This is a genomic window from Epilithonimonas xixisoli (genome assembly GCF_004365655.1).
GTDB lineage: Bacteria > Bacteroidota > Bacteroidia > Flavobacteriales > Weeksellaceae > Epilithonimonas > Epilithonimonas xixisoli.
Window position 1 is genome coordinate 807,401 of sequence record NZ_SOEO01000003.1, and the last position, 53,431, is coordinate 860,831.

General features: G+C 34.7%; 66 protein-coding genes (1 of these 66 only partly in view). 29 read left to right on the forward strand and 37 right to left on the reverse strand.

Annotated features, from left to right (window positions below; all coding sequences use genetic code 11):
• Together B0I22_RS15640 and B0I22_RS15645 are read right to left on the reverse strand one after the other, a co-directional pair.
• Positions 1–200: the start of an alpha-ketoglutarate-dependent dioxygenase AlkB family protein gene (locus B0I22_RS15640; protein ID WP_133946446.1), read on the reverse strand. 415 nt of this gene lie to the left of the window's left edge; 200 of the gene's 615 nt are visible here — the first part of the coding sequence; the start codon lies at positions 198–200; the stop codon falls past the left edge of the window.
• Positions 200–655 carry a nuclear transport factor 2 family protein gene (locus tag B0I22_RS15645; RefSeq protein ID WP_133946448.1) on the reverse strand — a complete coding sequence of 152 codons (456 nt, stop codon included), beginning with the start codon at positions 653–655 and terminating at the stop codon, positions 200–202. The genes B0I22_RS15640 and B0I22_RS15645 overlap by 1 nt, the downstream gene beginning before the upstream one ends.
• Positions 656–805: 150 nt before the next feature.
• Between B0I22_RS15645 and hisS the strand changes: the two genes are divergently transcribed.
• Positions 806–2,161, forward strand: a complete 1,356-nt coding sequence (gene hisS, locus B0I22_RS15650; protein WP_133946449.1) for a histidine--tRNA ligase — start codon at positions 806–808, stop codon at positions 2,159–2,161.
• A 3-nt stretch (positions 2,162–2,164) separates the two neighbouring features.
• On the opposite strand, the gene B0I22_RS15655 is transcribed toward hisS, so the two are convergent.
• On the reverse strand, positions 2,165–3,907 hold the full coding sequence (locus B0I22_RS15655) for a helix-turn-helix domain-containing protein (RefSeq protein WP_133946451.1): 1,743 nt from the start codon (positions 3,905–3,907) through the stop codon (positions 2,165–2,167).
• A gap of 296 nt (positions 3,908–4,203) precedes the next feature.
• Here B0I22_RS15655 and B0I22_RS15660 point away from each other — a divergent pair, with 296 nt between their 5' ends.
• From B0I22_RS15660 to B0I22_RS15675, 4 genes are all read left to right on the forward strand, one after another.
• Positions 4,204–4,434, forward strand: a complete 231-nt coding sequence (locus B0I22_RS15660) for a hypothetical protein (RefSeq protein ID WP_133946453.1) — start codon at positions 4,204–4,206, stop codon at positions 4,432–4,434.
• 170 nt (positions 4,435–4,604) lie between these two features.
• A complete protein-coding gene (locus tag B0I22_RS15665) occupies positions 4,605–5,426 on the forward strand; it encodes a hypothetical protein (RefSeq protein WP_133946455.1) in 822 nt (273 codons plus the stop codon).
• A 149-nt stretch (positions 5,427–5,575) separates the two neighbouring features.
• Positions 5,576–6,400, forward strand: a complete 825-nt coding sequence (locus tag B0I22_RS15670) for a CvfB family protein (RefSeq protein WP_133946457.1) — start codon at positions 5,576–5,578, stop codon at positions 6,398–6,400.
• Positions 6,401–6,476: 76 nt separating this feature from the next.
• Positions 6,477–7,379 carry a TIGR01777 family oxidoreductase gene (locus B0I22_RS15675; RefSeq protein ID WP_133946459.1) on the forward strand — a complete coding sequence of 301 codons (903 nt, stop codon included), beginning with the start codon at positions 6,477–6,479 and terminating at the stop codon, positions 7,377–7,379.
• Between the two features lie 3 nt (positions 7,380–7,382).
• Here the strand turns inward: B0I22_RS15675 and B0I22_RS15680 are convergent, their stop codons facing one another.
• The 6 genes from B0I22_RS15680 to B0I22_RS15705 all read right to left on the reverse strand — a co-directional run bounded on the left by B0I22_RS15680 (position 7,383) and on the right by B0I22_RS15705 (position 14,283).
• Positions 7,383–7,919, reverse strand: coding sequence for a biliverdin-producing heme oxygenase (locus tag B0I22_RS15680; RefSeq protein WP_133946460.1), 537 nt, complete (start codon positions 7,917–7,919; stop codon positions 7,383–7,385).
• Positions 7,900–10,104 (reverse strand): ATP-binding protein, encoded by a 2,205-nt coding sequence (locus B0I22_RS15685; RefSeq protein ID WP_133946461.1) that lies wholly within the window; start codon positions 10,102–10,104, stop codon positions 7,900–7,902. Before B0I22_RS15685 ends, B0I22_RS15680 begins: the two co-directional genes overlap by 20 nt.
• A 178-nt stretch (positions 10,105–10,282) precedes the next feature.
• Positions 10,283–11,524: a DUF1015 domain-containing protein gene (locus B0I22_RS15690; RefSeq protein WP_133946463.1), complete on the reverse strand. Its 1,242-nt coding sequence runs from the start codon at positions 11,522–11,524 to the stop codon at positions 10,283–10,285.
• Positions 11,525–11,526: 2 nt separating this feature from the next.
• Positions 11,527–12,483 (reverse strand): D-2-hydroxyacid dehydrogenase, encoded by a 957-nt coding sequence (locus B0I22_RS15695; RefSeq protein WP_133946464.1) that lies wholly within the window; start codon positions 12,481–12,483, stop codon positions 11,527–11,529.
• Between the two features lie 251 nt (positions 12,484–12,734).
• Entirely contained in the window at positions 12,735–13,790 is a 1,056-nt protein-coding gene (gene serC / locus B0I22_RS15700; protein WP_133946466.1) for a 3-phosphoserine/phosphohydroxythreonine transaminase, read from the reverse strand.
• A gap of 142 nt (positions 13,791–13,932) precedes the next feature.
• Positions 13,933–14,283, reverse strand: a complete 351-nt coding sequence (locus tag B0I22_RS15705) for a 4Fe-4S binding protein (RefSeq protein WP_133946467.1) — start codon at positions 14,281–14,283, stop codon at positions 13,933–13,935.
• 49 nt (positions 14,284–14,332) lie between these two features.
• Between B0I22_RS15705 and B0I22_RS15710 the strand changes: the two genes are divergently transcribed.
• The 6 genes from B0I22_RS15710 to dnaJ all read left to right on the forward strand — a co-directional run bounded on the left by B0I22_RS15710 (position 14,333) and on the right by dnaJ (position 20,167).
• Positions 14,333–15,367: an acyl-CoA reductase gene (locus B0I22_RS15710; protein ID WP_133946469.1), complete on the forward strand. Its 1,035-nt coding sequence runs from the start codon at positions 14,333–14,335 to the stop codon at positions 15,365–15,367.
• Between the two features lie 18 nt (positions 15,368–15,385).
• On the forward strand, positions 15,386–15,781 hold the full coding sequence (locus B0I22_RS15715) for a hypothetical protein (protein WP_133946471.1): 396 nt from the start codon (positions 15,386–15,388) through the stop codon (positions 15,779–15,781).
• Positions 15,782–15,978: 197 nt separating this feature from the next.
• Entirely contained in the window at positions 15,979–17,787 is a 1,809-nt protein-coding gene (locus B0I22_RS15720; RefSeq protein WP_166668254.1) for an Ig-like domain-containing protein, read from the forward strand.
• 12 nt (positions 17,788–17,799) lie between these two features.
• Complete coding sequence (locus B0I22_RS15725; RefSeq protein ID WP_133946474.1) at positions 17,800–18,339, forward strand: hypothetical protein; 540 nt, start codon at positions 17,800–17,802, stop codon at positions 18,337–18,339.
• 99 nt (positions 18,340–18,438) lie between these two features.
• Positions 18,439–18,978 (forward strand): nucleotide exchange factor GrpE, encoded by a 540-nt coding sequence (locus B0I22_RS15730; protein WP_133946604.1) that lies wholly within the window; start codon positions 18,439–18,441, stop codon positions 18,976–18,978.
• 67 nt (positions 18,979–19,045) lie between these two features.
• Positions 19,046–20,167, forward strand: a complete 1,122-nt coding sequence (dnaJ, locus tag B0I22_RS15735) for a molecular chaperone DnaJ (RefSeq protein ID WP_133946476.1) — start codon at positions 19,046–19,048, stop codon at positions 20,165–20,167.
• Positions 20,168–20,199: 32 nt separating this feature from the next.
• On the opposite strand, the gene B0I22_RS16205 is transcribed toward dnaJ, so the two are convergent.
• The 3 genes from B0I22_RS16205 to B0I22_RS15745 are packed head-to-tail and all read right to left on the reverse strand — an operon-like array spanning position 20,200 to position 22,471.
• Positions 20,200–20,559: a hypothetical protein gene (locus B0I22_RS16205; RefSeq protein ID WP_166668255.1), complete on the reverse strand. Its 360-nt coding sequence runs from the start codon at positions 20,557–20,559 to the stop codon at positions 20,200–20,202.
• Between the two features lie 49 nt (positions 20,560–20,608).
• The gene (locus tag B0I22_RS15740) at positions 20,609–21,799 is read right to left on the reverse strand and encodes a S41 family peptidase (protein WP_133946478.1); all 1,191 of its coding nucleotides are present in this window, start codon (positions 21,797–21,799) and stop codon (positions 20,609–20,611) included.
• Positions 21,800–21,823: 24 nt separating this feature from the next.
• The gene (locus B0I22_RS15745; RefSeq protein ID WP_133946479.1) at positions 21,824–22,471 is read right to left on the reverse strand and encodes a metal-dependent transcriptional regulator; all 648 of its coding nucleotides are present in this window, start codon (positions 22,469–22,471) and stop codon (positions 21,824–21,826) included.
• 107 nt (positions 22,472–22,578) lie between these two features.
• On the opposite strand from B0I22_RS15745, the gene B0I22_RS15750 reads away from it, so the two are divergent.
• The 4 genes from B0I22_RS15750 to B0I22_RS16210 all read left to right on the forward strand — a co-directional run bounded on the left by B0I22_RS15750 (position 22,579) and on the right by B0I22_RS16210 (position 24,525).
• Complete coding sequence (locus tag B0I22_RS15750; RefSeq protein WP_133946481.1) at positions 22,579–22,833, forward strand: type II toxin-antitoxin system Phd/YefM family antitoxin; 255 nt, start codon at positions 22,579–22,581, stop codon at positions 22,831–22,833.
• The gene (locus B0I22_RS15755) at positions 22,833–23,090 is read left to right on the forward strand and encodes a Txe/YoeB family addiction module toxin (RefSeq protein ID WP_133946482.1); all 258 of its coding nucleotides are present in this window, start codon (positions 22,833–22,835) and stop codon (positions 23,088–23,090) included. The genes B0I22_RS15750 and B0I22_RS15755 overlap by 1 nt, the downstream gene beginning before the upstream one ends.
• Before the next feature lie 21 nt (positions 23,091–23,111).
• A complete protein-coding gene (locus tag B0I22_RS15760) occupies positions 23,112–24,143 on the forward strand; it encodes a threonine aldolase family protein (protein WP_133946484.1) in 1,032 nt (343 codons plus the stop codon).
• A gap of 229 nt (positions 24,144–24,372) precedes the next feature.
• On the forward strand, positions 24,373–24,525 hold the full coding sequence (locus tag B0I22_RS16210; protein ID WP_166668256.1) for a hypothetical protein: 153 nt from the start codon (positions 24,373–24,375) through the stop codon (positions 24,523–24,525).
• Positions 24,526–24,607: 82 nt separating this feature from the next.
• Here B0I22_RS16210 and lgt read toward each other — a convergent pair whose 3' ends face one another.
• The 12 genes from lgt to B0I22_RS15820 all read right to left on the reverse strand — a co-directional run bounded on the left by lgt (position 24,608) and on the right by B0I22_RS15820 (position 33,616).
• Positions 24,608–25,465 (reverse strand): prolipoprotein diacylglyceryl transferase, encoded by an 858-nt coding sequence (gene lgt / locus B0I22_RS16380; protein ID WP_425459605.1) that lies wholly within the window; start codon positions 25,463–25,465, stop codon positions 24,608–24,610.
• Between the two features lie 423 nt (positions 25,466–25,888).
• Positions 25,889–26,125, reverse strand: coding sequence for a membrane protein insertion efficiency factor YidD (yidD, locus tag B0I22_RS15770; protein ID WP_034965093.1), 237 nt, complete (start codon positions 26,123–26,125; stop codon positions 25,889–25,891).
• Positions 26,126–26,263: 138 nt separating this feature from the next.
• Positions 26,264–26,545 (reverse strand): GNAT family N-acetyltransferase, encoded by a 282-nt coding sequence (locus B0I22_RS15775; RefSeq protein WP_133946487.1) that lies wholly within the window; start codon positions 26,543–26,545, stop codon positions 26,264–26,266.
• 2 nt (positions 26,546–26,547) lie between these two features.
• Positions 26,548–26,946: an OsmC family protein gene (locus tag B0I22_RS15780; protein WP_133946488.1), complete on the reverse strand. Its 399-nt coding sequence runs from the start codon at positions 26,944–26,946 to the stop codon at positions 26,548–26,550.
• A gap of 3 nt (positions 26,947–26,949) precedes the next feature.
• Positions 26,950–27,162 carry a (4Fe-4S)-binding protein gene (locus tag B0I22_RS15785; RefSeq protein WP_185145352.1) on the reverse strand — a complete coding sequence of 71 codons (213 nt, stop codon included), beginning with the start codon at positions 27,160–27,162 and terminating at the stop codon, positions 26,950–26,952.
• A complete protein-coding gene (locus B0I22_RS15790) occupies positions 27,162–27,689 on the reverse strand; it encodes an NADPH-dependent FMN reductase (RefSeq protein WP_133946492.1) in 528 nt (175 codons plus the stop codon). The genes B0I22_RS15785 and B0I22_RS15790 overlap by 1 nt, the downstream gene beginning before the upstream one ends.
• A gap of 16 nt (positions 27,690–27,705) precedes the next feature.
• Entirely contained in the window at positions 27,706–28,023 is a 318-nt protein-coding gene (locus tag B0I22_RS15795) for a GNAT family N-acetyltransferase (protein WP_133946493.1), read from the reverse strand.
• A gap of 167 nt (positions 28,024–28,190) precedes the next feature.
• A complete protein-coding gene (locus B0I22_RS15800) occupies positions 28,191–28,655 on the reverse strand; it encodes a hypothetical protein (protein WP_133946495.1) in 465 nt (154 codons plus the stop codon).
• A gap of 708 nt (positions 28,656–29,363) precedes the next feature.
• Entirely contained in the window at positions 29,364–30,005 is a 642-nt protein-coding gene (locus B0I22_RS15805; RefSeq protein WP_133946497.1) for a response regulator transcription factor, read from the reverse strand.
• Positions 30,002–31,732, reverse strand: coding sequence for a sensor histidine kinase (locus B0I22_RS15810; RefSeq protein WP_133946499.1), 1,731 nt, complete (start codon positions 31,730–31,732; stop codon positions 30,002–30,004). Before B0I22_RS15810 ends, B0I22_RS15805 begins: the two co-directional genes overlap by 4 nt.
• Before the next feature lie 93 nt (positions 31,733–31,825).
• A complete protein-coding gene (gene pheS / locus B0I22_RS15815) occupies positions 31,826–32,836 on the reverse strand; it encodes a phenylalanine--tRNA ligase subunit alpha (RefSeq protein ID WP_133946500.1) in 1,011 nt (336 codons plus the stop codon).
• 120 nt (positions 32,837–32,956) lie between these two features.
• On the reverse strand, positions 32,957–33,616 hold the full coding sequence (locus B0I22_RS15820; protein WP_133946502.1) for a YceI family protein: 660 nt from the start codon (positions 33,614–33,616) through the stop codon (positions 32,957–32,959).
• A gap of 84 nt (positions 33,617–33,700) precedes the next feature.
• Between B0I22_RS15820 and B0I22_RS15825 the strand changes: the two genes are divergently transcribed.
• Positions 33,701–34,633 (forward strand): sulfate/molybdate ABC transporter ATP-binding protein, encoded by a 933-nt coding sequence (locus tag B0I22_RS15825; protein ID WP_133946504.1) that lies wholly within the window; start codon positions 33,701–33,703, stop codon positions 34,631–34,633.
• A gap of 333 nt (positions 34,634–34,966) precedes the next feature.
• On the opposite strand, the gene B0I22_RS15830 is transcribed toward B0I22_RS15825, so the two are convergent.
• Both B0I22_RS15830 and B0I22_RS15835 read right to left on the reverse strand, forming a co-directional pair.
• A complete protein-coding gene (locus B0I22_RS15830) occupies positions 34,967–35,341 on the reverse strand; it encodes a hypothetical protein (protein ID WP_133946506.1) in 375 nt (124 codons plus the stop codon).
• A gap of 70 nt (positions 35,342–35,411) precedes the next feature.
• On the reverse strand, positions 35,412–35,744 hold the full coding sequence (locus tag B0I22_RS15835) for a zinc ribbon domain-containing protein YjdM (RefSeq protein WP_034965113.1): 333 nt from the start codon (positions 35,742–35,744) through the stop codon (positions 35,412–35,414).
• Positions 35,745–35,921: 177 nt separating this feature from the next.
• On the opposite strand from B0I22_RS15835, the gene gcvT reads away from it, so the two are divergent.
• Both gcvT and B0I22_RS15845 read left to right on the forward strand, forming a co-directional pair.
• Entirely contained in the window at positions 35,922–37,001 is a 1,080-nt protein-coding gene (gene gcvT / locus B0I22_RS15840; protein WP_133946508.1) for a glycine cleavage system aminomethyltransferase GcvT, read from the forward strand.
• Positions 37,002–37,092: 91 nt separating this feature from the next.
• Positions 37,093–37,566: a PepSY-like domain-containing protein gene (locus tag B0I22_RS15845; protein ID WP_133946510.1), complete on the forward strand. Its 474-nt coding sequence runs from the start codon at positions 37,093–37,095 to the stop codon at positions 37,564–37,566.
• A 53-nt stretch (positions 37,567–37,619) separates the two neighbouring features.
• Here the strand turns inward: B0I22_RS15845 and B0I22_RS15850 are convergent, their stop codons facing one another.
• Both B0I22_RS15850 and B0I22_RS15855 read right to left on the reverse strand, forming a co-directional pair.
• Complete coding sequence (locus B0I22_RS15850; protein WP_133946512.1) at positions 37,620–38,153, reverse strand: glutathione peroxidase; 534 nt, start codon at positions 38,151–38,153, stop codon at positions 37,620–37,622.
• Positions 38,154–38,251: 98 nt separating this feature from the next.
• A complete protein-coding gene (locus B0I22_RS15855; protein WP_133946514.1) occupies positions 38,252–39,046 on the reverse strand; it encodes a response regulator transcription factor in 795 nt (264 codons plus the stop codon).
• A 111-nt stretch (positions 39,047–39,157) separates the two neighbouring features.
• Here B0I22_RS15855 and B0I22_RS15860 point away from each other — a divergent pair, with 111 nt between their 5' ends.
• The 11 genes from B0I22_RS15860 to B0I22_RS15910 all read left to right on the forward strand — a co-directional run bounded on the left by B0I22_RS15860 (position 39,158) and on the right by B0I22_RS15910 (position 46,756).
• Complete coding sequence (locus B0I22_RS15860; RefSeq protein ID WP_133946516.1) at positions 39,158–39,655, forward strand: hypothetical protein; 498 nt, start codon at positions 39,158–39,160, stop codon at positions 39,653–39,655.
• A gap of 133 nt (positions 39,656–39,788) precedes the next feature.
• Positions 39,789–40,199 carry a hypothetical protein gene (locus tag B0I22_RS15865; protein WP_133946518.1) on the forward strand — a complete coding sequence of 137 codons (411 nt, stop codon included), beginning with the start codon at positions 39,789–39,791 and terminating at the stop codon, positions 40,197–40,199.
• An 18-nt stretch (positions 40,200–40,217) separates the two neighbouring features.
• The gene (locus tag B0I22_RS15870) at positions 40,218–40,676 is read left to right on the forward strand and encodes a hypothetical protein (protein WP_133946520.1); all 459 of its coding nucleotides are present in this window, start codon (positions 40,218–40,220) and stop codon (positions 40,674–40,676) included.
• Positions 40,677–40,694: 18 nt separating this feature from the next.
• The gene (locus B0I22_RS15875) at positions 40,695–41,273 is read left to right on the forward strand and encodes a hypothetical protein (protein ID WP_133946521.1); all 579 of its coding nucleotides are present in this window, start codon (positions 40,695–40,697) and stop codon (positions 41,271–41,273) included.
• Positions 41,274–41,397: 124 nt separating this feature from the next.
• Complete coding sequence (locus B0I22_RS15880) at positions 41,398–41,703, forward strand: hypothetical protein (protein WP_133946523.1); 306 nt, start codon at positions 41,398–41,400, stop codon at positions 41,701–41,703.
• 12 nt (positions 41,704–41,715) lie between these two features.
• The gene (locus B0I22_RS15885; protein WP_133946525.1) at positions 41,716–42,126 is read left to right on the forward strand and encodes a hypothetical protein; all 411 of its coding nucleotides are present in this window, start codon (positions 41,716–41,718) and stop codon (positions 42,124–42,126) included.
• 30 nt (positions 42,127–42,156) lie between these two features.
• Positions 42,157–42,573 carry a hypothetical protein gene (locus B0I22_RS15890; protein ID WP_133946527.1) on the forward strand — a complete coding sequence of 139 codons (417 nt, stop codon included), beginning with the start codon at positions 42,157–42,159 and terminating at the stop codon, positions 42,571–42,573.
• Positions 42,574–42,904: 331 nt separating this feature from the next.
• Positions 42,905–43,186 (forward strand): hypothetical protein, encoded by a 282-nt coding sequence (locus tag B0I22_RS16385; protein WP_246022256.1) that lies wholly within the window; start codon positions 42,905–42,907, stop codon positions 43,184–43,186.
• Positions 43,187–43,474: 288 nt separating this feature from the next.
• Complete coding sequence (locus B0I22_RS15900; RefSeq protein WP_133946530.1) at positions 43,475–44,341, forward strand: sugar phosphate isomerase/epimerase family protein; 867 nt, start codon at positions 43,475–43,477, stop codon at positions 44,339–44,341.
• 96 nt (positions 44,342–44,437) lie between these two features.
• Entirely contained in the window at positions 44,438–45,274 is an 837-nt protein-coding gene (locus B0I22_RS15905; protein ID WP_133946532.1) for an FkbM family methyltransferase, read from the forward strand.
• A gap of 3 nt (positions 45,275–45,277) precedes the next feature.
• Positions 45,278–46,756, forward strand: coding sequence for a lipopolysaccharide biosynthesis protein (locus B0I22_RS15910; RefSeq protein WP_133946534.1), 1,479 nt, complete (start codon positions 45,278–45,280; stop codon positions 46,754–46,756).
• A 9-nt stretch (positions 46,757–46,765) separates the two neighbouring features.
• Here B0I22_RS15910 and B0I22_RS15915 read toward each other — a convergent pair whose 3' ends face one another.
• The 9 genes from B0I22_RS15915 to B0I22_RS15950 all read right to left on the reverse strand — a co-directional run bounded on the left by B0I22_RS15915 (position 46,766) and on the right by B0I22_RS15950 (position 53,024).
• The gene (locus tag B0I22_RS15915) at positions 46,766–47,386 is read right to left on the reverse strand and encodes a hypothetical protein (RefSeq protein WP_133946536.1); all 621 of its coding nucleotides are present in this window, start codon (positions 47,384–47,386) and stop codon (positions 46,766–46,768) included.
• A 96-nt stretch (positions 47,387–47,482) separates the two neighbouring features.
• Complete coding sequence (locus B0I22_RS15920; protein WP_133946538.1) at positions 47,483–47,977, reverse strand: hypothetical protein; 495 nt, start codon at positions 47,975–47,977, stop codon at positions 47,483–47,485.
• A gap of 18 nt (positions 47,978–47,995) precedes the next feature.
• Positions 47,996–48,517: an STM3941 family protein gene (locus tag B0I22_RS16475; protein ID WP_425459601.1), complete on the reverse strand. Its 522-nt coding sequence runs from the start codon at positions 48,515–48,517 to the stop codon at positions 47,996–47,998.
• A 23-nt stretch (positions 48,518–48,540) separates the two neighbouring features.
• Positions 48,541–49,164 (reverse strand): zinc ribbon domain-containing protein, encoded by a 624-nt coding sequence (locus B0I22_RS15925; RefSeq protein ID WP_133946540.1) that lies wholly within the window; start codon positions 49,162–49,164, stop codon positions 48,541–48,543.
• A gap of 100 nt (positions 49,165–49,264) precedes the next feature.
• A complete protein-coding gene (locus B0I22_RS15930) occupies positions 49,265–49,735 on the reverse strand; it encodes a DUF2963 domain-containing protein (protein WP_133946542.1) in 471 nt (156 codons plus the stop codon).
• A 192-nt stretch (positions 49,736–49,927) separates the two neighbouring features.
• The gene (locus B0I22_RS15935; protein ID WP_133946544.1) at positions 49,928–50,710 is read right to left on the reverse strand and encodes a nucleotidyltransferase domain-containing protein; all 783 of its coding nucleotides are present in this window, start codon (positions 50,708–50,710) and stop codon (positions 49,928–49,930) included.
• 171 nt (positions 50,711–50,881) lie between these two features.
• Positions 50,882–51,376 (reverse strand): hypothetical protein, encoded by a 495-nt coding sequence (locus B0I22_RS15940; protein WP_133946545.1) that lies wholly within the window; start codon positions 51,374–51,376, stop codon positions 50,882–50,884.
• 163 nt (positions 51,377–51,539) lie between these two features.
• The gene (locus B0I22_RS15945; protein WP_133946547.1) at positions 51,540–52,130 is read right to left on the reverse strand and encodes a DUF6624 domain-containing protein; all 591 of its coding nucleotides are present in this window, start codon (positions 52,128–52,130) and stop codon (positions 51,540–51,542) included.
• Positions 52,131–52,280: 150 nt separating this feature from the next.
• Positions 52,281–53,024, reverse strand: coding sequence for a hypothetical protein (locus B0I22_RS15950; RefSeq protein ID WP_133946549.1), 744 nt, complete (start codon positions 53,022–53,024; stop codon positions 52,281–52,283).
• Between the last annotated feature and the right edge of the window lie 407 nt (positions 53,025–53,431).

Consider the following 53,431-nt stretch of genomic DNA (forward strand, 5'->3'; position numbering starts at 1 on the left):
TACCAAGCGACTTTTCGTTTTGTCTCGATGAGTTTTCCGAAGATGACGGCTTCATCACTTTTCCAATCGATCTCAGTCATTAATCTGTTGAAATAATCGTTCGCTTGTTCCTCAGAAAACACTTTTCCATAGTAAGAAGTCACGCCATCGTAGGGCAGGATATTTTCTATTAATTCAAATTGGTCGTCAAAAAGGCTCATTATTTTGCTTCTTCAAAATTGTCGTAATAAGTATAATCTTTAGTGATTTTTCCATTTTCGATGGTGAAAATAGTAGAAATTGGAAGTTCAAATTTTGATTGGTCCGGCGCAGTTCCTGTTGAAACAAATTCAACAATGATATTTTTGTCTCCAGAAGGATAAACCTGAATCACTTTGTCCTTCAAATCCGGAAAAACCTGATTGAGCTCCGTATATTTTTTCACAAATTCAGCTTTGGATTGTTTCACGATTCCATTTCCGAAAGATGGGTCTTTGAATTCTGCATTTTCAACATAAAGTTCAGAAAGTTCTTTCCATTTGTGCTCATTAAAAAGTTTGAAATAATTCTCGATCAATTTTTCATTCTCAGCTTGAATATTCTCATTGGAATTATTACAAGAAATCACCATTGCACAGAAAATCATTCCCGAAATTAGAATTTTGATGGCCTTCATTTTATTTGGTTTAAGGTTCTAAAATACGATTAAGTTTTCAATTAATGATAATTGAGAAAGTTTAGCCTTTCAAATTTCCAATCCTTATTCTATAAATCCTTATTTTTGCAGTCGATTATCAATTATCAATCATCATTTATTTATTATAAAATGAAGCCGAGCTTAGCAAAAGGAACGAGAGATTTTACCGCGAAAGAAGTTTCCAGAAGAAAATATATCATCAATATTTTACAGAATAATTTCGAACTGTTTGGATTCCAGCCTTTGGAAACGCCAAGCTTCGAGAATCTTTCTACCTTGACTGGAAAATATGGCGAAGAAGGCGACCGATTGATCTTCAAAATCTTGAATTCCGGCGATTATGCTTCAAAAACGAATGATGAAGATTGGGGAAGTAAGAATTCTCAAAAATTAATTTCTCAAATCTCAGAAAAAGCCCTTCGTTATGATTTAACAGTTCCTTTTGCGCGTTTTGTTGCAATGAATCAAGGGCAATTGGCTTTTCCTTACAAACGTTATCAGATCCAACCAGTTTGGAGAGCAGATCGTCCTCAGAAAGGGAGATTCAGAGAGTTTTACCAGTGCGATGCAGATGTTGTGGGAAGTACAAGTCTTTGGCAGGAAGTCGAGTTGTTGCAATTGTATTTTAAATCTTTCAAAGATTTAAATTTAGCGGTTTCAGTTCATATTAATAATAGAAAAATCCTTTCCGGAATTGCAGAGTATGCAGGAATTGCTGACCAATTAATTGACTTCACAGTTGCGCTTGATAAATTAGATAAAATCGGAAAAGATGGCGTGACAAAAGAAATGCTGGAAAAAGGAATCTCCGAAGAAGCAATCTCAAAACTGGATTTCCTTTTCAATCAAACCAATGATGCACTTGAAAATCTATCAAACTTAAAAGAAAAATTCCAAGGAAACGAAACTGGTTTGAAAGGTGTTGAAGAATTGGAATTCGTTATCAAAAATGCTTTAGAATTGGGAATTAATTCTGAAGATTTGGTTTTTGATATTACACTTGCCAGAGGTTTGGATTATTACACAGGCGCCATTTTCGAAGTCAAAGCGAAGGATGTCGCAATGGGATCCATCGGTGGAGGTGGACGTTATGATAACCTGACAGAAGTTTTCGGCGTGAAAGATGTTCCCGGAATTGGAATTTCTTTTGGACTGGACAGAATTTATCTTGTAATGGAAGAGTTAGGAATTTTCCCAGAAGATTCTGACGTGAAAGTGAAATATCTCTTCGCCAATTACGGAGAAACCGAATCTATCGAAGCTTTGAAATTAATCTCAAAATTAAGAGCAAAAAACATCTCTGCAGAACTGTATCCAGAAGCTTCAAAATTGAAAAAGCAATTCACTTACGCTGAGAAAAAAGGCATTGAAAATTTGGTTTTCCTTGGCGAACAAGAGATTAAAGATCAGACAATCACTTTTAAAAATCTGGAATCTGGTGAGCAGAAAACCATCAGCTTTGCAGAATTTTTAGATCTTAACTAAATTTTAGCAATCCGGAGACTTTTCCATAGAAGTAGGATTTTCCGGATTGTTGATTTCCTTTTTTCTGTTCTTGATGAAATCGGTTGGTCGGATTCCATTAATTTCAAAAAACAAATCCGAAAAGTTCTGCCGCGATGCAATTCCACATTCTTTTGCAAGACTATCAATCGTGTAATTGAGATAGATGTTCTTCTCAAACAAAAGGCAAGTGATGTGTCGGATTCTGAGGTCGCCAATGTATTTGTTGAAGTTCATTCCCTTTTGCTCGTTGATCACGTGTGAAAGATAATTGGAGTTGGTCTCAAACTGAATCGCCAGTTTCTGAATCGTAAGACCTTTTTGGGTAAACTGCTTTTTATCTTCGAAGTTTTTCAGCTTTTTGAGCAGATCTTGCTTTAATGACTGCGTGATTTGACTTTTCTTATCGTCGTAAGTTTCTGTATTTGTGGTGGTTGTTTCCGTATTTTTATAGTTTTCGGTCCGTAGTTTTTCCTCCAGTTCGCTGTATTTTACGACCGTGTTTTTTTCTTTTTTGTGTCTTTTTACGAGAATCCAAATCAGTCCACCAGCAATGATTACGAGGCAAAGAATGAGAAAGCCGCCCCAGGTATTTGCTTTTTCCAGTTTTCCTTTTTCCTCCAGCAAGGTGTTGGTGTCATATTCCCGATGGATTTTCAGCGAGATGTAGGCAAAATCTCTGGAGATAATGCTGTCTGCTTTCAAGAGTTGTGTGGTGTAGTACAGTTGTTTTTCCCGATCCTTATTTTGTTTGGAATAGTTGATGAGAAGCTCATAGTTTTCTCTCAATTCTGGTAAGATGAATTCATGTTTATTGAAAATAGAATCAATTTTCTTGAAATTCGTGATCGCCAGTGAATCGTTGTTCAAAGCTTTGTAACTTTTTCCAATGTAGAAATAATTGAAAGATTTCCAGGCAAAATCATCTTTCAGCAATCCTAGAGATTCTTCCAAATAAGAAATTGAGGATTTGTATTTGGTATTATTGTATTCCGAAACACCTTTGCATTTCAGGAAATAACTTCGCTCTTGCAGGAAGTCTTTGTTATTAAAAGTTTTGAGTAAACCAATATTGACAAGGGAATCTGCTTTCTTGAAATCGTTGAGGTTTCTGTAGCAGATAATCATCTGGTGCAAGCTGTTGAGGTAGCCTTTTTGATTGTTGTAAATTTTATTCTCCTTGGTTGATGAGTTACCGATGGATTCTGTTTCAAAATGTTCCAAACATATTTTAAAAAGCTCCAAAGCTTCTTCGTGATAACCTAAATAATTTTTAACAACACCTAAATGGTAAGATATTTTATTCTTTAAATATAAGTCGCTGGAGTTTTTAGAATATTTGTAGGCCATCAGATATTCATCCAGAGCCAATTTGTATTTTTTTTGCTTGGCGTAATAGATACTTCCCCGCAAAACATACGAAGAAGATATTCGGTCATCGCTCTTCGATTTGTAAGCCGCATCTATACAGCTATCTGCATATTGAAGCTTTTTTTGTACTGATTTGGAATAAAAAGTAGCGTCTTTGTAGGCCTGGAAAAGCTCATCATATTTTTTCTCTTCCTTAGCTTTTTTTATGTAGGGTTTTAAATATGAAAAAGCCTTGGAATTGCCTTCTTCAAGAAATTGATATTTTTCTCTATAATAATCGTAGGTTTTGGGATCTGTGTCTTTGGAAAAAACACTCCCATAAAAAAAAATCGATATAATAAAGAAGAAAAATTTCATTAAAAGAATTTTAAATCTTCATCATTTGTGTGAGCAAAAATACGGAAATCTTACGTATGATTGATAATAATTTAATCATAATCCTATATGGGTTACGATAACTTAAATTAACCACTAAATAATTGAATGCCATTGGTTTAAACATGTGTTAATTTATGAATTAGGACGTCATTATTTCGTAATCAAGACTATGATAGTTTTCATTACCGATTTTTTGAACCTAATTTTGTCACAGAAAATGAGAATAGATATTTTCTTTCTTAACTAACATTATTTACGATAACAATTTACAATTTATGAAAAAAATCTTGACAGTCTTAGCTATTACATTTGTGTCTTTCAATTTTATCTCTTGTCGCCAGGACAGTATAGAAGCAGATGTTGATTCAGCGGTTCAACAAAGACCAATTAGCTCAAACAAAGTGGCAGATAGCATTAGTTCTGACAGTGTAAAAACAAATAATCTTGCAAGTAAACCTGGCGGAGATCCAGAAAAAGATCCCCCAAGAGATACAACAAATTGGTAGTCAATTACTAAAAAATAAACATTCATCCTAAGCATTATGTTTCTCTGCCTCAATTTTTTTTAAGATTGGGGCAGATTTCTAAAAAGATCACTCAAAAAGGTATTAATCAATCTTTTGCAACCCGAAATAAGAATCCCGAATTTTTTTTACCTCGAAATTTTTTATAATTCATGAAGAAAATATATACTTCTATTTTTGCTTTGGTTTTAATTTCCATTAAATCACAAGTAGGGATTAATACTTCAAAACCATTAGCCACTTTCGAAGTTCACAAATCAGCTATGCCCAATCTCGCAGAAGGGATGATTCCACCACGGATAAGCGCAGATTCTCTCCAGATGAAAGACCATCTCTACGGTCCTGCACAAAACGGCGCTATGATTTTTATAACTTCCACAAGTTCCAAAACTTCCCAGAAAACAAAACAGATCACCAGTTCTGGCTATTATGTTTATGACGCTGGAACTTCAAGCCACAATAAATCTGGCGGCGGCTGGAAAAAGATGTTCAGCGATCCAAATGCTTTCGCAATGAGCAGCACAAGTGCATTATCATCTTCAATAACTCCGTTAGAATCTTCAAAATCTAATTTCCACGCCGTAAAACTAAATGCAACAGAATCAGATCTCATCGGTTCGGAATATTTGGAAGACAATCAATATGTAGTTCCAGAAACAGGATTGTACGTTATCAATTATTATGTTTCTATGGAGAATATGAATGATGCATTGATGCAAAGACCAAGCATTGCAATTGCCAAGTCTATCGATAAAGTTGCAAAAGGTAAAATGTTGAGCACAAGGATTTTGGATGGTTTATCATCCAGTGATGCAAAGAATAATTCCATCTCATTAGTTCCGCAGGCAAGCATCAATCATATTTATAATTTGAAACAAGGTGAAAAAATAAATTTCGGATTGATAGCAAATGGCACAGATTTTTCTTCTTTGGGGAACGTTACAACAGAAATTTCAATTTATAAAATACGCTAAAAACTCATGTCAAGATTAAACAGATCAGTTCTTATAAAAGTAGAAAACATTACATTATACATTCTAAAACGTTGTTTCGGTGACAGAGTTTTCCGCAAAAAGGCAAATTAGAAAAAAAGTTTATCTACTTTTGCAGGAAATCAAATTTTATGAAGCCCGGACAAACCCAATCTCTTACCATTTCTGAAAAAATATCTTCTGGTTTTATCCTTCGGGATGAAGACGGAGAGAAAGCTTTCATCCAAAAAGTTTTTGCTGATGATTCCTGGGAAATTGGGACAGAAGTAGAGGTTTTTGTCTATCAGGAGGAAGGAAATTTCAAAGCGACAACCGAAAAAGCCAATGCAGAAATTGGAGAATTTGCGGTAATGACTTCCGTGCAAAGTTTGCCCACTGGAGCTTTTATGGATTGGGGAATCATCAAAGATCTTTTCATCCCGTACAAACAGCAGAAATCTAAAATTATTGAAGGCAAACGATATTTGGTTTATGTTTATATTGATGATGCAACTGGATTGATTACTGGTACAACCAAGTTCAAACGCAATCCTCAATACGAAGATTTGCCTCTGAGAAATGGTGACAAAGTGGATTTGATTATAATGAATGAATCCGAGTTGGGCTGGAATGTAGTCATCAATAAACAATACATCGGATTGATCTACGCTTCCGATGTTTTCAAAAAATTATACCCGCTGTCGGAAGAATCTGGCTACATCAAAACAATCCGTGAAGACGGGAAAATAGATGTTTCTCTGCAACCACAAGGTTTCGAAAATGTAGATGAATTCAAACAAAAAATCATCGACAAACTGAATGACAATTATGGACTGCTTTACCTCTCGGACAAATCTTCTCCGGAAGAGATCAAAGAGGAGTTGCTGATGAGCAAAAAGAACTTCAAAAAAGCCATCGGAAGTCTTTACAAAGACAAAGTGATTGAGATCAAAGACGATCGTATCTCATTGTTGTAAATTATCAGTTTTCAGAACTTTAACATTATTTCCCATCGCTTGGACTCGTTTTTGATTTCTGAAGTAAAATTCCTTCATGAAAAAGATTCTCATAAGTGGCGCGACAGGTTTGGTAGGGAAGAGACTTTCCAAAAAATTATTTGAAAGAGGTTATAATGTTGAGATTTTGGTTCGGTCCAAAAAACAAAACGCCGATTTCAAATCATACATCTGGGATTATGAAAATGGATATTTGGAAGAGGGCGCTTTGGAAGGTACTTTTATCTTTATTCACTTGGCAGGAGCGTCCATCAGCAAACGTTGGACAGAATCTTACAAAAAAGAAATTTACGACAGCAGGATAGATTCAGCGCAGTTTATTTATGATAAAATGCAGGAAGAAAATATCCATCCAGAAGCGGTCATTTCTTCTTCCGCTGTTGGTTTTTACGGCCAACTAACTTCAGAACATATTTTTTCAGAAGACGATTCGCCCGCGGCAGATTTCCTTGGGAATGTGTGTGAAAATTGGGAACTAAAGGCTTTGCAATTTGAAAATTTGGGAAGCAGAGTAGTGAGAATACGAACGTCAACCGTTCTTTCCGAAAAGGGAGGAGCGCTGGAGGTGCTTAAAAAACCTATTGAATTTAATGTTGGTTCTGCATTGGGAACGGGAAAACAATATTTTCCGTGGATTCATTTGGATGATCTTGTGAATATCTATCTGAAAGCCGTGGAAGATGTCTCGATGAATGGCGCTTACAACGCTTCTGCACCAGATTTTGCGACCAATGAAATCTTTACCCAGAAATTGGCTTCACACCTCGGCAAGACTTTGTTTTTGCCTAATATCCCCAACTTTTTGATTAAAACAATTTTAGGTGAGATGTCGGTCCTTGCATTGGAAGGCAGCCGCATCTCACCTAAAAAAATAATTGACTCAAAATTTTCCTTCGCTTATAACAATTTGGATAAAGCTTTGAGTGATGTGATTAATTGATATTTAAGATAATAACTGATAAGCTTTTTTAGCACCAGTTACACAGCTTTCATAGTTTTCTTCAGAGATTTTCTCATCAATGATGGATTTGAATTCCTGCCAGTACGGCCCTGTGTTTTCGCCGTAAACTCCAAAATAATTGAACTCTACACCTTCGAATTCTGGATTTTTTTTCAGTTGTTTAGCGATGACGTTTCCGCCCAGTGTAGAACCTTCCATCACGTACAATGCGCCAAAAGCTTCTGCTTCGTTTTCAAGATTTTGAATGGGCGCTTCGTTCTCTGTTGGGATGTTCAGGTTGTTTAAGTCCGTTTTTAAAGATTCAATTTTACTTCTCAAATCCAATTTCAATTCAGGATAATTTTTCAGTTGCTCCTGGATTTGTGGTTCGTAACGGTTAATTAATTTATAGTTGTGGATCAAAAGCGTTTTGTAATCGTCTAGGGTGTAGGATTTGTCAAAAATCTTTTGCGATTGGAGTTTCGCTTCTGTATCGTCGTGTTGTTGTTTGGTTTGTTCTTTAAGATATGCTGAAATCATAATCAGGTTTTTGAAATTTTAGTATAAAAGTTGTTCCCACGCCGCTTTCGCTTTCGTAACTAATGGCGCCACCCATTTTTTCCATCAAATGTTGAACGATGTTAAGGCCTACACCATTACCGTTGAAAGCTTTTGCATTGCTCATTCGGCTGAATATTTTGAACATTTTGTCCGCGTCTTTTTTGTCGATTCCAATGCCATTGTCTGTAATTTTATAAGTCACTTCATTATTGAAAACCTCACCAATGATTTTTACCGTTGGATTGCTGGATTTTGAAGAATATTTGATAGCATTACCAATCACATTCCCGAAAACCTGATACACCATTGTAGGATCGCCCAAGACTTCCGGTGTATTTTCTATAATGATTTCCGTGTGAGGCGCATCAAAACTCACTTTGGAATCTTCTGCCAATTTGTTGATGAGAAGATCGACTTCAATTTTTTTAAGCTCTATTTCAGACTTTTTGATTTTGCTCAGTTCCAAGACATTTTTTATCATATCACTCATTGTATCAACTTGATTTACAATGTTGTCCAGATATTTGTTGGTGTTGTCTTCGGGTTTTATGATTCTCTTCATCAGCTGCGCATTCAGTTTGATGACGGTGAGTGGCGTGTTGAGATCGTGAGAAATCGTGTAGGAAAAAGAATCCAATTCCTGATTCAGCTCATTCAATTGATTATTAAGATCAATGATTTGTGAGGATTTGGTGTGAGATGCTTTTAGAATGATGGATGTCAGCCATTTTGCAGACTCAATTTCTTTAATTTTCCAAGGCAACGACGTTCCTTTTACATATTCCTTCCAGACTTCAAAGGATTTCCGGGGTGAGAATTTGATGATTTCCACACCATTTTTAATTTCAGAAATGATTCCTTTTTCTGGTTTTCCGGCCCATTTTATTTTTTGACCTTGCTCTTTTCTGAGCCAAATCAACATGTCCGAAGAGTTATTCCCCAGAACGCTGATGATGATGCCACAAACAGTTTCTGGATTTTCCAATTCTTTGTCAATGTCTTTGCAAAAGGTATTAGAAATAAAAATATTCTCCTCAAAATTTTGATTGTTCTCTTTGCTCCAATGGATGATATTTTCAATATCAGAATGATTGGGAACATTTCCGGCGGTTAGGATTTCATTATTAATTTTAATGATCATGCCGTCCGCATTACAAGTGTTCATCACATCCTGAATGTTGTTTTGCAAGGCTTTCGCGAAATTTTCTTCATTCAAAAGATTTTGACGAAGCTCAATATTATGAAGATTCACACGCTGATATTCTTCCAAAGTTTCCAAAGCTTTGTAGGAGCTGAAGGTATTTGCAGAAGTTCTTGTCAACGTTTCAACCAAAAGTCGGGATTGCAGATCAAGATGTTTCGGAGCTGCATTTTGACACGCCACCAAACCCCACAATTGCCCATTGACAATGATGGAAGTACTGAAACTGGATTCTACACCTGCATTTTTAAGATATTGGCGGTGAACTGGTGAGGAAGATCTTGTGACGCTGTAAGTCAGATCAATACTGTCTTTCTCTACGCCAACAATCGGGTAGGTTTTACCAGAAACGTGAGACGTAATTCTGACGGTGTTTTTCAGATAAAGTGCTCTTGCCTGTGCGGGAATGTCAGATTCTGGATAGTGCAAATGGAGGTAGCTTTCCAAACCTGGTTTTACAGATTCTTCTATCACCTCGCCGCTGCCATCATACAGAAACTGGTAAATCATAGCCCGATCAAAATCGATGATTTCCTGTATTTCTTTGAGCAGGATTTTCCAAATATTCTCATCATTTGATTTTCTGAGAATGTTTTGAACCGCCTGATATTCTTTATTGATTTTATGATGGGGAAAAACCTTTTCTATTTCGTACAATGTAAATCCATTGTTGCTGTGAATAGAAAGTGTGTATTCCTCACCATTGAAATTGATATGTTGGATTGCAAGTTCTTGGTTGTGAGAGAAGTTTTCCCAGTTGATGTCAAGTTTTAGTTGATCAAACAGAACTTCTATTTTTTCTCCCAATACCGACTTGGGCTTCAATGAGAATAAACTTAAAACATTCTCACTGTAAAATGCGATCTCAGAGCCTTTGGTGCCAATTAAAAATCCATATTCCTGAACTTCGCCAATGATGTGGATGTGTTCCTGATCGCAGTTTATATACTCCTTAGGATACATAATTTTTTTACTGTATTTTTATGATAACTTATTCAAAAACAAAGTAAAAATATACTTATGTTAATTATGTAAATATATAAATAATAATTTTCAAATTAAATAAATAACAATAAATTAAAAACATTCTTTAACTCTATCATTTAAAATAATTTAAGCCAAAAAAGCTGGTTGGAAATAATTATTTCATGTCGTACATTATCAGTGCGGTGATGAGTTTTGGCTCAATCAATGTACATTTTGGCGGCATTTTGATTTCTTTATCAGATATTTTCAAGAGATCGTTGAAACTGATTGGGTAGATTCCGAAGCCAACTTTATATTCTCCAGAGTCCACTTTTTCTTTGATGTCGATAATTCCCTGCGTGTCCGATGTTCCTTTTAGATATGTGATTTTATCCGTGTGTTTTGCATTTTCTATCCCAAAGATTTTTTCAAAAATATACTTATCTACCAAATGGTGATCCAGGTCATTTTCATTTTTAAACTCTTCGCGGATGTTGTGTTTTACGTGCAAGCTGTAGAATTTCCCATCAAGATACATACTGATGTGGAATTTTTGCGAAGGAAAATACGGTGCTTCTCCTTTTTCATGGATTTGGAAATCCTCCTGTAATTTATCTAGTATTTCTTCTTTAGATAGACCATTCAAGTCGTTCAGAAGACGGTTGTAGTCATTAATTTTAATAGACTGGTTGGAGACTATGAAGCTGTAAACAAAGTTGTAATGCTCTGTTCCATGCGATCTTTTGTACTTATCTCTCTGTTTTTTTGCATATTCTGCAACAGATCCAATTCTATGATGTCCGTCTGCGATGTAAAAAGAATCAATCGGATCCAAAACCTCTTTGAACTGTTGAAGTTTCAGTCTGTTATCGATTCTCCAGATTTTATGTTTCACACCTTTTTCATCGGTGTAATTAATAATTGGAACGTTTTTTTGTTCGTGGTTCATCAGCAACTCTACTTTGGAATTAGCGTGATAAGTCAAAAGAACCGGTTCCGCTTGGATATTGACTTTTTCCAGATAGTGCGCCATTTTCATTCGGCGTTCTGTGATGGTGGATTCGTGTTTTTTGATTTTTCCTTCCCAGAAATCATCTACGCTCACAAGTCCCATTAGACCTCGAAAACTTGTTTTGTTTGGCAATGTCTGCTCGTAAAGATAATAGGCAGAGTCATCCTGCGTCAGTTTTTTCTCCTCCAACAACTCTTCATAATTGGACCGTATTTTTCTCAGATTTCTGTCTATATCTTTAGATTTACTCACGACAGCTGGCTTTATCATTTGAATATATGAATGGTCTAGCTGAGATTTTTTGTTGATTTCTTCCTGAGTAAAGTTATCCAAAGAATAAGTCGGGAAAATATCAACAAAATCGTGGTTAGGTCTGATTCCTTTAAAGGGTTTAAATACTGGCATATTTATATTTGGTCTTTCAGTTTAATAATTTGAATGGCGAGTTCTTCACCAATTCTATTTTGTGCGTCAATCGTGTTTCCACCAACGTGTGGAGACAATGACATTGCTGGATTCATAAGGATTTCCACTTCGGGAGCTGGCTCTTTTTCGAAAACGTCTAATGCCCCACCGGCTACTTTTCCGTCTTCGATGGCGTCTATCATAGAAACTTCATTCATTACGCCACCTCTTGCAGTGTTGACGATGAACACGCCGTCCTTCATCATTGCAAACTCATTGGTGTCAATCAGATATTGATCAGTAAAACCTGTATTGAGGCTTATAAAATCCGAGTTTTCTAAAACTTCATTTAAAGTTACGGATTTAATTTCAAAATTCAAAGATTGCCCATCATAGAAATTGATTTCTATGTTTTCAGTTTTCGGCGTTCTGTTGTAGGCTAAAATTTTCATTCCCAAAGAAATACCGATTTTAATCACTTCGATTCCGATGTTTCCCATCCCGACAACGCCGAGTGTTTTTCCGGAAAGTTCCGAAGCATTATTGAAGGATTTCTTCAGCGCATTGAAGTGTGTTTCACCTTCCAAAGGCATCAATCTATTGCTCTCGTGAAGAAATCTTGCCAACGAAAAAAAGTGGGCAAAAACCAATTCTGCAACAGATTTGCAAGAAGCTTTTGGCGTATTGATGATGTAGATTCCTTTGTCAATTGCGTATTCTACATCAATATTGTCCATCCCGATGCCTCCACGTCCAATTATTTTGAGATTTGGGCATTCGTCTATCAGGTTTTGTCTGACTTGAGTGGCACTTCTTACAAGGAGCACATCAACTTTGTTATCATTGATGAACTTGCCCAGATGTTCCGGAGAAACTCTGGCTTCTAAAACAGTAATGTCTGCTTTCTTCAGAAGTTGAATCCCCATTTCGGAGATTCCATCATTGGCTAATACAATCATTGTTTAATTCAAAAATGCTTTGGTTGTTGAGTTCCTTTGATTTGTTTGAGTTCAATTTCAAGGTGTGCTAAGATACGACTTTTTCTATTGATTAACATTAAATTAACAAAAAAACGTCCTCAAATAATTGAGAACGTTCTTATTATATTAATGAAATAAAGGCTTTAATTCAGAAAATAAAATCTGATATTTTGACTTTAAATTTTTGAATTTTAGTCTATTATCTCTGGTCTGAAAATCTATTATCTATTTTAAATACTTTTCATTACATCAACCAAAACTTGCACGCTTTCGATTGGCATTGCGTTGTAGATGCTCGCTCTATAACCGCCAACACTTCTGTGTCCATTCAGTCCGCTGATTCCTGCTGCTTTCCAAGCTTTGTCAAACGCTTCTTGTTTGGATTCATCTGTCAAAGTGAAAGTCACATTCATAAAAGAACGATCTTCTATGGCAGAAACACCTTGGAAATTTGGATTGTTGTCGATCTCGTCGTACAATAATTTTGCTTTTGCATTGTTTCTCGCTTCAGCAGCTGCGATTCCACCGTTTTCTTCTAAAAATTTCAAAGTCAAGTAAGAAGCATAAACCGCAAAAACTGGAGGCGTATTGGACATAGATTCTTTATCGATATGAACTGCATAATCCAAATACGTTGGAATCTGTCTTCCTGTTTTTCCAAGAATCGATTTTTTTACAACCACCAAAGTTGCGCCAGCTGGACCCATATTTTTCTGAGCACCTGCATAGATCAAATCAAACTGAGAGAAATCCAACTCTCTGCTGAAAATATCAGATGACATATCACAAACCAAAAGCGTATCTACTTTAGGGAATTCTTTCATTTGCGTTCCAAAAATGGTATTGTTGGATGTGCAATGGAAATAATCGTATTCTGAACCTACTTTAAATTCTTTCGGGATGTAAGAATAATTAGCTTCTTTGGAAGTTGCCACAACATCTACATTTCCAATCATCTTCGCTTCCTTGATTGCGCCAGATGCCCAAGTTCCGGTGTTGGTGTAAGCTGCTTTTCCGTCAACAGAAAGAAGGTTGTAAGGAACCATCAAAAATTGCAAACTTGCGCCACCTTGCAAATACAAAACTTCATAATCGTCGCCCAGATTCATCAATCTTTTTACGATAGCACGAGCCTCGTCCATTACTGCAACAAAATCTTTGCTTCTGTGCGAAATTTCCAAAAGTGATAATCCCGAATCATTAAAATTAAGAATTGCTTCTGAAGCTTTCTGGAAAACTTCCTGTGGTAAAATACTTGGACCTGCGCTGAAATTATGTTTTTTCATTTTCTTATTTTTTTGTCCGATGTCCGATGTTGGATGACGGAAGTTTTTAATATTATGTTTTCAGGGATTAGAATTTAATCAAATGTACAAAAGCGATTTTTCGAATTGCAATCTTCGGTCATCCAACTTCTAACTTCTGACATTACTCGTTGTGAAGGAAAGCTTTTTTTGCCAACAATTGTTCTTCGGTTTCTACGTTGTCTTCGTCTGGAACACAACAGTCAACAGGGCAAACAGCGGCACACTGAGGCTCCTCGTGGAAACCTTTGCACTCGGTACATTTGTCTGTTACAATGAAGTAATAATCGTCTTCCACAGGCTGTTGCGCTGCGTCTGCGTTTACAGAAAGACCGGAAGATAAAACCACCATTCCTTTCAGTTCTGTGCCTTCGGATGCTTTCCAATCTACTGCTCCTTCATAGATGGCGGTGTTCGGACATTCCGGTTCGCACGCGCCACAATTGATACATTCATCAGTTATCTTGATAGCCATTGCTATTTTATTTTTAATTTTGTGCAAAATTACAAAAAAAAAGCCAGCTATGCTGAACGAAAACAAAATTTCAGGACTCGAAAAATTGGGTATTTTCATTAATGATTTTATTCAAAAAAATGAAGATCAATACAATGAAAAAGAAGAGCGATTGGCTTATCTGATGACCCGTTCTGAGATTGAAAATCCTTGGTTTACAAAAGAAAATCAACGTTATAATTTGCAACAATGGGCAAGTCTTTTCACTAAGGAAAATATCGAAAATTGGCTGTCAAAATATAAGTTGGCAAATACCTCGAAAAGGGTAGGGCTGATATTAGCGGGAAATATTCCTTTGGTAGGATTTCACGATGTGATTTCTGTGGTATTGAGCAATCATATTCCGGTTATCAAATTATCTTCGAAAGATAGATTGATGTTACCTTATCTTTTGCAATTGTGGAATGAATTTTCTGACAATTCAATAGAATTTCACATCGTGGAAAAATTGGAAAACTATGATGCGGTGATTGCGACTGGAAGCAACAATACCGCGAGATATTTGGAATATTATTTCAAAAACAGTTTAAGTATCATTAGAAAAAATAGAACGTCTGTTGCTGTTTTGAAAGGCGATGAGACTGATGAAGAACTTCAGCTTTTGGCAGATGATATTTTCCGATATTTTGGATTGGGTTGCAGAAACGTGACCAAACTTTTAATCCCAAATGATATGAAATTGGACAGATTGTTTGAGAATTTTGTAAAATATCAAGATGTCATCAATCATAATAAATACGCGAATAATTACGACTACAACCGCGCAGTTTATCTCTTGAATCAAGACTTGTTTTGGGATAATAATTTTGTGATGTTAAGAGAAGATGAAAAGCTTTTCAGTCCTTTGGCTGTGGTTAATTTTTCACGCTATGAAACTTTAGACAAAGCAAAACAATTTATAGAAACCAACAAAGACGAAATTCAAACCATCGTTGCAAAAGCGGAATTAGGATTAGAATCGATTGGTTTTGGAGAAACGCAAAATCCTTCTTTGGATACTTATGCGGATAATGTGGATACGATGGCGTTTTTGAGTGTGATATAGATTAAAATCTTTAATTAAGTGAAAAAAATATTTTTTCTAATTTTTCTATTAATAATTTCTTGTTCAACTGACAAAAATTATGACTTCAAGAAAGTTTTAACTAACGAAAATAATGTCTGGATTTTCTACGAAGGAGAATATCTGAATTACAAAAGACAGAATTTTAATACAAGGTATAGGTTTTATGAAGATGGTACTTATAAAGATATTTTAACTGTTAAAGTTTTTGGATCAGGAAAATGGGAGATTAAAAATGATATGCTCAATGTAAATGCTGATTCATATAGAATACTAAATTTTAATAATGACAGTATTGTTCTACAGAATATTAATAATCATCAAATTCGTTTTTATAATGTCAAATCTGAAAGCACAAAGTCAATGTTAAGGTTTAGAGAAAATAAAATTAAATAAGAAATGATTTTTTATAAAATATTAAACAAAACGGAATCGAAAGTTTCCGTTTTTTTAATGTTATCAAGAAAATAAATACTATTTTTATAAACAATTGAAATTAATCCAGTCAATTTTTGATGGATATTATCAATTTTTTTTACAATTATATGAATAGGCTTTTTCTTCTAAGTTGTTGGTTTTTAATCTTTCCTATTGTGATTTCTTCGCAAGAGATTACATTGTCCAACAGTCAAGTGAAAGTCAAAATGGATCTCCAAAGTGGTGGTGCGATTTCTTATCTTTCCGAGGCTTCTACCAATTATAATTTGGTTAATATCCGCGACAAAGGAAGATACATTCAGCAATCGTATTACTCCGGGCAAGATCTCAATAGAATTCCGAATGGTCAGCATCCGTCTTGGTCGCCTTGGCCTTGGAATCCCATTCAGGCAGGCGATGTCTACAATCATTCGCCCCAAATTTTGGATCATTACGAAACGCCTACGGAATTGTATGTGAAAAGTATTCCGATGCTTTGGGATATGAATAATCATCCTGCCGAAAGTATATTCGAAACTTGGGTAACGGTGGAAAATAATGTTGTGCACGTCAAAAACCGAGTGACGATTAACAGAACCGATAATATCTGGACTCAAATTATTCCTAAACATCAAGAGTTGCCCGCGGTTTATACCATTGGAGATTTGAAAAACCTTTACACGTATATTGGTTCTAAGCCTTTCCACAATCAACCTTTAACAAAAATTACCAATAGCGGTCCGCCTTGGACTTATTGGAATACCTATGAAAATTGGTCCGCCCACGTTAATGATAGCAATTGGGGCGTGGGTGTATTGAGTAAAACTTGCAATCTTTTTGTAGGCGGTTTTAGCGGAAGTTTTGGCGGAGGTGCAACCAGCGTTTCCACAAGCTATATGTCACCATTGATAACCTTGGCTCTGAAAAAAAATGATGTTTTTGAGTATGAGTATGATTTGATTTTAGGAACATTGACTCAAATCCGAGATTACGTTTATGCCAATAATAAATTAGACCAAACCACCAATTGGGAATTCAACAGAGTTGATAATTTTGAAGGTTGGGAAATGGCTTCCGGCGTTTCACAATTGATTGCCAATGGAACAACTTTGGAAACCGAAATCACGGGTGAAGATCCTTTTATTTATAATCTTAATACATTAATCGATCCATTAGAATACACCCGAGTTGCGGTAAGGCTTAAAAATAATACCAATCACAATCATCTCGAATTGTTTTGGCAAAATGACAACGGAAGTCTTTCGCCTCTTCGAAGTGCTTCTCTCACGACAAGTGGCAACAACGGGAATTTTGAAGAATATATTTTTGATCTTTCCAACAATGTCAATTGGACCAACGGCGGTTTGATTTCCGGACTGAGAATAGATCCGCCCGGATATGGAGTAGTGCCACAGTCGGTAGAGATAGATTATATTCGATTGCTGAATGCTACTTGCTTATCAGAAAATCCTGTCATTACCGGAGCTGAGACACTTAACAAATTATCAAATTCCAGTTATTCCGTTCCATTAAGCGGAGGAACTTGGTCATCTAGCAATACAAACATCGCAACAGTCGATAACGCTGGGAATGTTTCTACATTGTCATCAGGCGTTTTCACATTAATGTATCAATCTGCGAACGGTTGTCTGGCTTCAAAAATTATCGAAGTTTTAGATAAATGTTATCTCCCTGGGACTCCTTCTATGATTGGAAATCCAGCATTGTCATCGTCCGTCGGAATCAGTTCGCTGAATAGAAATGTGGATAATGATGATTGGGTTAAGGAAAAAAAAGGGGCGCATCTGGTTTTAGAATCTAAAACAAAAGGATTGGTCATCAGTCGAATGACGACTTTGCAAATACAAAATATTCCAGCCAATCAATTGGTTTTGGGAATGGCTGTTTTTGATACAGATATAGATTGTCTAAAAATCTATGACGGCACATCTTGGAAATGCTACAACACACCGGCTTGCCCTTAAAATCTGAACGAAATGAAAAAAATATATTTCTTAATTGGTCTAATTTCAAATCTCGTTTTGATGGCTCAGATTACGATTGGCAGAGATTCTCTTTCTTCTGAGGCCGTGCTTTTAGAATTCGGCAACGAAAACAAAGGTTTGATTTTACCTTGGGTTAATAGTATCAATGATGTTGATGCAGATTCGAACGCCGTAAATTCTAATACCAATGGTTCAAAGCCCGGAACATTCGTTTTTGACAGTTCTGATAATAGAATAAAATTAAAAAAGAACAACACTTGGATAGATTTGAGCGGAACAGATGGAACCTCGAATCAATCTAATATAATAAACAGACCAGAAAGCTTGGAAAATGGAGTCATCATCGGATCTTCATCTACGTCAGCCAGAGGGATTTTGATTATAGAATCAACCAATCAGGCAATGGTTTTGCCGACAGTTGATAATTATCTTGATATTGTAGATCCATCTCCCGGAATGATGGTTTTTGTGAAGGGAACAAAAATGTTGGCAGTTTTCAATGGAGAAGTGTGGTCTTTTTGGAAACCTTGACTTCAAATTTGTAAAATTCATTAATCCAATCTCTGCCTAATTGTCAAAAAACCACGATTGGCAAAAGAATTGAGAAATGTACTTTGTAAAATTACCATTATGGAAGAAAACAAAGATATACACGAGGAAAACCTTAATCAAGAAACGAATACAGCAGAGAATCCAGAAACGGAAAACCAGGAAAATGTGTCACAAAAACCGACGCCAGAAGAACTTTTGGCAGAAGAAAAAGACAGATACATCCGTCTTTATGCAGAATTCGAAAACTATAAAAAGAGAACTCTAAAAGAGAAAAACGATTTCTATCTGTACGCTTCTCAAGATCTGATGACCTCAATGCTTGGCGTTGTAGATGACTTCGAAAGAGCCATCAAAGAAATCTCAAAAAGTGGTAATGAATCCGAACTTAAAGGCATCGAATTGATTTATCAAAAGCTAAAAAGTAAATTGATAGACAAAGGTCTGAAAGCCATCCACGTAGAACAAGGAGATGCTTTCAACGTAGATCTGCACGAAGCTATCACATCGATTCCTTCGCCATCAGAAGATTTGAAGGGAAAGATTATCGATGTAGTGGAAACAGGATATCAGCTTCACGAGAAAGTGATCCGTTTCGCAAAAGTAGTAACAGGAAACTAAAATTTATTAATGATAAAGTTTACTGATCAAAAGGTCAATTATCATTTATCACTTATCAATAATTATTATGGCGAAGCGAGATTATTACGATATATTAGAAGTTAGCAAATCAGCTAGTGCTGACGAGATAAAGAAAGCCTACCGAAAAATGGCGATCAAATTTCACCCAGACAAAAATCCGGGTGATAAAGAAGCTGAGGAAAAATTCAAAGAAGCAGCAGAAGCTTATGAAGTTTTGAGTGACGACAACAAGAAAGCGAGATATGACCAATATGGTCACGCAGGCGTTGGCGGTGCGGCTGGTGGCGGATTTGGCGGCGGCGGATTCGGTGGTGGAATGAATATGGAAGACATCTTCAGTCAGTTCGGTGATATTTTCGGCGGTGGATTTGGTGGCGGTGGTCAGCAAAGACAACAGCAAGCGCGTGGTTCCAACCTTCGTGTTCGCATCAAACTGAACCTTGAAGAAATGATTGCTGGTACGCAGAAAACCATCAAGGTCAAAAAAATGAAGTTGGCAATAGGTGTGACTTCCAAGACTTGTCCTACTTGTGGCGGAAGTGGTGTGCAGGTAAGAATGATGAACACAATGTTCGGTCAGATGCAAACGCAAACGACTTGTGGTACTTGCCAAGGTGTTGGGAAAGTAGCGGACAAAATTCCTGCTGGAGCTAATGCACAGGGACTTGTGAAAGAAGACGAGGAGATCACAATCAACATTCCGGCTGGTGCAAGAGACGGCATCCAACTGAATGTAAGAGGAAAAGGAAACGACGCGCCACTTGGTGGAACGCCGGGCGATCTTTTGGTTGTGGTAGAAGAGGAAGTGGATAAAACCATCAAACGCGAAGGCGACAATCTTCATCAGGAATTGTATGTTTCTTTCGCAGAAGCAGCTTTGGGAACGACTAAAGAAATCAACGTGGTTGGTGGAAAAGTGAAGATCAAAGTGGATGAAGGAACACAATCTGGCAAAATTCTAAGATTAGCCGGAAAAGGTCTTCCAAACATCGAAGGTTATGGTGGAAAAGGCGATATGTTTGTTCATATCAATGTTTGGACGCCACAAAAACTGACGAAAGACCAAAAAGAATTCTTCCAAAAACAATTGGAAAACGGCGATATGAACGCCGAACCAACAGGAAAAGAAAAAACATTCTTTGAAAAAGTAAAAGATATGTTCAACTAAATATAAAGAGACTCGATTGAGTCTCTTTTTTTTTAATCCGTAAAGCGTGATTTGTAAATTCTATTGATGAATGGAAAAGTCTCATTACATTCTACAATTAATTTTTCGCCTACTTTAAATTTTTCGTTGTCACTTTTATTCGTGTATATTTTATTTTTATAAACAAATTGGTAAGAGTACACAAATGCTCCAGTAAATTGACCTCGCCTCAAAGAGTTTTTGTTGTTTATTATTTCTCCTACAATTTTTTCAGTCCTAATGAAGTTTAAAATTGGCTTATAAATAATAATTTCTTTGAATAGAAATAGTATAATTAGTAAAACCAAAATCCTTTTGTAAACATTGGATTTATTTTTCTTTAATGGTTTTTTGTTTTTAGGATTAAGTTTCATTAATAAGATTATCAGTTTGGAATTTAATATTTCGCAAATAAAAGTTTTATTAATTTTTAGTCAACTCCTTCACCTTTTGCAAAGTCTCTTCAATATTCTTGGTTAATATTGTTGGAACATAATTTTCTCGTGGCGTTCCATTGATATGATAAAGCCTTTCCGTCGGAAACTGGAAACCGATTTTCGTTTCTTTCATTTGAAAATTGGAAATGGCGCCAAGCAAGCCAGCCATTTTTGTCCCGATTATTTTTGCCCTTTCCATTCCGTCAAAACCAATGGCAATGCCTTCGCCCATACTTCCCGTCCAATGACCAACCAAAACATAAACATTCCCTTTGTAGATTTCCTTTCTTGGCGTTACAAACTCTGTCCAATGTCTTTTGGTTTCATATTCTTTTTCGTCGAATTCGTGGATTTGATAGGGTAGAAGTTTGCTTGTGAATCTTCCCATTATTGCTCTTGCAACTGTCGAGTTTCCGCCACCAGGCGTTTCCGTCAGGTCAATAATCAGATTTTTGTATTGAAACAAACTGTCGAGTGTTTTGTCAAATTCTGAAATGAGTGCATTGTTTCCCAGCGAATTATTGATTTTGATATAAGCGGTTTGATCATCGATTATTTTGCTGTAAAGAAGCTCATCTCTATTTCGATAACTTACAGGTTTGTAGATTTTTGACTTTCCATTTTCAATAACTGTGATTTCTCTTTCCGCATCGTAAGTTCCTGCAAAAAGCATATCAATGGCGTATTGATGCATTTTTGGATTGTGCTGATTCGTGAACTTTGGTAAGAATTTTCTCAGTTGTTCATCAATTGGTTTTCCATTGAATGTGGTGACTTCCATTCCTATTTTCATTCCCGATAAATCTGCGCCAAAACCTTTCCTTAAATCTGTAACGAAGAATTTGTTTCCAACCTTTTCAACATAAAAATCAGAGCCCGATGGAATGAGTCTGTTTGATGTATGTAGATTGGTGCTTAATGAAGAATGACCGTTGTGAAGCTCATTCAAAACACTTTCAAAAAGTTGGATAAATTCTTGATCATTCGATATTTTTTCAGCTTTCGGCTCGTAGATTTCCCTGACTTTTCTCCATTCAATATTTTGTTGGTCAAGATAAGCGTAATGATTGTTGATGTCTGTCCAAAATTCTGAAAAGTCTTTCTGATATTTGGATTGCGCGAAACTAAAGTTAATCGAAAAGAAAAGAAGAATTGCGAAAAACAGTTTAATTGTCATAAAAATGTTCTTTTAATCAGTCAATTATTTCACCAACAATCTCTCACAAACCGTCTTGCTAAAATTCTCTTCACGCCCGTTATAAGCGATCAACATCGATTGGTCAAATCCTTCGATTTGTAAAATTTTCAATTTTGTTCCTAAGCTCAAGTCTCTCTTATTCAAAAAATTCAGAAATTCTTCGGAGGACGTTGTGACTGAAGCTAATTCTACGGTTTGGTTTTCCTTGCATTTGCTCAGTTTTTTGTGATCGGGTTGAATGACATTTCCATCTTTGTCCGGAATAGGTTCGCCGTGAGGATCCATTTTCGGATAGTTCAAAATCTCATCCATTTTATCAAAAAACTCATCGGAATGAATGTGTTCCAATTGTTCCGCAATTTCGTGGACATTTTCCCATCCGAAACCCATTTTCTCCACCAAAAACATTTCTGTTAATCTGTGTTTTCTTACAATCAATGAAGCTTCTTTTTTTCCGGATTCTGTGAGTTTGATTGGTTTGTACGATTCATATTTTACCCAATTTTTCTCCGCAAATTTCTTTACCATACTGTTAACGGATGGCATTTTGATATTGAGTTGTCGGCTGAGGTCGTTCACAGAAACTTCATCATTCTCATTCACAAGATGATAAAGTGCTTTCAGGTAATTTTCTTCGGTCAAGGAATTCATATTTCAAAATTAAATAAAAGTTAGAAGTAAATCAAATTTTGACTAACAATAGTATCATCAAATTTTGTAGAATTGTACGTATATTTGTACAAAATAAAATACAAAATATGTTGATTGCCAATATTTCTGATTTTAGAAAAGACATCAAATCTTATCTCGACAAAGTCTCAAAGAATTTTGAAACCTTGATCATCAACCGTGGAAAAGACAAAGGAATTGTCGTGATGTCTCTGGATGAATACAATTCATTAATGGCAACAAACCACGAATTATCTTCCAGAAAAAATGAATCAAGATTAGATTCAGCCATTGAGAAATTGAAAGGCAAAAACTCATTTTCAAAAGATTTAATTGAAGAATAATGAGATATGTTTTTGTGGATGAATCTTGGGAAGATTATCTTTACTGGCAAAGTACGGACAAGAAAAAGCTCAAGAAAATCAATGAACTGTTAAAAGATATTGCAAGAAATCCTTTCGACGGCATCGGAAAACTTGAACCGTTGAAGCATAAATATTCTGGTTTTTGGTCAAGAAGAATTGATGATGAACATCGATTAATTTATAAATATGAAGACGATGAAATCCAGATTGCCAAGTGCAGATTTCATTATGATTAAATAAAATAGCAGAAAGAAAAAATGAAGACATACTCCTTTAAAAATGATTACTCCGAAGGTTGTCATCCCTATATTTTAGAAGCATTAATCAAAACAAATCTCGACCAGCAAAATGGTTACGCATATGATGAATATTCTGATGAAGCGAAAGAATTAATTAAGAATAAGATCAATGATCAAACCGCAGAAATTTACTTTGTGAGTGGGGGAACGCAAGCTAATCTTCTGGTGATTTCCTCGATTCTTCGGCCTCACGAAAGTGTAGTTTCTGCTGAAACCGGACATATCTTTACCAACGAAACTGGCGCAATAGAAGCGACAGGACACAAAATCCACGGGATTGTAACCGAAGATGGAAAACTTAAACCAGAACACATTCAATCGGTTTTGGATTCTCATACCAACAAACCGCATCAGCTGAAACAGAAGTTGGTCTATATTTCAAATTCTACGGAAATAGGGACGATTTATCAGAAACAAGAGCTGAAACAATTATACGAATTTTGCCAAGCAAATAATCTCTATCTTTTTCTGGATGGCGCGAGATTGGGACAAGCTTTGACTTCGGAAATCAATGATTTGACTTTGGAAGCTATTGCCAATTTTACCGATGTTTTCTATCTCGGCGGAACAAAGAACGGCGCACTTCTCGGCGAAGCAATTGTGATTACCAATGATAATTTGAAAGAAGAATTCGGTTTTCACATCAAGCAAAAAGGCGCTTTGTTGGCAAAAGGAAGACTGCTCGGAATTCAGTTTTTGGAATTGATGAAAAATGATTTGTATTTTGATTTGGCCAAGATTTCTAATGTTCAGGCAATGAAGATTAAATCAGCTTTTCAGGATAAAGGATTTCAGTTTTTATCAGAGACTTTTACCAATCAAATATTCCCAATTCTAAACAATTCTCAAATCGAAAAGTTATCAGAAAATTTTGATTTCTATGTTTGGAAAAAGATGGATGAAGATAATTCTGCAATTAGAATCATCACTTCTTGGGCGACTTCTGATGAGGTTGTAGAAGGTTTTATTAATGAAATTAAAGCTTTGTAAATTTAGAATTGATTAGTTATTTTCTAACCATTTCGAAACCCAAAGTGCGCAAACTAATGATACAATTGCCCAAATTGATAATGGTATTAGAATAATGAATAAATCAAAGTTTGTGTATTTTAAATTAACCAAATTTTTGAAATCAAATCCGGAAGAAATTAAAACACCTAAATAAATGATGTGGTAAATAAACAAGGAGCTGGTAAAAGATATTTTCTTTTTTGTATTAATGATTAAAAATGTAATCGTAGAAAGCAGAAAAGCAATTCCAGAAGTAATCATTATTGCAATTGGCATCATTCCAACTTCGCCTCCGGACAATTTTGTTGTTTTTAAATACTCACCGAATATTAAAATGTTTAAAACTGCAATTAGCAAGTAAATTATAATCGTTGTAGCTGTCCTATAAAATTTCATAATCTTACAAAATTAAAAAACTCCCAAAAATATTGGGAGTTTACATTTTATATCGTTTCCTCTTTCGGAAGTTTGTATTTCTTGGAGATAATCATAATTACTGCTCCGGCAATCATAAATGGAATACTCAAAATCTGACCTGTATTAAGTCCCGCAAATTGAATAATCTCGTCTCCTTGAGGCTCTTTCAAAAATTCCACAAAGAATCTGATGGCCCAAAGAATAATGAAAAATAAGCCGAACAACCAACCTTGCTGATATTTTTTGTTGGTCTTTTTGTACAAAAACCAAAGCAAAAAGAAAAGACAAACGTAACCAAATGCCTCGAACAATTGCGTTGGATATCTTGGAATCGTTACGCCATATTCTGAACTTTGTTGTGGAAAAAGCAGAGCAAATGGGGAAGAAGGATCAATTGGTTTTCCTAAAATTTCGGAGTTGAAAAAATTTCCCATTCTCACAAAAGCACCGCCGGAAGCGACAACAATCCCGATTCTGTCATAAACCCATAGCGGATTTTTCTTGATAATTTTCAAACTGTAATACAGAGTTGTAGCAATTACCATAATCGCCGCGCCGTGACTTGCCAATCCGGAAAATCCAGTGAAATGCAAACCGCCTCGTGTGCTAATGGGCAAAAACACACTTAGGAAATCTTCCTTGAAAAGTTCTGGCTGATAAAAGATAACGTGTCCTAATCTCGCGCCCAAAATGGTTCCTACCAATGTCCAAGTGAAAAATGGTTCTAGGTATTTCTCATCTACACCGTCAATTTTAAAGATTTTTGCCATTATGAAATAACCTAATCCAAAAGCAAAAATGAACATCAAACTGTAAAAATGCAACATAAAAGGTCCAAGCTTGATTCCTTTTATCGGATCCCAAATTTTGAAACTTGTTTCCAATTCAACATTGTCTGTTGGTTTTAGAAAACGCTTAGACTTTAAAAGATACTTGAAGTTTTCAATATTTTTCTGATCAAGGTTTGAATCTACAGGTTTGAAATCCTTGTCCAAAAACTGAAAATTGAAAGCTTTGTATTTTATTAATAGATTTTGGATGCTTCCAAGTTGATCAGTGGATTCAGCTGTTACATTGTCTTCATTAAGAATCACCAATAGGTTTTGGACATTTCGCGAAGCCGCATTGGATAAAGAATCTCCTCGTTGCGATGCAAATATTTTTACATTAACGTTCTCCGAGTTGTTTATTTTCAAAACGCCGTCAGAAAGTCCCGATGAAGAACTTTGCGAAGATACCAATTGGAAAAATCCAACAAAAATGATGAGATAAAATCTTAGAAAAATATGATTCATTGATAGGTAATTTTAATGTTGTTTTGGTGGCACTGGATCATAACCTTCGCCTCCCCAAGGATGACAGCTCGCAATCCGTTTCATCGCCAGCCAGCTTCCTTTGATAAGTCCGTGAACTTTCAAAGCTTCCAAAGTGTAATGCGAACAAGTCGGGTCGTACCGGCAATTCTTCCCCAAAAATGGCGAAATAGCGAGTTGATAAAACTTTATCAAAACCACGATCGGAAAAGTGAGAATTTTGTTCAGCATAATTTTGAGCTATGCAAAAATAGCAGAAAAATCACAATGGAACTGAATTAGCGTCATTTATTTGATTCAAAACAAAAAAGCGTTTCAAATTTTGAAACGCTTCTCGATCGATCATTATTTATCAATCAACATTTATAATTAAAGAACATCTCTGATTTCTTCATTTTTTTTGAAGGTTGCTGTTGCAAAAGGACAAAGCGGAATGATTTTCAGATTGTTTTCTCTCGCAAATTCTACAGCTTTGTAAACCATTTCTTTCCCAACGCCTTTTCCGTTGTAGGCTGGTTCCACTTCTGTATGATCGATGATGATTTTGTCTGCTCCAGCCCAAGAATAGGTCATTACTCCAGCTTTATTTCCTTCAAAAGTGGCTATGAATTCACCTTTTGTTTCTCTATTGATTTGTTTTACTTCTAACATATTTATGATATTTTGGTTAAGATTTCGATGTTGTTGGTCAATATTTTATGAATCGGACAAGCATCTGCGATTTTGAAAAGTCGGTCTTTGATGTCTTCGCTTATTTCTGCAGTTCCAAAATCGATGACTCTGGAAAACTGAGCGGTTTTGGTTTGAGGATAATTTTCCAAATCCACTTCCACATTGATGTTTGGAATGTCCCAAGCTTTTCTGTCGATGTACATTCGCAGCGTTGCGGCTGTACAACTGGCAAGCGATGTCGCAAGAATCTCATAAGGATTGAAACCTTTGTTTCCGCCACCTTGCGCCAAAGGTTCGTCTGTAATGATTTTGTTTTCGCCTGCAATGACTTCTGTGTAATATTTTTCTGTGCCTAATGTTGCTTTTACTTTTACGCCCATTTTTTATGAATTTAATTGATAGCTTAATGCGCCCGACGGACATTTTTCAATTTGCTCTTTCAGTGCTTCAGAAGTTGCATTTTCTGTTTTGATCCAAGGTCTTTCTTTCGGATTGTAAACTTTTGGAAGCATTTTTACGCAAACACCTGCGTGTATGCAGACTTTTGGTTTCCAGATGACGGTGATTTCTCCAGCTTTATATTCGTGGGTTTCCATTATATTTGATTTTTGAAGTTTTCTATTTTAAGATTAATGTCGCTCAGTAATTCCGGATTGATGATTCCGTTTTCCGAATCAAAATTCTCATAAAACTTTGGAAGAGAAAAAGTTTCTTTGATATCAGCTCCAAACTGAGGGAAAAATTTTGATGCTTCTGCCATTACATTACCACCACCATATCCGCCAGGTGAAGTCGTCATCAAGAACATCGGTTTGTTTTGAAAAACCTTCACATTGATTCTGGAACACCAATCAAATATATTCTTGAAAGCGGCGCTGTAAGAACGGTTGTTTTCGGCCAAAGAGCAGATGATGATATCAGATTCTTCTATGTTTTTCAAGAATTGATAAGCTTCATCAGGAAATCCATTTTTCTCCAGATCTACGGAGAAAACCGGCATTAGATAATCATTAAGATCAATCAAATTTACTTCATCATCTGGAAAACTTTTCATAACAAATTTTACAAGTTGTTTGTTGATGGAAGTGGAAGAGTTGCTTCCGGCAAAGGCAAATATTTTCATAGTTTTTTATTTTTAATTAAAGTTTATCGTAACCACCAAATTTCTCATCAACAATCGCTTTCCATTCCGGATGTTTCTTGATGAAGGCGAAAACATAAGGGCAAAATGGCAACAACTTTTTTCCACTTTCTTTAATGTATTGTAATGTTTTTTCTACAACTGCACCCGCGGCGCCTGTTCCTGCCAATTCTGGCTCAGCTTCCGTGTGCACCAATGCGATTTGATTTTCTGTTTCACCATAATTGATGAAAGCAAAATGACCGTCGATTTCTATTTCGAAACGTTTTTTTGATTCATTTTTTACTAGTGGGATAGATTCGAATTCAGTTTTCATAACCATATATTTTGTTTATTAAAGTTAGTCATTATTTATTTTTCAAAATTATAGAAACAAAATACACTGGAAATTGATGTAGGATATGTTCGCATTATAATTTATCATTAATAAAAAAATCCCGTAAAAATTAATTTACAGGATCTTAAGGTTAACAAAAAATATAATTATGAATAATGATATGGCTCTTTCTTGCTGGTTTTGATGAACTCAGCGATTTGATTGTACTTCTCTGGTTGGTTTTCCGGCATTTGTTCCAATCTGTAATAGAAATTTTTGATTCCTTTTCTGGAACTGATGCTGATGCTAAGAATATAATTGATGACTGCTTTTTCTGTTTTCATTGCGATGACTTTGTGCAATGGCAATTCTAAAACAGGTTGGCGATTTTGTGCCAGCGGATGTCTGTACTTCACAGATAAAATGTGTTCTGAGACTTCCAAAGAGAATATTTTGAGTTTGATGATTCGCCACATACAAAAGATGAAAATTATTACAAAAGAGGTGTAATAAAATTCTTCTGAACTAGGAAAAAACTGTTGTGATAAGATCAAAAAAAGCAGATCCAAAAGGAGAAGAAAGAAGAATCCGTACAACTTGAGAGTGACTTCTTTTCTGTTATTTATTTTCATTTTGTAGAGTCGGTTTGAAAATGAGATTGCTATTTTAATTTTGTAAGAAGTAATAGTACTTCAGCTTTTTAAGCATCATTTACAGAGCTGTTTTAGCTCTGTAATTTTGATACTTAGATTTCATCATGTGTAAGTAGAATCTTATAGTGTATTTGTGTAGTGTTTTTTTTGAGTATCTTTTACAGAGCCTTTCGACTCTGTAAATGTGATACTTATATCATTTGGTTTTTTTGTTTTTGTAAGTATTGCTTTTAGGAATACTTTTTTTCATCATTTGTGTTTTTAGAATCTTCGAAATTGCATTTTCATCATTTGTGCTTTTAGAATTCTCAAAATCGTTTTTTCATCATTTGTGTTTTTAGAATCTTCGAAATTGCATTTTTCATCATTTGTGCTTTTAGAATTCTCAAAATCGTTTTTTCATCATTTGTGTTTTTAGAATCTTCGAAATTGCATTTTCATCATTTATGCTTTCAGAATTCTCAAAATTGTGTTTTTCATCATTTGTGTTTTTAGAACCCAATTTTGTACATTGTTGCTTTTATTTTTTTGTGATTAAATAATCAGCTTCTTTGTTGGGACAAAATTACAGACAACAGCAAAAAAAATATAATAAAACACTTAGATATACATCGCAACGCTTGTAGATTTTTATCTACAAAAAAAGCTTATCATATCGATAAGCTTTAAAATATAGTGTCGGAGATTTTACTGATGTTCTTTCAGGATATCGATAAGATCTACAATATTATCAATTTTTAATTTCTCAAAAATTCTCTTTTTTACAGTACTAACTGTATTTTGTTTGACTTCTAATTTGTTTGCAATCTCTAGATTTCCGAGTCCTTCTGCATACATTTTGGCAATTGTCAGCTCCTTTTCTGTAAGAGAAAGAAGAGGATTCGCCAATTTGGGATTTCGGACAGAATTGATGAGCAAGGCCTGTGTCACGGGTGAAATGTATTCTCCAAACTGTATCATACGTTGGATAGCATTTTTCACATCATCTTCCTCACTCAGTTTGCTAAGGAAACCGTTGGCGCCTGCATTGATGTATTTGAGGGCGTGTACGTTTTCATCAATGCCGGAGAAAATCATAATCTTAATGTCGGGATTGATGGTTTTGATTTCCGGCAAAATGGACAAACTGGTTCCATCTGGGAAATGTGCATCTATAATGGCAATATCAATTGGATTGGATTTTACAGCTTCCAAAGCCTTTTGTAAAGTCGAGGCGTGAACCGCTTCAAAATCCAGCTCAATGTCTTCCAATATGAAAACAATCCCTTGCCTCATCAGGCTATGATCATCGGCAAGGAGAAAAGTTATTTTTTTATCTGGGAAACTCATGAATTAAGGTCAAGATTTATGGTAAATTTCACAGTTGTGCCTTTCGCCAGTTCACTATCTACGGAAATAGTTCCGCCATACAATTCTACAATCTCTTTGCACAGACTCAGTCCAAGACCGGCTCCAAGATTTTCTACATCTTCCGACAATACACCTTGATAGTAAGGCTCGAAGATTTTTTCCAAATCGGAATTCGAAATTCCTGCACCAGTATCCGTGATCTCCGTGATTAAAGAAACTGTTTTAGAATCTACATTTTCACTTCTTGTGTTCACCGTAATTTGTCCGTTTTCTGTGAATTTATTTGCATTTCCTAAGATATTCATAAAAATCTGATTGATCTTGGTGTTGTCAGAGAAAACGCTGAGATTCGGATTTATATTTTGTTGAACGACAAATTTGTTATTTCTTGTTTCAATGTAAGGCTCGATAGAACTCAGGATAGAATCTATTTCATTTTTGAGATTGAAAACCACTGGAATCAGTTTGTTTTCAACGTGTTGATTTTTGGTGTATTCCAGGATTTGATTGGCTTGCATCAATAAGGTGTTGTTTGTAAAACTGATCGATTTCAAATATTCCTTAATGCTCTCATCATTGGTTTTTTTATTAATTCTGTTGATGAAGATTCCAATGATTTTCAGAGGTGATCTCAGCTCGTGGCTCAGCATTCCCAGAATCCTGTTTTTAAAACTAAGATTTTCTTTAATTTGGAGATTCGCAGCCTTTAATTGCTTTTCGTAGATGAAGGCAATCCGAGTGAGGAACATTATCAAAATTGATACAATGAACATCAGAATCATCGAACCAAAAACCAGGTAAGTTCGGATTTCATTATTCTTAGAAGTCTGAGCCTCGTACTCTTTCTGCAAATCGGATTTCGAGGTTTGGATGGCCAATTCGTAAATCGTCATCAAATCATTGCTATAAATCAATAAGTTGTTGAACACTTTATAAAATCTTCCACTGTGATTAGAATTCTTGGTAACATTTACTTGTATTTTCTGAACTTCTTTAGAATAATGATTGTTAATCGTTTTTACGATGCTGTCCATTTCAGATTTAATCTTCTCAGCATTGGTCACGGCGCCATTTTTTACAGTAATCACGGTACTTTCTTTCTGCACATCTACTTTTCCGGATATGGCGTCGCCCAAACGTCCAAAAAGGCCTTTCTTTTTCACCGTGTCGGAAATGGTTTTGGTTTGGATGTCAAATTTTTCGAAGTTAAAATTGTTAAAATCATACTTTTTCAATTTCGGAAGATCTTCACGGATTTTAAAACTCGATTTTGTAGAAAACTGATAAGTAGAATCCGCCAGCATCTTAAGTTTTTTGAACTCAGAAGAATCTTTTTTCTGAGGCAAGACGATGCTTTCCAGTCTAGGATTTTGATAACTGTTGATGCTGTCTAGATTTTTTGTGAGCTTGTTGACAGATGCGAAATACAAATCCAGATGTTTTTTATCATTGGTAATCAGGTATTTCTGGAAATGATCTTGCGAAATCAGCAATTCTTTTCTGGAATCGTTGGTGAGGTTTTCCAAGGAGTTGATTTCATTCAGCTGTTTCTCAATGAACGCCAAATTCTTCTTGTTCATAAATTCGTTATAGAAGAATCCTGCAAGAATGATTTGTATCAATAAAATACACAATATAAGAAAATAATGAACGATTTTTCTATATCTAAAATTAGAAAACGTCGCCGATTGATTTTTGGAACTCATTATTTTGCGGTTTTATTTAGTTTCCTATAAAAATAATAAAAAATCCTGTAAAAATAATGTTTTACAGGATTAATATTTCATAAAAATAATTAATTATAATGATTTAAACTGTTCCAGCATTCTTTTGTCATTTTCAAAGAACATACGGATGTCGCTCATTTGGTAAAGCAACATTACGATTCTCTCGATTCCCATTCCGAAAGCATATCCCGAGAATTTATCAGAATCAATGTTTACATTATTAAGAACTGCAGGATCTACCATTCCGCAACCCATAATTTCCAACCAGCCAGTTCCTTTTGTGATTCTGTAATCCGTTTCGGAGTTCAGTCCCCAATAAACATCAACTTCTGCACTTGGCTCTGTGAAAGGGAAGTAAGAAGGTCTCATTCTAATCTTCGATTTTCCGAAAAGTTCCGTTGTGAAAAATTGAATGGTTTGTTTAAGATCTGCAAAACTTACATTTTCATCAATGTAAAGTCCTTCAATCTGATGGAAAATGCAATGCGAACGGGAAGAAACAGCTTCGTTACGGAAAACCCTTCCAGGAGAAAGAATTCTCATTGGCGGTTCGTTGTTTTCCATATGTCTGATTTGAACGGACGAAGTGTGCGTTCTCAACAAAACATCTGGATTTTGCTCGATGAAAAACGTATCCTGCATATCTCTTGCCGGGTGATATTCCGGAAGATTCAATGCGGTAAAATTATGCCAATCATCCTCAATCTCAGGTCCGTCTGCAACTGCAAAACCAATGGATTTGAAGATTTCAATAATTCTGTTTTTAACCAAGTTGATTGGATGACGAGAACCCAATTCCAAAGGGAATCCTGGACGTGTTAGATCCTCTTTCTCAAGAATAATTTTACTCTCCGAAGAAGATTTCAAATCCTCAAGTTTCTCATTCACAGCATTTCTCAGAACATTGATTTTCTGTCCAAAGTCTTTTTTCTGCTCGTTGGGAATTTGCTTCAAAGAATCATAAAAATCATTCATAATTCCTTTCTTTCCATTGAATTTGAGACGGAATTGTTCTATCTCATCTTTCGCAGAAGATTGGAAATTTTGTACTTCTATCAGCAGGTCATCAATTTTCTCTAGCATTGGTTATAATAAATTATAGAGTGCAAAAATACGATTTTAAAATAAAAAAATCTGCCTTTTCGCAAAGCAGATTTGAATTTTTAATCTTGGGTATCAAGTCTTGTCTCTTGTTTCTTCAAGTTATTTCTTTTCAATCGCCTTCACTTTCATCTGAACATTAATCTCATTTTTAATCAAACCTTCTGCTGCAGGCATTTGAAATTTGATTCCAAACTCGTCTCTGTTGATGTCTTTGGGTTCTGTTGCGATGGTTAATTCTCCATCTTTCACTTTTACATTCGCATTGAAATTGAATGGTTTTGTAATGCCTTTCAAAGTAAGATTTCCATCCAGAATAGTATTGTAATCGCTTCCTGCAAGTCCTTCCGAGACTTTTGTGATTTCGTAAGAAGCATTGGGGAATTTTGCAGTATCAAAGAAGTCTGCACTTTTGAGATGTCCCAGAAGTTTTCCATTCGATTCTGCTTCTTTCAAGTCTTCGTTTGTGATGGAGTTCATATCGATTACGAATTGTCCGCTTTCAAGCTTACTATCTTTCACGGTCACTTCTCCACTTTCGAATTTCAAATTTCCAATATGGCTAGTATTATCAGATTTTACAACTTTGAATCCTTTCCATTCCGCTTTACTATTTAAAGTGTCCACCACATAGACTTGTCCGTTCGACGTTGTCAAAACTTCATTGCTCTCGCTAGTTACGGGTTTGTCTTTTCCACAAGAAATGATGAAAACCGAAGCGGAAATCAATAAAATTGCGGAGATTAAAGTTGTCTTTTTCATAATGGAAATTTTTAAATAATGTCTAAATTTGTGTTTTTGCTAAAATAATAAAATTATTACGATTTCAACCACTAATTTTGCAAGATGTTGTTAGAAGTTAAAAACCTGTATTTCAATTATCAGACCGATAAACCATTGTTTCAAAATCTTAACCTGAATGTAGATGAAGGCCAAATTATCGCTTTGGTAGGTGAAAGTGGATGTGGAAAATCAACTTTATTAAGTTTGATCTACGGTTTGATAGATTGGCAAAATGGCGAAATTTTATTTGAAGGCGAAAAACTATTTGGACCAAAAGGCAATCTTGTTCCCGGAGAATCTCAAATGAAATTTGTAGCGCAAAATTACGATTTGATGCCTTACGGAACGGTTTATGACAACGTTGGAAAATTCATTTCTAACATCAATCTAAAAGAGAAAAAAGAAAAGGTTGAAGAATTGTTGAATGTGGTTGGTTTGACAGAATTTGCGAAAGTGATTCCCAAGAATCTAAGCGGTGGACAACAACAAAGAGTCGCGATTGCAAGAGCTTTGGCGGTTCTTCCGAAAATGCTTTTGCTGGATGAGCCTTTCAGTAATCTAGACTTTTCGAGAAAGTTTGAGTTGAGGGAAAAACTTTTTAATTATGTCAAAGAAAATAATCTCAGTTTAATAATTTCAACGCACAATTTGGAAGAAGTTTTACCTTGGGCTGACAAGATTGTCGTTTTGCAACAAGGCAGATTGATTCAGAATGATTCTCCGAAAGAAACTTATGAAAATCCTTATAACGATTACGTTGCAAAACTTCTTGGCGAAGTCAATATTTTCACCGACGAAGAAAAATCTGAATTTAATTTAAAGAAAACGAATTACTTTCCACATCAAATCAAAATCGCCGAAAGTGGAGTAGAAGCAACCGTTTCTGACAGCCGTTTCGCAGGTTCTCATTACAGAAACAAATTGTTAATCAATGATAAATCTATCATCATCTATTCAGATGAATTTTTAGAAGGAAAAGTCAATCTTCAATTTTAGTTAGTAACAATATTACTAGATTAATTATATAAACTTTGATGAGTTTTACGTCTTTGCGAACCTTAAAATACTTTCAATAATTTTAAAAAAATCTTTGCGGACTTTGCGTTAAAATTCCCACTCAATAACTAAATTGTTTTTTTGTGGATAAAATATGGATAACTTATAGATTTCCAGTTTGTTGAAATGAAAATAATTTCTAATTTTGCTAAACGAAAATACATCAGGAAATTTTTGGTTAATTCTCTTTCTGCCCCTAAGGATTGAAATTAGTTTCGTTTCGACGAGACAATCAAAGTCTTTGAAAGTCGACCCTGCCAAATTTTTCCTTTTTTATTTTGCCACAATTTTTCTTTTCTGAAAATAATATCCAATAGCTTGCAACAATAAGAAAATAGGAACCGTAATTACGGTTAGCATAATGTCTGATTCTTGATTTTGGCGTGCAAAAAAATAAAATAATATAAATATAAAAACCATTGAATAAGTTGTTACAAACGCATTCCAATGATTTTTCTGATATATAAAGAACAAGGTATTTTCTACAATCAAACTATATATTAAGAAACCAGCATAAGTCATAAACATCAAATAACCAACCATAATATCCGCTTGATTACCATATCTGAAGAAAATAAGAAAAATTGCAAAAGAAAGTACAAATCCTGCCACACAGGCAGAAAGACTTCTTAAAATATTTTTAATCATTTGTGGATGTGTTCGTTATCTGTTTATTACCTTGGCTTGTGAATGCAATTTTCCAAAAGCCAAAAGCCAATTAAGCTTTTCTTACAAACTCAGACTTCAAAGCCATCGACCCAAAACCATCAATTTTGCAATCGATATTGTGGTCACTTTCTGGTCTTAGTCTAATGTTTTTCACTTTCGTTCCAGCCTTGATATCTTTCGGAGCACCTTTCACAGGAAGGTCTTTGATGACAATCACAGAATCTCCGTTTTGCAATTCCTTCCCAAGAGAATCGAAAATTTTCCCTTCCGTAGAAACTTCCGCCGGGTCCCATTCGTAGAAACATTGGGAACAGACCTGAAGATTATCTTGTTCATAAGTAAATTCGGATTGGCATTTCGGGCAAAGAATCGTGTCGCTCATAACTTTTTATAAATGATGATTGATAATCGATAAATGATATATCAATATTGTTCGGCAAAGATAACGAAATTGGACGTTGCTATCAAGCAATATTTATCATCCTACTTCAAAGTCTGTACTATTATCTAAAATCTTCTTTATATTTGTCTGCAACAAAAATAAATCTCTTTAATTAAAATGAAAAAGACCGCTTTATACGATAAACACGTTTCTTTGGGAGCTAAGATTGTTCCTTTTGCAGGTTTCGAAATGCCTGTTCAATATACCGGAATCAACGAGGAGCATTTTGCTGTCCGCGAAAAAGCGGGAATGTTCGATGTGTCTCATATGGGACAGTTTTTCATCGAAGGAGAATCTGCGAAAGACCTTTTGCAATTTGTAACTTCCAATAATGTTGATGCGCTTGAAAATGGAAAAGCACAATATTCTTGTCTGCCAAACGAAACTGGCGGAATTGTGGACGATTTGATTGTTTACAAAATGGAAGATGAGAAATATTTCGTAGTAGTAAACGCTTCAAACATCGATAAAGACTGGAATCACATCTCAAAATACAACGAAAAATTCGGAGCGAAAATGACCAACGCTTCAGATGAAATGTCTTTGATTGCCATCCAAGGTCCAAAAGCAACGGAGATTCTTCAAAAATTAACGGAGACAGATTTGTCAATCATTCCATATTATCATTTCAAAGTCGGTTCTGTGGCTGGTTTTTCTGATGTCATCATTTCAAATACAGGTTACACGGGAAGTGGCGGTTTCGAGATTTATTTTAATAATGACAATGCAGAACAGATTTGGGAAGCATTATCAGAAGCTGGACAGGATTTAGGATTAATTCCTTGCGGATTGGCTTCCAGAGACACTTTGAGATTGGAAAAAGGATTTTGTCTTTACGGAAATGACATCAACGATACAACCTCTCCACTAGAAGCTGGATTAGGCTGGATTACGAAATTCGATAAAGATTTTGTGAATAAAGCATTCTTGGAAAATCAAAAAGCGGAAGGCATTACCAAAAAATTAGTAGGTTTCGAAATGCAGGAGAAAGCAATTCCAAGACACGATTATGAAGTGGTAGATGCCGAAGGAAAAGTCATCGGAAAAGTAACATCCGGAACAATGTCTCCAATGAAGAAAGTAGGAATAGGACTGGCTTACGTTGACAAACCGAACTTCAAACTAGATTCAGAGATTTTCATCAGAATCAGAAATAAGGACATTCCTGCGAAAGTGGTGAAGTTACCTTTTGTTTAAATCGAAATTGATTTTAAAATAATACAAGCGACTATTTTGGTCGCTTTTTTGTTTGTAGGTAATTTAGTAAATTTCAGAAAAATAATTAATTATGAAATCAAATAAACTAAATTTAGTCCTATTGTTCTCTGGAGCAATGCTCTTCCAAGCAGTTGGAAAGAAAGAAATTGCTTTAAAATCGGAAGCAAATTCAATTAATGTTTCAGTGACATTCCAACAAATGCCTGCAAATATCAAAAGCTTTTTGGCGAAATATTATCCAAAAGCGACGGTTGCAAAATACGAATCCAAGAATACACTTGTCGGTAGAAAGTACGAAGTCAAGCTAAACAACGGCGCAGAAATCGACTTCGACAAAAACGGTAATTGGGAAGAAATCATCGACAAACAAGGCGTTCCGACAGCTTTGATTCCTGTAAAAATAAAAGCTTATGTCGATAAAAAATACAAAGGCGTCAAAGTAGAAGCCATTGATAAAGAAAAAAATAAAATCAAAGTCGATTTAAATAATGACATTGATTTGGAATTTGATAAAAACGGAAATTTTTTGAGAATTGATAAATAAAAAAGAAAGCGTTCAAACTATTGAACGCTTTCTTTTTGACTTCTGACTTCTGCCTATTTCAAATATTTCGTGATGCTTTCGCTCGTTGGATTAGTCGTACTGACAAAACTGTCAATCACATTTCCTTTTTCATCAAGCAAAATTTTGGTGAAGTTCCATAGTATTTTTGTGTTCTTCACTCCGTTTTCTTTCTTGTCTGTGAGGAATTTGTAGATGGGTGCGATGTCGTTACCTTTTACAGAAATCTTCGAGGCCATCGGGAAATCCACACCATAGTTTCTTTGGCAGAAGGTTGCAATCTCTTTGTTAGAACCAGGTTCTTGTCCACCAAAATTGTTCGCTGGAAAACCTACGACTACCAATTTGTTTTTATAAGTGTCCGCCAATTTTTGCAAATCTTTGTATTGCGGTGTAAAACCACATTCCGAAGCTGTGTTCACAACCAATATTTTTTTGCCTTTGAACTTAGAAAAGTCAATCGTAGAGCCATCCAAGGCTTCTACTTTGAAACTGTGAATCGATTTTGCCTGCGCTTTGTTTTTTGAAAATCCGAAAAGTGAAAACATAATAATTAGTAAGTATTTCATAAAATTAATTTAAATTTTTTTAAAGACAAATTAAAAATCAAATTTAAAACAAGTTTGGGAATAAAGGGTTAATTATCAATTATCAATTATCAATTATCTCAAATAAGTCCCCAGTCCAAAGCTTTTTTTACAAGCTCGGGCACTTTCTTGCATTCTGTTTTGCTAAGGATATTTTTGCGATGCGTCGTAACCGTGTGGTAGGAGAGGTCTAAGGATTCTGAGATGTTTTTTGCCGAATAGCCCTTTGCTAATAATGAGAGAATCTCTATTTCGCGTTTGGTCAAGATGTTTTTTGGAGCAGATGTTTGCTTGATATTTTTATAATGCATCTGATGAAAATCTGTACGTCCACCGATTCCTGCAACCAAGACCGTGTAGGAATTGACTTTTGTAATATGTTCTATATTGGTGTGGATGTTTACGGCTTGCAATAGTTTTCCCGCTTCATCTTTTTTAATGTGCAGAGACTGATGATGGAACATTTCGTAATTGCCTTTGTCCGTTTTCATTCGGAAACAATAGCTACATTTTAAGTTTTGCTGATGTTCCCAACCAATCTCGTGCATTTTTTCAATCGTCATTCGCTCAGCTTCCATCACATATTCTATATCGTTTGGATGGATGAGGTCTATGATTTCCTTCAAGTACTTCGGGGATTTTTTCAGACCGTGCATTTTCAGAATATTAGGATGCGGATTGATGATGGTACTGTCGAAAACGTTGAGAGCATAGTAATAAAATTCTCCCATAGCAAACATCTCGCCAATGATTTGCTCAACTGGTGGAGGTGTGGTAATGGAATGTGAAGTGTTTTGCAGTGTTTCTGGAAACGCATTCCAAACATCCAGAAGCGGATGAGCTTTCTTAGATGAAACTTTGTAATCTTTTTCCATCTCGGTTATAATTTTGATATAAAATTAACATTATTTCTGATAAAAATACCCCGAAAGTGGTATTTACTTGTATTCTATTTTCATTTTAGATTTGAAAGAAAAATAATAACTATGGAAACTCTTTTCTCCAGAGCCTTCGTGCTACTGATAATCTGTCTCTTTCAAAACATCTATGCACAAGAATCCGAGATTGTAAAAATCCTGAATCAAAATCTAAAGGAAGACCTTGAGATCAAAGCAGAGTACAATCACTTTGATGATACGCTTAGAATCATAAAGCCTTACGCAATTGCAAACGGAATACTTTCTATAGAGATAGAATCCAAAAAAGGAAATATACATTATGTAGAAAAAAGGGAAGTGCCGATTTCTGAGATTGATGCTGTCGAAAAAGACATCAATGTGATTTTTAGTGCCAATAATGATGCAGTTAAAATCACGACCACATATCTGAAAAAACTCTACGACGAAAAAGATGGTACTGAAACAAGCAGTTTGTTTTTCACTGGAATCCGCCTCCAACGTCAAAACAAATTTCTGGGAGAATCCCTCCAAAAAGCCTTTGAAAAAGCAGGTTACAAGATAGAGTTGGGAAGCTGGTATGACTGAGTTTTTGGAAGTTGGGAATGGGCTCCGAGAGCCTCAGCCTGACAAAGATTAAAGCTTTGATTTTTAGGACTGTCATCCTGAGCTTGTCGAAGGATCTTAAATGAAAAAAAACAACTTTAAAACAATTGATATTATGAAAAACAAAACATTACAAACACCAATGGTAACAGCAATCTTGCTGTTGGGATTTTTATTTTTTGCAAACACGGCAAAAGCGCAGGACACGAAAACGGTCTATTATTTTGGGATGTCTAGACTGGCTAACAAAAAATTTGCAGTAACCCCAATTTTGAGCAGTCAGATAAAGAAAACCAATCACGTGGAAACTTGCGTAAGCCAGCTAAAAATGTACTTGATGGATTATATCCCAGCTGAAACAAGCTATAAAATAGATTGGAGCAACAGAAGTCTGGCAGTGGACGGGCTGAGTGGTTCAACTCGCTCACAAGCAGAGAATATAAGATTGAAAATGATAAACCAATACAAAGAATATGGTTATGAAATTGTTCATCTTAACTATACCAGTTTTTCTTGTGACCAGTAATTTTAAAAATTTATAATTATGAAAACACTATTAAAAATATTTTGCCTCTTGGCGTTTTTAGGATTTTCAATGGAAACAAAGGCACAGACGAAAGAAGAAACTATTGCTTGGCTGAAAGAGAAATTAAATAAATATTTGGAAGGAACAAACTCTAGGGTTTCTAATCTTAAAGTTATAAAGATTGACGAATGTACTATTAGCTTGGAATATGATTTTCACCATTTAGACTGGGACGGAAAAACCTACCATATAATAGTTGAAATGCCTACAAATGTCAAGGGAGTTTCAAATGACGGTAGGTTTTTATATAGTGGTGAATACAGTAAAGAAATGGGACTGGGAGGACTTACTATTTATAGAAATAATTCTGAAGTTATTAGAATAAGTAATAGAGAAGATAATATTCTGAAACGTACAGAGAAGGCTTTAAAGCATTTAGAAACTTTTTGTAATAAAGGCAAAAACGAAACTTTTTAACCTATAAAAAAAGAAACTATGAAAACAAAATTATTATTACTGCTTGTGCTTTGGATCGGAGTTGTTTGGGGGCAAGAATCTCAAGAGGAGATTATTGTAACAGCACGTAAAATGGGATTTGTTGCCTATTTAACTCAACTGAAAACTATCTCTGAAGTGCAAATGAGTGAATTAGTAAATAACCCTCAATATACTTTACAGACTGACAAAGCAAAAGATATTAATCTTAACTATAATTTGTTGAAAATAAATGTTGATATTTTAATCAATCAACTATGTGCTGATTTAAGTGAGAAAAATAGCTTGCGTGTTTATAAATTAATTAATAAAAATATTAAAAAAGATTTCAAACTTCCAAAAAAATATAGTTATTATGAAGATTGTGTAAAAAATATTAAAAAATTAAGTGGCTCATTAGCATTTAAAGATTATTCGAGTAAAAGTGGTGCTTCTTTAGCTGATTGGGCTTCTGTTGGTACTTTAATATTAGATGTAGTTAAAATAAATGGGGAAAATAATCAAAAAAAAGTTGATAAAATTACTACTATTTTTTGTCAACTTCGATTAAAAGATATTAATGAATTGAAAAAAAAGTGACGAAAAATAAAGTTAATAACTTAAAAACAAAATGAAAAAAAATTAACGATTGTTAACGAAATTAATTAAAAAGGAGATGCTGAAAACCTTATAGAGTAAGCGAAAATTAATACGATTTATTATTATGCGAAATTTAATTATTGATGGTGCAAATCACAGAGAAACGGAAAGTTATGATTATTCCAAAGTGAAAGAAATTATAACAGATTTCGGAAGTCAAAATTTGGTATGTGGATTTTTACAATCATTTGGTAATCCATACAATGTAACTGTAACAGCAATGGAAAACGGGTGTTTTACCTGGGTTTTTAGCAGAAACGGAAAAGTAGTATCAATGCAATCTATACAAGCACAAAAAGGTCAATCCTATAATGCTTATTCATCAGACGGTATTACAGTAGTTGGAATAAACTGTGATTGTTATTTTTAAATAATTTATATTATGAAAAAGCTATTTTTATTATTCGCAGTATTTGCGATAACAGTGTTTCTTGCTTCGTTTACAGCAAACAGAACAAAAAAGGTCGAGAGCGGATATTACTTCCTTTATTATCAGGGTGGTTATACGGAGGGAAGTAATAATAATATTCCCGTTAAATGGATTTATATTTCAGACGTTGAATATGGAGAACGCCCCAATCCGACAGGTTTAGGTGCGCACAACTACTCAAAAATAAAACAACATTTTATAAATACAACAAAAAGCAAGTATTCAGGTCAGTTGTCCAAGTACTATATAGATCATATGTCTTGGCAATTCAAAAAAGATAAAGAAGATTTGATACAGATACGGAATAAAGAAATAGAGTCAGCTAAAAGCGATGGCTTTAAAGTATTTACTGTCAATTTGTAAGTAATTTACAAAACAATAAAATAAAAAATTATGCAAACAAAAACCATCCTCACAGCATTTCTATTGCTGTTCTGCCTATCTTCTTTTGCGCAAGATAAGAAACCAACATTTGAAGAAACAGTAACATATATTCATAAATTACTTGTAGACACCAATGTATTTTTTTTCCCAGCAGGGAAAAAAAGTGGTTCAATGATTAAGGAATTAATAATCAATAAAAATGGTATAATTAATATTGAAACATACAATGCAGGAAATGCAACTATTAATGTATTCGAAGTAGAAAAAATAATTAAAAAAACATCCTCATTTGGCATAGTAGATAAAAATGATAACTCATTAGGCAGTATGTCAGATTTTCCACCAAATAATGCTCCAAAACTAGAAAACGCAATTAAGCATCTTAAAACACTTTGCGTACAAGAACACGACCCTTTTGCAAATTAATTTTTACCTACAAATACTTAGAAGAGAAAAAGATGAGGAAAAAGACAACTCATCTTGGATTGATTGGATAAAAGAACAAATTAAACATCACGTTATCAAAGAGCCAGATCATAAAGACAATATTGAATTCACAGCATTTGGAATTAGAGGATAAAACATTATGTCAAACAACCACCGCTTCCAAGACCAAAACAAAACCGCCTCAGATTTCTACCAAGAAGTTTGGTTAGTTTGTCCTATATGTCAAAAGAAAGCCATAGCCAAAACCTTTAGAGAAAAGAAAGTAGCTCGGTTGCAATGTTTAAGTTGTAGCTATAACAAAGAAGTTTCTATGGAGTCGGAGATTGCAGGGCATAAAGTGCTAAATGTAAGTTCTGCCAACTTCTTTTTCGGAGCAGAGTTGTGGTTGCAACATCCTTTCAAAGATGATGTTTTCTTAGCATACAATGGCGAAGAGTTGGACTATCTAGAAGCATATATCTCTGCAGGTTTGCGGGAACACAAAGATAGAACTCACTTTACTTTATTAGAAAAACTCCCAAGATTCTACCACGAAGCCAAGAATCGGGAAGCGCTTCGAAAGATTATTAAGAAACTGAGGGACAAAGTTTAATAATTATTGTGCGAAAGGATATCATTAGATAAGCTTGTGAGAAAGGCTTCGAGAGCCTCAGCCTGACAGTGCATAGAAATGCTTTTTTGCTGAGCGAAAGCGTCTTTGCGCAACTTAAAATATTTTCAGTAATGATAAAAAAAACTTAGCGCTCTTAGCGTTTAAAATTATCAAATCAAACTAACTATTCCTAATTTTTCTCTTTCGGAGCCTGCCATTTCCCAGCAGGCTTTGATTTTTTATTTCATTTCAAAAAACAATATCTTTAATCAAATTTAAAAACCGAAAATGAACCGAAAAGATTTTATCGCCTTATCTTCGTTGGGATTTTTAGGATTGTACGCTTGCGGAAATTCAAATATGATGAACAGTAGAAAACCTTTAGCCATCCAATTGTACACGGTTCGAGATGCCATTTCTGAGAACTTGGAAAAAACATTGGAAAAGTTAGCAGAATTGGGATTTAATCAAGTTGAAATTTACGGTTACGACGGAACTTTCTTCGGAAAAAGCAGAACGGAATTTCAATCGATTCTGAAGAATGTTGGTTTGGAAGTCATCAGCTCGCATCACACGACAGGAATTGTTCATAATACCAAAGGAACTTTGCTCAACGATTGGGAGAAATCTGTGGAAGATTTGCATTTCATCGGTTCAAAATATATGGTTTGCTCTTATCTTTTCGAGGAAGAAAGGACTTTTGAACATTATAAAAAACTTCCTGAATTGCTCAATCAATCTGGCGAAATAACCAAGAAAGTAGGAATCGAGTTTGCGTATCACAACCACGATTTTGAATTTGAAAAGTTTGATGAAATAACTTTTTATGATTTCATTTTAAATAATACTTCTCCTGATTTGGTCAAAATGGAACTCGACCTCTATTGGATGGCGAAAGCAGGGTTTAATCCGCTCACATATTTTGAAAAATATCCCAAACGATTTCCGCTCTGGCACGTGAAAGATATGAAAGCCGGAACCAAAGACTTTACCGAAATTGGAAACGGAACGATTGATTTCAAAACTATTTTCGAAGCGCGAAAAAAAGCTGGACTGAAACATTGGTTTGTAGAACAAGATTCAAGCGATAAAGATATGTTCGAAAGCTTGAAAATCAGTACGGATTACATTGCAAAAAATAGTTTTCTCAAATAAATTCTCATTGCTTAGACTTTATTATTTTAACAAAATTTTATGATTTGTAAAATAAATCCCTTTTCTTTGCCGTTCATTTCTTTATGAAACAAATTTATGTGCGTTTACAGTAAGCTTGCTGAGAATCTACAATACATTTCGCCAACCTTCTACAAAAGCCGATTTTTCAAAAAACTGAAAGGTCTGGATGCTCATAATCTGTTGTCAAGAAAAGTAGAACCTGAGTTTCTTTGGATTAAAAATATTCTGGCATATGAAGCTGTTTTTATAGATGTTGGAGCTAATGTCGGAGCCTATCTTTTCACTTTGGAAAACCACTTGAAGCCAGAAAACATCTACGCTTTCGAACCCAATCCACAATTATTTAAAAGATTGGGGAGATTGTTCCCAAAAGTCAATTTGTCGTCGGTAGCTTTATCTGATATTTCCACAATTGCCGAATTCAAGATTCCTGTTATCAATGGTGAAAAAATCCATACAAGAGGGACTTTGCAGACTTCTATCAAAGAAAAAAATGAGGAAAAGACAATTCTTCAAAAAGTGGATGTGAAGCCTTTGGATGAATTAGATTTGAAGTTCCAAAAACTTGATTTTATTAAAATTGATGTGGAGGGAAATGAGATGCAAACCTTGCGTGGCGCGAAAAAAACGATTGAGAAATTCAAACCAATTTTGATGGTGGAAATGGAACAACGCCATCACGAAGACAATCTTTGGACTTTGATTTCCGAGATTTCCGATTGGGGTTTTTCCGTCAATTATCTCGACAGAGAATCTTTGAAGCTGAAAACTTTGACAGAAGAATTTCTCAATCAGCAAAATCCTGACAATGTGAAGAATTACAAAGATTACATCAATAACATCATATTTTTACCAAATCTTCGAGAGCCTCAGACTGACAATCAATCATCATTTATCAACCATCAATTATAACAAATGAGCGTCGTTGCAAGACAAGGTATAAAATATTCTATCATTGGTTATCTCGGTTTTTTGCTGGGAACGTTTTCGGCGATTTTCATTTTTCCATACGATATGGAGTTTTATGGAAAGCTCCGTTACATTTTGCCGACCGCTGAAATGATTGTTCCAATCGTGGTTTTTGGACTGAGTTTTTCCAACGTCAAATTCTTCAGCAAAGTCAATGCTGATGGGAAACACCACAATATGTTGTCGCTCAGTTTGCTGGCGATTTTTGTCAATTTTACCATTATTGTCGGAATTTATTTTCTTCTTGCTTATATTTTTCCCAGTTTGAAAGAATTTAAATTTTGGGAGATGAAAAAAATGATTTTGCCATTAGCGTTAGTTCTTGCTTTGTCTTCGGTTTTTAATAAGTTTTTGACCAATTACAAACGAGTAGTTATTCCTAATATTTTCGAAAATTTTGTTCCGAAGATTGCCAATCTTGGAGCATTTTGTCTTTTCTTTTTTATGGGATTTGCAGAAAAATCGGCTTACGGGTTTTTCTTTATGATGTTTGTAATTTCGCTTTTTGGATATGGTCTTTATGCTAATAAGTTGGAAAAAATAAAACCGGATTTTAATTTAGCATATTTCAAAAAAGATAATTTTTACAAACAGATTTTTACTTATAGTTTGTTTGGATTTCTCGGAAACATCGGTAGCTACGTAGCTATTAAGATTGATAGTATAATGATTGGCGAGTTTATCAACTTTGAGGAAAATGGGATTTATAATAATATTTATTCCATTATTTCTCTGATTGTTGTTCCGCAAATGGGATTGTTTAATCTTTCTGCGCCCATTATCAACAAAGTTCTTGCAAATGGAGATTACGACGAATTGGACAGATTTCATAAGAAAACTTCGCTAAGTCTGTTCTTTCTTGGTTTGGTTTTGTTTTGTTGCATTGCGGTTGGGTTTCCTTACTTGGCAGACTTGATGAAGAATGGCGAGGACCTAAGAACAGCAGAGCCTATCATCTGGATTCTAGGATTTGCAATGTTGTTTGATTTGGCGACAGGTTTTAACAGTCATATTATCTCATTGTCCAAATTTTACAAATTCAATATTGTGGTGATGCTGATTTTAGCAATTCTTACAATTAGTCTTAATATGATTTTCCTGACGTACACAGACTTGGGAATTCTCGGAATTGCACTTGCTTATGCAATTTCTCTTTCCTTGTACAATATCACCAAAATTACTTTTAATTACATCAAATTCAAAGTTTTTCCACTGGGAATCGAGATGATGTATGCTTTGATATTGGGATTTCTGTCAATCAATGTGGCGATTCTTCTACCAGATTTTGAACTCAATATTTTGAATCTTTTCTACAAACCAACTATCGTTTTGATTTTACTTTTCATTGGGAATTACTTCCTGAAAATCTATCCTTTAGACAAGTTCTTGAATAAGGATTTCATTAAGAGTTTGTTTAAATTCTAAGGATTAGACTTAATCATATTTAGGATTAATTAAAATCTCTTCCTTTTCGTTTGCTTTCGTAGAAGTTCTGGTTTGTTTCAGGCAAGTTCCTTTTTCGTCTTTTGAAAGACATTTTATCAATAATTCATCAACGATTTGATTGTCTTTTCCTGTGATGACAATCCTGGAAAGTTCATCATTAGCATAATGAAATTGACGCGTGTGGAAGTCCTCGAAATTATCAACTATTTTATCGATGCTTCCATTTTTGTTGTAATGGTAGATGCTTTCGTTCTGTTTGTACTGCTTTTGCGTGTAGCAACTGATGCGTTCCCGCTGATTCGGTTTCCATCGCGTTTTGCAATAGTAGGAATCTGTGTCGGGATATCTTTCCACCGTGAACCAAAGTTTCTTTTCGGTGGTTTTCAAGAGCTTTCCGCCAGAATCAACGGTTTTGGAAGATTTGATTCTTCCATTTTTGGTGAAGACCATTTCCTTTTTCTGGAGAAGTTTTCTTTGACCATTTGAAACGTCATAGACTTCTTCCGTCGCAGATTTTATGCCTTTTGGAAGTAAGTTTGCTTTGGTATATTTTTTCGTCGAACAAGACGTGATTGCTAAGAATAGAATTGAAAAACAAAGGATTCTCATAACTTTCATTTTGGGAAAGGAATAGCAAAATTCTTTCCAAGAATGGGATTGTTTGTCCTGGCAATATTTAAAGAATTTTCTTCTGCGAAAATTATTTTACTGCTTCATTATCGCAAAATCGTGCAAACCAATTTGCTGAATCATGTATGGCCAAATTTCTGTTCCTTGTGCATTAGGAAAAGTTCCGACATTTGAAGTTTCTTTGAATTCTCCATCTTCAACAGTCTGGATATCTGATTTGTAGGAAAGAGCATATTTTGTCCTGTTCTTCATCACAAGCAACACTTTCATATTTTTTTGTTTCTCTTCTTCGGTCTTGCCGTGTGTTCCTAGACAAAAGTAAAATTCTATTGTTCCATCCAGACCTTTTTCCTTAAATAGTTTACTTTTTTCCCAACTATCAATTATTTCTTGAAATGGTTCAAATTCGATGATCGAAAAATCAAAATTAGTAGAGTCGGTAGGATGTAGTTTGATTGTAAACTTTGTTCCGATAGGGAAGGCAAAACCTTTTGCTGGTTCGGTTGGCAATTCTTGTGCAGAAGCGAAAATGCTGATTGTAAAAAATAAAGTTAGTAATAGTTTTTTCATTTTTTGATGTTTGAGTTTTTATGATTGATTTGTATTAACGGAATTATTGTTACTTTTTTTATTACAATTATGAAGTTCTCTATTTAAAATGTTAATTAACTCATCTCGTTTAATATCAATCATATCGCTGTCAATCCACAAAAGTTCCGGCTTCGAAGTGAAGTATAGTCCAAAATATTTTTTCCTTGGAAAGTGATTTGGATTTATTGGTTTAATGTAGATTTGGCGGGTTCTGAAATGTCCAATTTCAAAGGTGCTAATCTCACTCCAGCTGATGAAATAACTTTTAGCTTGCGTATTGTTTTCAATACCGAATTCACCAATTTTCAGCGCAACATTATTTCCTGAACTGTAAATTTTGTAGAATTGTTTTAATCTAAATATTAAGACAAATACATTAGCAATGAGAAACAAACTCAGTGCAATTCTTTCTGGAATGTTGTATTCCGTGTAGATTAAATAGGAACAAATAAGAATCACGCCAACACAAAGAATAATGCTGGTATTGAAAGCGCTTCTTTTAAAATTGATTTTAATCAAGTATTACAATCTAAATAAATGTGTTATTCCCGCTCAATACTATAAATCTTTCCAAAATCACTTTTAGAACTTTCTTTCATCGAATTGATTTGAGCTTTGGTGAATTTTATAGTTTCGTTGGAATAATCATTTTTGAATTTCTTCTGCAATTCCGAGAGTTTCATATATTTTTCAGCAACCATAGTGTGCGGTTGGAAAACCAACGTGTCACCTTTTACCTCCGAAACTTTGTAAAGTGTGTAGGAACCATTTTTCTCGATTCTATAGACGTCATTGACCTTTGGTTCTGCCAAATATTTCGTTTCATTCATTGAGTTTGTAACAATTCCGTAAATGATGAAGCCTAAAAGTAATCCGATGACAAACAACCCGAAATAATGGGTGATTGGTCTTTTAGCGCTGGCAGCGGCATCGGCGTAATCCTGTTTCATCCTTGGGCTCATCTCATTTTCATAAAGCACTTTTTTGCAATGGCTACATTGACTAATTCCTTTCTTCGAAGTTGGGAAGATAGGGATCCAAAAAATATGAAAGTACCGCGCGATAAACGAGAAAGTGACACTGCCTTTCGTATTGCAGTAATCACAGTCATAGGATTTGTTTTCTTTTGGTTTTAAAGTTCTGGCTCTTGTTCCGAAAATGATCATAGTGTGTTTTTTGTAAGGTTTATTAGAATTAAAAATACAAATTTCTACTGAATAACAAAACGTGAATTTTGATTTTATGCCTTCTGTGGGCAAGCCTTTATTATCTACAGTCTTTTATTTTTTTTCCATTTTCATATTCAATTTCACATTTAGAGCCATCTTTTTCGAAACAAAACCATTTGCCATTTTTCTTGCCTTGAAAAAATTCTTTGTGCTCAATTACTTTTCCATTTTTATAAAAGTTAAATTCAGATTTTTCTTCATTTTCGTCAAAATTTGTTTCCCATTTATTTTTTCCGTCACTGCTAAAATTAAGAAGTTTTATTTTCTTATTAGTTTCAGGATTGAAGATGGTTTCAGTACTTACCAATTGCGCGAAATTTATATTGTAATAAAGTAACGATTTAATCAATTTTCCATTATTATAAATTTCTTCATATTTAACGTGTCCATTTTTACTTTTGCTCTGTACAATCCCTGTAAAAATTGTATTATCCTGTTTCTTGAAAGCAATTTTATTTTCCCAATACACATTATTCCAATCCGTTTTTTCTTGAGAATAAGTTTTCACGAAAATTAATATTAGTAATATTTTGTAATTCATTTTATGATGGATTTTTTGAAAGCTTGTTACTAACGTTTCGGTGCTTGGATCTAGGGTGGGAAATAGAAGCGCAAAAGTAAAGTTCAATTGAAAAACTGCCATTGAATTTTGCACTTCAGCACGTCTGACGCAGAACCGTTGATATAAGCGGCTTTTCTTTTATTTTCGGTTCTGAATTTCATCAAAATAGTTCATCACTTTTTTGTCTGTATCATTTTGCAATGTTACTTTTTTGTCAAACAGTTCTGTCCTTAATTGTCTGTATAACGATACTGCGTTTCTCAAACTTTCTAATAATGACTGTCTGTCGTACGTTGGGATTGTTAGTTTTAGTTTCGCAAAATCTTCACTTTCTAAACTTACTTCTACTTTCCTAACGCCACGAGGTAAATTGTCGTTTTTTATGTGAAGCAATGGTCCAAAAACAACCATCCGTAAAAATCCCATAAAGTCATATGCTTCAAGATACTCACCACGTCCGATTTTTAATAAACCATAATGTATCCAGGTCCAAAAACGGTCTTCAATCCATTGATAGTCGGGATATGGAAACTTCGCTTGTGAACTACTAATTGCCTTTGCAAGTAGTCCAACTTTGTCAAGAAGTAGATAAGGTGTTTCAATGCGAGTCTGAAACTCGTCAAGTGTTAAAAATTTTATGTCAACGTGTAATAACGGATTGTCGTAAAGGCAAATTAAAACCCTTGGTTCTCCAACGTGTTCTCCTGTAAATCCTGATAGAAAATTCCCCAAACTTTTTGCATAGTCAAGCATTAGATTTTTGTCGTTAGAAATCTTTTGCTTTGTAACAAGAATAAGGTCGAGGTCAGAAAACTCATCTATTTCATTTGTCAGCCACGAACCTGCAACAGCCAAACCTATTACATTATCATTTGACTCTAAAATTGTTTTGGCTCTGTCAGCGAATTCTTGTTGTATCATTTTGTCCGGTACTGTCTAACTTTAATGTTTCCTGTAACGTCTCAAGAGTTGGTGGTAGCGAGGCGATCGAAGCCGGAAATTTTTTATCTAAAATACAAATTTCTACCGAAGCACAAAACGTTAACTATGTACTTTCTGCAAGCTATTGCCAAACCCTTGTTGTACGCAGTCCTAATTTTTCTCTTTGGTATTGAATGGTTTAATTGTTTTCAGCGAGTCAAGTTCGCCTATTCTATTTAGATAAACTAAGATATCATTTGTGAAATTTTCCGTAACATTTAATGTGTGAATATATATTGTGTCATTTGATGTAATTATTGTCAAATTTAAGTGAGGAATATCCGTAGTAAATTCAGGGTCATTGTATTTATAATTTTTCTTTAAAATTTTTGTTAGTCCCAATTTAATCTGGTCAAAATGTTCATTAGTTATTTTTCCTCCAAAATACCCAATTTTTGTTGAATCATATTGGAAGTCAAATGGTGAAGTTCCGTCAATTAAAACTAAATCTCTTTTTAGAATAAAATTTTTATTATTTTTTAATTCAAGGTTATAAATTGGACCATCAAAACCACCGTAGTAGTTGTAGATTATTTTGTCAAAATCTGTTTTTTTGTTACAAGAGGAAATTCCAAATAGCAATAAAATTAGAAATACTTTATACAACGTATTGTTTGTTATAGGGTTACCGCTAGCATTTTGGGGCTTGTTGATGGCGGGGATTTTTAGCACAAAAGTTCAATAGAAATACTTCTATTGAACCTTGTACAAATGTTCAATCGAAGAACTTTAGCCCCGCTTTTGGCAAACCATTGTTATGTGTAGTATTTTATTTCGGATTGAACTGAATATTGAAATTCTTTAAATAATCCTCTATTGGTTCCATTCCCATTTCTTTTCTTCTTTCGTTCACAGTTTCAGGATTTTCTAATGTGTACAGTTTACCATTTTTTATTTGTGAACCATATATTTGGGGTTTTCCTTCGTCCATTAACATCCTGTCTTTCATCAATGCGTACTGTCCTTTAGATAAGTCTCCATTTTTAACCGCTTTCTCTATTTGTGGAAAATACTTTTTTCTGATTTCTTCAGTACTGTGTTGAAGTCCCAACCAGATTGCATCCATTTGTCTTTGACTCACCTCCTTTAATGTTGGCATACCACACTTTTCAATAATGCTGATTACTAACTCCTGATTCCTGTGATCTTCTTTAGCGTATTTGATGAGTTCATTTGATTTTCTAATCCTTTGGTCACTTTCTAAAACTTCGCTCAAGATTTGACGTTTTTTGCTGCAATCGACTTCAATAATATCTACTGAACCTACATAGACAAATTTATCCTTATTTATATAAAGGAATATTGATATCATTAAAACAAGAGCGGTTAATATGCTAAATAATATTTTTTTTATTTTCATTTCTATTTTTGGTTTATATTACATATAACGTTTCGGGGCTTTGCGATGGTGGGGCAATCGAAGCACAAATCTTCAATTTTGTACAAAAGTTGAACCGAAGAACAACCCCGTTGAACTTTGCAGTTTCGCCCCACTATCGCAAAACCCTTGTTATCGGCTGTTTTTTTCTTGCAATTCCCATATGTACTGCATATTGGGATAAAAGAAACCATCAATTTCTTTTTGTCGTAAATCTTTGTCCTGAATGTTTCTTAAGTTGAAAGGTTTCAAATCAGTTTCACTAAGTATCTGCAGTCCACGTGAGATTTCCTGTTCAATTTTTTCACTTTTAGTCCAAGGATAATAATTAAAGCAGATTTTCAGGCAATCATAAGTAAACATTGTCCTTTTCATTTTTGACCACAAAGTTTTGTCATATTTTTTATTTAATGGTTTTAGTTTTTCAACATTAATTTTACTATAATCACTTTCAATTATTTGAGGTTCGTAAAAGATATTGATTTCAATGTCTCCAAAACTTAAAGGTCTTTCCGCAGTTTTGTTCCAATTATAAAAAACACGAATCGTTCTTCCATTTTTTTCTGTAATCAAGCCCTTATATTTATCAATTTTATCAATTTGAAATCCATTTCTAAGCAAATTATTAAAAATTTTCTTTTCAAAAATTTTGTAGTGAACTTTCTTGCCGAAGAAATCATTTATATCAATAATCACGGCAATTAATATCCAAAAAATAATAACAGATAAAACCGAAAATAATAAATTTTTACTCGGAAAATAGGTTGCTGGGAAAATTAAGATTAGTGATATTAAAAACGAAATTAGATATTTATGTAAGTCAATAAAATATTTTCCGTTTTCAAGTTTTTTGATTGTAATTATTTTGTTTTCCACTGTGTCTTTATAAAATTGCCGATAACGTTCCACGGCTTGGCGATAGCGGGGCGCCCGAAGCGGAAATGTTTCAACTAAAATACAAAATAAAATAGAAATGGAAAGCGTGGATTTTGAGTATTTAGCCCCGCTATTGTCAAACCGATGTTGTCTGTAGTATTTTTTATTCAGTCGAATCGGAAATTTCGTGCCTTCATTTCGATTTAGAGAAGCAGAAATCCAGCGGTTTATTTTTCTGTTAAATTTCGTTTTTCGTCAGTTTGTTGTTTCAAAGTTATTTTTCAGTCAAGTTTTTTGTCCATAAATTCCTTGTTAATTTTCAGTTTTCAGTTTTCAGTTTTTTCTTTTTTCGTTAAATTCAAATTGTCAGTTCTCAATAATTTTCAATTTAGACCTCTCGATTTCGA

Coding starts and splice junctions, on each gene's coding strand:
- B0I22_RS15645 (WP_133946448.1), bottom strand. CDS start 655: ATGAAGGCCATCAAAATTCTAATTTCGGGAATGATTTTCTGTGCAATG.
- hisS (WP_133946449.1), top strand. CDS start 806: ATGAAGCCGAGCTTAGCAAAAGGAACGAGAGATTTTACCGCGAAAGAA.
- B0I22_RS15655 (WP_133946451.1), bottom strand. CDS start 3,907: ATGAAATTTTTCTTCTTTATTATATCGATTTTTTTTTATGGGAGTGTT.
- B0I22_RS15660 (WP_133946453.1), top strand. CDS start 4,204: ATGAAAAAAATCTTGACAGTCTTAGCTATTACATTTGTGTCTTTCAAT.
- B0I22_RS15665 (WP_133946455.1), top strand. CDS start 4,605: ATGAAGAAAATATATACTTCTATTTTTGCTTTGGTTTTAATTTCCATT.
- B0I22_RS15670 (WP_133946457.1), top strand. CDS start 5,576: ATGAAGCCCGGACAAACCCAATCTCTTACCATTTCTGAAAAAATATCT.
- B0I22_RS15675 (WP_133946459.1), top strand. CDS start 6,477: ATGAAAAAGATTCTCATAAGTGGCGCGACAGGTTTGGTAGGGAAGAGA.
- B0I22_RS15680 (WP_133946460.1), bottom strand. CDS start 7,919: ATGATTTCAGCATATCTTAAAGAACAAACCAAACAACAACACGACGAT.
- B0I22_RS15685 (WP_133946461.1), bottom strand. CDS start 10,104: ATGTATCCTAAGGAGTATATAAACTGCGATCAGGAACACATCCACATC.
- B0I22_RS15690 (WP_133946463.1), bottom strand. CDS start 11,524: ATGCCAGTATTTAAACCCTTTAAAGGAATCAGACCTAACCACGATTTT.
- B0I22_RS15695 (WP_133946464.1), bottom strand. CDS start 12,483: ATGATTGTATTAGCCAATGATGGAATCTCCGAAATGGGGATTCAACTT.
- serC (WP_133946466.1), bottom strand. CDS start 13,790: ATGAAAAAACATAATTTCAGCGCAGGTCCAAGTATTTTACCACAGGAA.
- B0I22_RS15705 (WP_133946467.1), bottom strand. CDS start 14,283: ATGGCTATCAAGATAACTGATGAATGTATCAATTGTGGCGCGTGCGAA.
- B0I22_RS15710 (WP_133946469.1), top strand. CDS start 14,333: ATGCTGAACGAAAACAAAATTTCAGGACTCGAAAAATTGGGTATTTTC.
- B0I22_RS15725 (WP_133946474.1), top strand. CDS start 17,800: ATGAAAAAAATATATTTCTTAATTGGTCTAATTTCAAATCTCGTTTTG.
- B0I22_RS15730 (WP_133946604.1), top strand. CDS start 18,439: ATGGAAGAAAACAAAGATATACACGAGGAAAACCTTAATCAAGAAACG.
- dnaJ (WP_133946476.1), top strand. CDS start 19,046: ATGGCGAAGCGAGATTATTACGATATATTAGAAGTTAGCAAATCAGCT.
- B0I22_RS16205 (WP_166668255.1), bottom strand. CDS start 20,559: ATGAAACTTAATCCTAAAAACAAAAAACCATTAAAGAAAAATAAATCC.
- B0I22_RS15740 (WP_133946478.1), bottom strand. CDS start 21,799: ATGACAATTAAACTGTTTTTCGCAATTCTTCTTTTCTTTTCGATTAAC.
- B0I22_RS15745 (WP_133946479.1), bottom strand. CDS start 22,471: ATGAATTCCTTGACCGAAGAAAATTACCTGAAAGCACTTTATCATCTT.
- B0I22_RS15750 (WP_133946481.1), top strand. CDS start 22,579: ATGTTGATTGCCAATATTTCTGATTTTAGAAAAGACATCAAATCTTAT.
- B0I22_RS15755 (WP_133946482.1), top strand. CDS start 22,833: ATGAGATATGTTTTTGTGGATGAATCTTGGGAAGATTATCTTTACTGG.
- B0I22_RS15760 (WP_133946484.1), top strand. CDS start 23,112: ATGAAGACATACTCCTTTAAAAATGATTACTCCGAAGGTTGTCATCCC.
- B0I22_RS16210 (WP_166668256.1), top strand. CDS start 24,373: ATGATTAAAAATGTAATCGTAGAAAGCAGAAAAGCAATTCCAGAAGTA.
- yidD (WP_034965093.1), bottom strand. CDS start 26,125: ATGCTGAACAAAATTCTCACTTTTCCGATCGTGGTTTTGATAAAGTTT.
- B0I22_RS15775 (WP_133946487.1), bottom strand. CDS start 26,545: ATGTTAGAAGTAAAACAAATCAATAGAGAAACAAAAGGTGAATTCATA.
- B0I22_RS15780 (WP_133946488.1), bottom strand. CDS start 26,946: ATGGGCGTAAAAGTAAAAGCAACATTAGGCACAGAAAAATATTACACA.
- B0I22_RS15785 (WP_185145352.1), bottom strand. CDS start 27,162: ATGGAAACCCACGAATATAAAGCTGGAGAAATCACCGTCATCTGGAAA.
- B0I22_RS15790 (WP_133946492.1), bottom strand. CDS start 27,689: ATGAAAATATTTGCCTTTGCCGGAAGCAACTCTTCCACTTCCATCAAC.
- B0I22_RS15795 (WP_133946493.1), bottom strand. CDS start 28,023: ATGAAAACTGAATTCGAATCTATCCCACTAGTAAAAAATGAATCAAAA.
- B0I22_RS15800 (WP_133946495.1), bottom strand. CDS start 28,655: ATGAAAATAAATAACAGAAAAGAAGTCACTCTCAAGTTGTACGGATTC.
- B0I22_RS15805 (WP_133946497.1), bottom strand. CDS start 30,005: ATGAGTTTCCCAGATAAAAAAATAACTTTTCTCCTTGCCGATGATCAT.
- B0I22_RS15810 (WP_133946499.1), bottom strand. CDS start 31,732: ATGAGTTCCAAAAATCAATCGGCGACGTTTTCTAATTTTAGATATAGA.
- pheS (WP_133946500.1), bottom strand. CDS start 32,836: ATGCTAGAGAAAATTGATGACCTGCTGATAGAAGTACAAAATTTCCAA.
- B0I22_RS15820 (WP_133946502.1), bottom strand. CDS start 33,616: ATGAAAAAGACAACTTTAATCTCCGCAATTTTATTGATTTCCGCTTCG.
- B0I22_RS15825 (WP_133946504.1), top strand. CDS start 33,701: ATGTTGTTAGAAGTTAAAAACCTGTATTTCAATTATCAGACCGATAAA.
- B0I22_RS15830 (WP_133946506.1), bottom strand. CDS start 35,341: ATGATTAAAAATATTTTAAGAAGTCTTTCTGCCTGTGTGGCAGGATTT.
- B0I22_RS15835 (WP_034965113.1), bottom strand. CDS start 35,744: ATGAGCGACACGATTCTTTGCCCGAAATGCCAATCCGAATTTACTTAT.
- gcvT (WP_133946508.1), top strand. CDS start 35,922: ATGAAAAAGACCGCTTTATACGATAAACACGTTTCTTTGGGAGCTAAG.
- B0I22_RS15845 (WP_133946510.1), top strand. CDS start 37,093: ATGAAATCAAATAAACTAAATTTAGTCCTATTGTTCTCTGGAGCAATG.
- B0I22_RS15850 (WP_133946512.1), bottom strand. CDS start 38,153: ATGAAATACTTACTAATTATTATGTTTTCACTTTTCGGATTTTCAAAA.
- B0I22_RS15855 (WP_133946514.1), bottom strand. CDS start 39,046: ATGGAAAAAGATTACAAAGTTTCATCTAAGAAAGCTCATCCGCTTCTG.
- B0I22_RS15860 (WP_133946516.1), top strand. CDS start 39,158: ATGGAAACTCTTTTCTCCAGAGCCTTCGTGCTACTGATAATCTGTCTC.
- B0I22_RS15865 (WP_133946518.1), top strand. CDS start 39,789: ATGAAAAACAAAACATTACAAACACCAATGGTAACAGCAATCTTGCTG.
- B0I22_RS15870 (WP_133946520.1), top strand. CDS start 40,218: ATGAAAACACTATTAAAAATATTTTGCCTCTTGGCGTTTTTAGGATTT.
- B0I22_RS15875 (WP_133946521.1), top strand. CDS start 40,695: ATGAAAACAAAATTATTATTACTGCTTGTGCTTTGGATCGGAGTTGTT.
- B0I22_RS15880 (WP_133946523.1), top strand. CDS start 41,398: ATGCGAAATTTAATTATTGATGGTGCAAATCACAGAGAAACGGAAAGT.
- B0I22_RS15885 (WP_133946525.1), top strand. CDS start 41,716: ATGAAAAAGCTATTTTTATTATTCGCAGTATTTGCGATAACAGTGTTT.
- B0I22_RS15890 (WP_133946527.1), top strand. CDS start 42,157: ATGCAAACAAAAACCATCCTCACAGCATTTCTATTGCTGTTCTGCCTA.
- B0I22_RS16385 (WP_246022256.1), top strand. CDS start 42,905: ATGGAGTCGGAGATTGCAGGGCATAAAGTGCTAAATGTAAGTTCTGCC.
- B0I22_RS15900 (WP_133946530.1), top strand. CDS start 43,475: ATGAACCGAAAAGATTTTATCGCCTTATCTTCGTTGGGATTTTTAGGA.
- B0I22_RS15905 (WP_133946532.1), top strand. CDS start 44,438: ATGTGCGTTTACAGTAAGCTTGCTGAGAATCTACAATACATTTCGCCA.
- B0I22_RS15910 (WP_133946534.1), top strand. CDS start 45,278: ATGAGCGTCGTTGCAAGACAAGGTATAAAATATTCTATCATTGGTTAT.
- B0I22_RS15915 (WP_133946536.1), bottom strand. CDS start 47,386: ATGAGAATCCTTTGTTTTTCAATTCTATTCTTAGCAATCACGTCTTGT.
- B0I22_RS15920 (WP_133946538.1), bottom strand. CDS start 47,977: ATGAAAAAACTATTACTAACTTTATTTTTTACAATCAGCATTTTCGCT.
- B0I22_RS15925 (WP_133946540.1), bottom strand. CDS start 49,164: ATGATCATTTTCGGAACAAGAGCCAGAACTTTAAAACCAAAAGAAAAC.
- B0I22_RS15935 (WP_133946544.1), bottom strand. CDS start 50,710: ATGATACAACAAGAATTCGCTGACAGAGCCAAAACAATTTTAGAGTCA.
- B0I22_RS15945 (WP_133946547.1), bottom strand. CDS start 52,130: ATGAAAATAAAAAAAATATTATTTAGCATATTAACCGCTCTTGTTTTA.